This window comes from Pseudofrankia coriaricola (genome assembly GCF_001854805.1).
GTDB lineage: Bacteria > Actinomycetota > Actinomycetes > Frankiales > Frankiaceae > Pseudofrankia.
In genome coordinates this window covers 1-57,246 of the sequence record NZ_MBLO01000225.1, presented here as the reverse complement: position 1 = coordinate 57,246, position 57,246 = coordinate 1, and the positions used below count along the sequence as shown (strand labels likewise).

52 protein-coding genes and 1 pseudogene are annotated in these 57,246 nt (G+C 71.8%); 33 read left to right on the top strand and 20 right to left on the bottom strand.

Annotated features, from left to right (window positions below; translation table 11 throughout):
* The first annotated feature begins 111 nt into the window (after window positions 1–111).
* The 4 genes from BCD48_RS28290 to BCD48_RS28275 all read left to right on the top strand — a co-directional run bounded on the left by BCD48_RS28290 (window position 112) and on the right by BCD48_RS28275 (window position 6,107).
* Complete coding sequence (locus tag BCD48_RS28290) at window positions 112–2,187, top strand: thioredoxin domain-containing protein (protein WP_071051429.1); 2,076 nt, start codon at window positions 112–114, stop codon at window positions 2,185–2,187.
* A gap of 696 nt (window positions 2,188–2,883) precedes the next feature.
* Window positions 2,884–4,176: an RNA 5'-3' helicase PhoH2 gene (gene phoH2 / locus BCD48_RS28285; RefSeq protein WP_071051428.1), complete on the top strand. Its 1,293-nt coding sequence runs from the start codon at window positions 2,884–2,886 to the stop codon at window positions 4,174–4,176.
* A gap of 168 nt (window positions 4,177–4,344) precedes the next feature.
* The gene (gene msrA / locus BCD48_RS28280) at window positions 4,345–5,004 is read left to right on the top strand and encodes a peptide-methionine (S)-S-oxide reductase MsrA (RefSeq protein WP_071051427.1); all 660 of its coding nucleotides are present in this window, start codon (window positions 4,345–4,347) and stop codon (window positions 5,002–5,004) included.
* A 179-nt stretch (window positions 5,005–5,183) separates the two neighbouring features.
* Window positions 5,184–6,107, top strand: a complete 924-nt coding sequence (locus BCD48_RS28275; protein WP_071051426.1) for a hypothetical protein — start codon at window positions 5,184–5,186, stop codon at window positions 6,105–6,107.
* Between the two features lie 324 nt (window positions 6,108–6,431).
* Here BCD48_RS28275 and BCD48_RS28270 read toward each other — a convergent pair whose 3' ends face one another.
* The 6 genes from BCD48_RS28270 to BCD48_RS28245 all read right to left on the bottom strand — a co-directional run bounded on the left by BCD48_RS28270 (window position 6,432) and on the right by BCD48_RS28245 (window position 11,136).
* Window positions 6,432–6,932 (bottom strand): GNAT family N-acetyltransferase, encoded by a 501-nt coding sequence (locus BCD48_RS28270; RefSeq protein WP_071051425.1) that lies wholly within the window; start codon window positions 6,930–6,932, stop codon window positions 6,432–6,434.
* A complete protein-coding gene (locus BCD48_RS28265) occupies window positions 6,929–7,351 on the bottom strand; it encodes a type II toxin-antitoxin system TacA family antitoxin (protein ID WP_198543428.1) in 423 nt (140 codons plus the stop codon). The genes BCD48_RS28270 and BCD48_RS28265 overlap by 4 nt, the downstream gene beginning before the upstream one ends.
* A gap of 135 nt (window positions 7,352–7,486) precedes the next feature.
* On the bottom strand, window positions 7,487–8,092 hold the full coding sequence (locus BCD48_RS28260) for a DUF1990 domain-containing protein (RefSeq protein WP_083419317.1): 606 nt from the start codon (window positions 8,090–8,092) through the stop codon (window positions 7,487–7,489).
* Window positions 8,089–9,081: a YndJ family protein gene (locus tag BCD48_RS28255; protein WP_198543427.1), complete on the bottom strand. Its 993-nt coding sequence runs from the start codon at window positions 9,079–9,081 to the stop codon at window positions 8,089–8,091. Before BCD48_RS28255 ends, BCD48_RS28260 begins: the two co-directional genes overlap by 4 nt.
* Entirely contained in the window at window positions 9,078–9,872 is a 795-nt protein-coding gene (locus BCD48_RS28250; RefSeq protein WP_083419316.1) for a TetR/AcrR family transcriptional regulator, read from the bottom strand. Before BCD48_RS28250 ends, BCD48_RS28255 begins: the two co-directional genes overlap by 4 nt.
* A gap of 451 nt (window positions 9,873–10,323) precedes the next feature.
* Window positions 10,324–11,136, bottom strand: a complete 813-nt coding sequence (locus tag BCD48_RS28245) for an HAD-IIA family hydrolase (protein WP_198543426.1) — start codon at window positions 11,134–11,136, stop codon at window positions 10,324–10,326.
* A gap of 120 nt (window positions 11,137–11,256) precedes the next feature.
* On the opposite strand from BCD48_RS28245, the gene BCD48_RS28240 reads away from it, so the two are divergent.
* Both BCD48_RS28240 and BCD48_RS28235 read left to right on the top strand, forming a co-directional pair.
* The gene (locus BCD48_RS28240; protein ID WP_116271696.1) at window positions 11,257–12,021 is read left to right on the top strand and encodes a class II aldolase/adducin family protein; all 765 of its coding nucleotides are present in this window, start codon (window positions 11,257–11,259) and stop codon (window positions 12,019–12,021) included.
* Window positions 12,022–12,309: 288 nt separating this feature from the next.
* Window positions 12,310–12,939, top strand: a complete 630-nt coding sequence (locus tag BCD48_RS28235) for a hypothetical protein (protein ID WP_071051423.1) — start codon at window positions 12,310–12,312, stop codon at window positions 12,937–12,939.
* Between the two features lie 63 nt (window positions 12,940–13,002).
* Here the strand turns inward: BCD48_RS28235 and BCD48_RS28230 are convergent, their stop codons facing one another.
* The gene (locus tag BCD48_RS28230) at window positions 13,003–14,841 is read right to left on the bottom strand and encodes a hypothetical protein (RefSeq protein WP_241842041.1); all 1,839 of its coding nucleotides are present in this window, start codon (window positions 14,839–14,841) and stop codon (window positions 13,003–13,005) included.
* Between the two features lie 430 nt (window positions 14,842–15,271).
* Between BCD48_RS28230 and ppk2 the strand changes: the two genes are divergently transcribed.
* The 6 genes from ppk2 to BCD48_RS28200 all read left to right on the top strand — a co-directional run bounded on the left by ppk2 (window position 15,272) and on the right by BCD48_RS28200 (window position 20,924).
* Window positions 15,272–16,105, top strand: coding sequence for a polyphosphate kinase 2 (ppk2, locus tag BCD48_RS28225; RefSeq protein ID WP_071051422.1), 834 nt, complete (start codon window positions 15,272–15,274; stop codon window positions 16,103–16,105).
* Window positions 16,106–16,157: 52 nt separating this feature from the next.
* Window positions 16,158–16,838 (top strand): adenylate kinase family protein, encoded by a 681-nt coding sequence (locus BCD48_RS28220; protein ID WP_071051421.1) that lies wholly within the window; start codon window positions 16,158–16,160, stop codon window positions 16,836–16,838.
* 446 nt (window positions 16,839–17,284) lie between these two features.
* On the top strand, window positions 17,285–17,836 hold the full coding sequence (locus BCD48_RS28215) for an NUDIX domain-containing protein (protein ID WP_241842040.1): 552 nt from the start codon (window positions 17,285–17,287) through the stop codon (window positions 17,834–17,836).
* Between the two features lie 60 nt (window positions 17,837–17,896).
* Entirely contained in the window at window positions 17,897–18,472 is a 576-nt protein-coding gene (locus BCD48_RS28210; protein ID WP_083419314.1) for an SRPBCC family protein, read from the top strand.
* Between the two features lie 296 nt (window positions 18,473–18,768).
* Entirely contained in the window at window positions 18,769–19,569 is an 801-nt protein-coding gene (locus tag BCD48_RS28205; RefSeq protein ID WP_241842039.1) for a serine hydrolase, read from the top strand.
* 200 nt (window positions 19,570–19,769) lie between these two features.
* Window positions 19,770–20,924, top strand: a complete 1,155-nt coding sequence (locus tag BCD48_RS28200) for a serine hydrolase (protein ID WP_071051419.1) — start codon at window positions 19,770–19,772, stop codon at window positions 20,922–20,924.
* Window positions 20,925–21,078: 154 nt separating this feature from the next.
* Here BCD48_RS28200 and sthA read toward each other — a convergent pair whose 3' ends face one another.
* From sthA to BCD48_RS28185, 3 genes are all read right to left on the bottom strand, one after another.
* Entirely contained in the window at window positions 21,079–22,488 is a 1,410-nt protein-coding gene (gene sthA, locus BCD48_RS28195; RefSeq protein WP_071051418.1) for a Si-specific NAD(P)(+) transhydrogenase, read from the bottom strand.
* 260 nt (window positions 22,489–22,748) lie between these two features.
* A complete protein-coding gene (locus tag BCD48_RS28190; protein ID WP_071051417.1) occupies window positions 22,749–24,140 on the bottom strand; it encodes a class II fumarate hydratase in 1,392 nt (463 codons plus the stop codon).
* 245 nt (window positions 24,141–24,385) lie between these two features.
* A complete protein-coding gene (locus tag BCD48_RS28185) occupies window positions 24,386–25,345 on the bottom strand; it encodes a 4-hydroxy-3-methylbut-2-enyl diphosphate reductase (protein ID WP_071051442.1) in 960 nt (319 codons plus the stop codon).
* Window positions 25,346–25,647: 302 nt separating this feature from the next.
* Here BCD48_RS28185 and xseA point away from each other — a divergent pair, with 302 nt between their 5' ends.
* Window positions 25,648–26,976, top strand: a complete 1,329-nt coding sequence (gene xseA / locus BCD48_RS28180) for an exodeoxyribonuclease VII large subunit (RefSeq protein WP_241842038.1) — start codon at window positions 25,648–25,650, stop codon at window positions 26,974–26,976.
* A 99-nt stretch (window positions 26,977–27,075) separates the two neighbouring features.
* Window positions 27,076–27,336: an exodeoxyribonuclease VII small subunit gene (locus BCD48_RS28175; protein WP_083419311.1), complete on the top strand. Its 261-nt coding sequence runs from the start codon at window positions 27,076–27,078 to the stop codon at window positions 27,334–27,336.
* A gap of 45 nt (window positions 27,337–27,381) precedes the next feature.
* On the opposite strand, the gene BCD48_RS28170 is transcribed toward BCD48_RS28175, so the two are convergent.
* A complete protein-coding gene (locus BCD48_RS28170) occupies window positions 27,382–27,966 on the bottom strand; it encodes a DUF4245 domain-containing protein (RefSeq protein ID WP_083419322.1) in 585 nt (194 codons plus the stop codon).
* A gap of 293 nt (window positions 27,967–28,259) precedes the next feature.
* Between BCD48_RS28170 and glpX the strand changes: the two genes are divergently transcribed.
* Window positions 28,260–29,246 carry a class II fructose-bisphosphatase gene (glpX, locus tag BCD48_RS28165; protein ID WP_241842037.1) on the top strand — a complete coding sequence of 329 codons (987 nt, stop codon included), beginning with the start codon at window positions 28,260–28,262 and terminating at the stop codon, window positions 29,244–29,246.
* A gap of 49 nt (window positions 29,247–29,295) precedes the next feature.
* On the opposite strand, the gene BCD48_RS28160 is transcribed toward glpX, so the two are convergent.
* Complete coding sequence (locus BCD48_RS28160) at window positions 29,296–29,745, bottom strand: DUF6542 domain-containing protein (protein ID WP_241842036.1); 450 nt, start codon at window positions 29,743–29,745, stop codon at window positions 29,296–29,298.
* 188 nt (window positions 29,746–29,933) lie between these two features.
* The gene (locus BCD48_RS28155; RefSeq protein WP_083419310.1) at window positions 29,934–31,343 is read right to left on the bottom strand and encodes a DNA recombination protein RmuC; all 1,410 of its coding nucleotides are present in this window, start codon (window positions 31,341–31,343) and stop codon (window positions 29,934–29,936) included.
* A 241-nt stretch (window positions 31,344–31,584) separates the two neighbouring features.
* Here BCD48_RS28155 and ychF point away from each other — a divergent pair, with 241 nt between their 5' ends.
* Window positions 31,585–32,661: a redox-regulated ATPase YchF gene (gene ychF, locus BCD48_RS28150; protein WP_071051415.1), complete on the top strand. Its 1,077-nt coding sequence runs from the start codon at window positions 31,585–31,587 to the stop codon at window positions 32,659–32,661.
* A 6-nt stretch (window positions 32,662–32,667) separates the two neighbouring features.
* On the opposite strand, the gene BCD48_RS28145 is transcribed toward ychF, so the two are convergent.
* On the bottom strand, window positions 32,668–33,822 hold the full coding sequence (locus BCD48_RS28145; protein ID WP_241842035.1) for a heparan-alpha-glucosaminide N-acetyltransferase domain-containing protein: 1,155 nt from the start codon (window positions 33,820–33,822) through the stop codon (window positions 32,668–32,670).
* Window positions 33,823–34,136: 314 nt separating this feature from the next.
* On the opposite strand from BCD48_RS28145, the gene BCD48_RS28140 reads away from it, so the two are divergent.
* The 5 genes from BCD48_RS28140 (at window position 34,137) to BCD48_RS28120 (ending at window position 39,948) form a co-directional block, all read left to right on the top strand.
* Window positions 34,137–34,715 (top strand): (deoxy)nucleoside triphosphate pyrophosphohydrolase, encoded by a 579-nt coding sequence (locus tag BCD48_RS28140; protein ID WP_083419309.1) that lies wholly within the window; start codon window positions 34,137–34,139, stop codon window positions 34,713–34,715.
* Window positions 34,716–35,082: 367 nt separating this feature from the next.
* A complete protein-coding gene (typA, locus tag BCD48_RS28135; protein ID WP_274536586.1) occupies window positions 35,083–37,080 on the top strand; it encodes a translational GTPase TypA in 1,998 nt (665 codons plus the stop codon).
* Between the two features lie 248 nt (window positions 37,081–37,328).
* Window positions 37,329–38,411, top strand: coding sequence for a UDP-glucose 4-epimerase GalE (gene galE / locus BCD48_RS28130; protein ID WP_198543424.1), 1,083 nt, complete (start codon window positions 37,329–37,331; stop codon window positions 38,409–38,411).
* Window positions 38,408–39,346, top strand: coding sequence for an N-acetyl-1-D-myo-inositol-2-amino-2-deoxy-alpha-D-glucopyranoside deacetylase (gene mshB, locus BCD48_RS28125; protein WP_071051413.1), 939 nt, complete (start codon window positions 38,408–38,410; stop codon window positions 39,344–39,346). The genes galE and mshB overlap by 4 nt, the downstream gene beginning before the upstream one ends.
* A 170-nt stretch (window positions 39,347–39,516) precedes the next feature.
* On the top strand, window positions 39,517–39,948 hold the full coding sequence (locus BCD48_RS28120) for a DUF6113 family protein (protein ID WP_083419307.1): 432 nt from the start codon (window positions 39,517–39,519) through the stop codon (window positions 39,946–39,948).
* On the opposite strand, the gene BCD48_RS28115 is transcribed toward BCD48_RS28120, so the two are convergent.
* Window positions 39,945–40,823 (bottom strand): transglutaminase family protein, encoded by an 879-nt coding sequence (locus tag BCD48_RS28115; protein ID WP_071051411.1) that lies wholly within the window; start codon window positions 40,821–40,823, stop codon window positions 39,945–39,947. The two genes, BCD48_RS28120 and BCD48_RS28115, sit on opposite strands and share 4 nt — an antisense overlap.
* Complete coding sequence (locus BCD48_RS28110) at window positions 40,820–41,176, bottom strand: putative acetyltransferase (protein WP_131804117.1); 357 nt, start codon at window positions 41,174–41,176, stop codon at window positions 40,820–40,822. The genes BCD48_RS28115 and BCD48_RS28110 overlap by 4 nt, the downstream gene beginning before the upstream one ends.
* Before the next feature lie 3 nt (window positions 41,177–41,179).
* On the opposite strand from BCD48_RS28110, the gene fdxA reads away from it, so the two are divergent.
* The 6 genes from fdxA to BCD48_RS28080 all read left to right on the top strand — a co-directional run bounded on the left by fdxA (window position 41,180) and on the right by BCD48_RS28080 (window position 47,526).
* Entirely contained in the window at window positions 41,180–41,503 is a 324-nt protein-coding gene (gene fdxA / locus BCD48_RS28105) for a ferredoxin (RefSeq protein ID WP_071051409.1), read from the top strand.
* Between the two features lie 210 nt (window positions 41,504–41,713).
* The gene (gene dapC, locus BCD48_RS28100) at window positions 41,714–43,315 is read left to right on the top strand and encodes a succinyldiaminopimelate transaminase (protein ID WP_083419306.1); all 1,602 of its coding nucleotides are present in this window, start codon (window positions 41,714–41,716) and stop codon (window positions 43,313–43,315) included.
* 351 nt (window positions 43,316–43,666) lie between these two features.
* Window positions 43,667–44,506 (top strand): 2,3,4,5-tetrahydropyridine-2,6-dicarboxylate N-succinyltransferase, encoded by an 840-nt coding sequence (locus BCD48_RS28095; RefSeq protein WP_071051408.1) that lies wholly within the window; start codon window positions 43,667–43,669, stop codon window positions 44,504–44,506.
* A gap of 249 nt (window positions 44,507–44,755) precedes the next feature.
* On the top strand, window positions 44,756–45,847 hold the full coding sequence (gene dapE, locus BCD48_RS28090) for a succinyl-diaminopimelate desuccinylase (RefSeq protein ID WP_071051407.1): 1,092 nt from the start codon (window positions 44,756–44,758) through the stop codon (window positions 45,845–45,847).
* 129 nt (window positions 45,848–45,976) lie between these two features.
* Window positions 45,977–46,873, top strand: a complete 897-nt coding sequence (locus BCD48_RS28085) for an LOG family protein (RefSeq protein ID WP_241842034.1) — start codon at window positions 45,977–45,979, stop codon at window positions 46,871–46,873.
* Window positions 46,874–46,920: 47 nt separating this feature from the next.
* Window positions 46,921–47,526: an LOG family protein gene (locus BCD48_RS28080; RefSeq protein ID WP_071051406.1), complete on the top strand. Its 606-nt coding sequence runs from the start codon at window positions 46,921–46,923 to the stop codon at window positions 47,524–47,526.
* Between the two features lie 297 nt (window positions 47,527–47,823).
* Here the strand turns inward: BCD48_RS28080 and folP are convergent, their stop codons facing one another.
* The gene (folP, locus tag BCD48_RS28075) at window positions 47,824–48,765 is read right to left on the bottom strand and encodes a dihydropteroate synthase (RefSeq protein ID WP_491677179.1); all 942 of its coding nucleotides are present in this window, start codon (window positions 48,763–48,765) and stop codon (window positions 47,824–47,826) included.
* Window positions 48,766–49,281: 516 nt separating this feature from the next.
* Between folP and BCD48_RS28070 the strand changes: the two genes are divergently transcribed.
* The 3 genes from BCD48_RS28070 to BCD48_RS28060 all read left to right on the top strand — a co-directional run bounded on the left by BCD48_RS28070 (window position 49,282) and on the right by BCD48_RS28060 (window position 52,168).
* On the top strand, window positions 49,282–49,671 hold the full coding sequence (locus BCD48_RS28070; protein ID WP_116271694.1) for a DivIVA domain-containing protein: 390 nt from the start codon (window positions 49,282–49,284) through the stop codon (window positions 49,669–49,671).
* A gap of 306 nt (window positions 49,672–49,977) precedes the next feature.
* The gene (locus tag BCD48_RS28065; protein ID WP_007511639.1) at window positions 49,978–50,145 is read left to right on the top strand and encodes a DUF3117 domain-containing protein; all 168 of its coding nucleotides are present in this window, start codon (window positions 49,978–49,980) and stop codon (window positions 50,143–50,145) included.
* A gap of 238 nt (window positions 50,146–50,383) precedes the next feature.
* Window positions 50,384–52,168: a leucyl aminopeptidase family protein gene (locus BCD48_RS28060; protein ID WP_071051405.1), complete on the top strand. Its 1,785-nt coding sequence runs from the start codon at window positions 50,384–50,386 to the stop codon at window positions 52,166–52,168.
* 83 nt (window positions 52,169–52,251) lie between these two features.
* On the opposite strand, the gene BCD48_RS28055 is transcribed toward BCD48_RS28060, so the two are convergent.
* The 3 genes from BCD48_RS28055 to BCD48_RS28045 all read right to left on the bottom strand — a co-directional run bounded on the left by BCD48_RS28055 (window position 52,252) and on the right by BCD48_RS28045 (window position 54,426).
* Window positions 52,252–52,647, bottom strand: coding sequence for a hypothetical protein (locus tag BCD48_RS28055; protein WP_071051404.1), 396 nt, complete (start codon window positions 52,645–52,647; stop codon window positions 52,252–52,254).
* A 94-nt stretch (window positions 52,648–52,741) separates the two neighbouring features.
* Complete coding sequence (locus BCD48_RS28050; protein ID WP_083419305.1) at window positions 52,742–53,443, bottom strand: PGRS family protein; 702 nt, start codon at window positions 53,441–53,443, stop codon at window positions 52,742–52,744.
* A gap of 320 nt (window positions 53,444–53,763) precedes the next feature.
* On the bottom strand, window positions 53,764–54,426 hold the full coding sequence (locus BCD48_RS28045; RefSeq protein ID WP_071051403.1) for an O-methyltransferase: 663 nt from the start codon (window positions 54,424–54,426) through the stop codon (window positions 53,764–53,766).
* Window positions 54,427–54,658: 232 nt separating this feature from the next.
* Between BCD48_RS28045 and sigE the strand changes: the two genes are divergently transcribed.
* From sigE to BCD48_RS52970, 3 genes and pseudogenes are all read left to right on the top strand, one after another.
* Entirely contained in the window at window positions 54,659–55,447 is a 789-nt protein-coding gene (gene sigE / locus BCD48_RS28040; protein WP_071051430.1) for an RNA polymerase sigma factor SigE, read from the top strand.
* A complete protein-coding gene (locus BCD48_RS49760; protein WP_071051402.1) occupies window positions 55,444–56,160 on the top strand; it encodes a hypothetical protein in 717 nt (238 codons plus the stop codon). The genes sigE and BCD48_RS49760 overlap by 4 nt, the downstream gene beginning before the upstream one ends.
* Before the next feature lie 220 nt (window positions 56,161–56,380).
* Window positions 56,381–57,246 (top strand): annotated as a pseudogene (locus BCD48_RS52970) (hypothetical protein); the annotation flags it as partial.

The window sequence follows — 57,246 nt, the reverse complement described above, 5'->3', positions numbered from 1 at the left end:
GCAGGGAGGGGCGCGCGGGCCGCTGCGGAGCGCGGCGCCGTGTCATGAGCGGGAAGACCCCGTGGAGCAATAGCGTCACGGAGTGCGTCGTGACCCCGTGAAGGAGCTTCTGTGGCGAACAGGCTGGCTGACCAGACGTCCCCCTATCTGCTGCAGCACGCCGACAACCCGGTCGACTGGTGGCCGTGGGAGCCGGCGGCGTTCGCCGAGGCGGCCGGCCGCCAGGTCCCGGTGCTGCTGTCGGTCGGATATGCGTCCTGCCACTGGTGCCACGTCATGGCGCACGAGTCGTTCGAGGACGAGACCACCGCGGCCTACATGAACGACCATTTCGTCAGTATCAAGGTCGACCGGGAGGAGCGCCCGGACGTCGACTCGGTGTACATGGACGTCACGGTGGCGCTGACCGGGCATGGCGGCTGGCCGATGACGGTGTTCCTGACCCCGACGGGTGAGCCGTTCTTCGCCGGCACCTATTTTCCGCCGACGGCCCGGCCAGGGATGGGCTCGTTCCGCCAGGTCCTCTCGGCGGTGTCGTCCGCCTGGGACACCCGCCGCGAGGAGATCGAGTCCTCCGGAGCGGACATCGCCCGCAAGCTCGCCGAGGCCGCCGAGGCGCCCATCGCCAGCGGCCGCGGCCCGGCCGTCCGGCTGGACGGCGAGCTGCTCGACACGGCGGTCGACCAGCTCGCCGCCCGGTTCGACCCACGCCACGGCGGCTTCGGCGGCGCGCCGAAGTTCCCACCGTCGATGGTCGCCGAGCTCCTCCTGCGCCACCACGCCCGCACCGGCAACGAGCGCTCGCTCGACATGGTCGCCCTCACCTGCGAACGGATGGCCCGCGGCGGGATCTACGACCAGCTCACCGGCGGATTCGCCCGCTACAGCGTCGACGCGACGTGGACCGTCCCGCACTTCGAGAAAATGCTCTACGACAACGCCCAGCTGCTGAGGATCTACCTGCATCTGTGGCGGGCGACCGGCGACCCGCTCGCCGCGCGGGTGGTCCGCGAGACGGCCGCCTTCCTGCTCGCCGATCTGCGGACCCCGCAGGGCGGCTTCTCCTCCGCGCTGGACGCCGACGCGGTACCGCCCACGGACGCGCACGGCGACGACGGCGCGGTGTCCTCGCCGGGCGGATCGGCCGACGCGGCCACGCCGGCGCACGGCCACGCCCATCAGCCGGTCGAGGGGGCGAGCTACGTGTGGACGCCCGCGCAGTTGGCCGCCGCGCTCGACCCGGACGACGCCGCCTGGGCGGCCAGGCTGTTCGAGGTCACCGATATGGGCACCTTCGAGCACGGGTCGTCCGTGCTCGCCCTGCCGGCGGACCCCGACGACGCCGACCGGTTCGCCCGGGTGCGGGCCGCGCTCGCGGCCACGAGAGCCGCCCGCCCGCAGCCCGCGCGCGACGACAAGGTGGTGGCCAGCTGGAACGGCCTGGCGATCGCCGCGCTCGCCGAGGCGGGCGCGCTGTTCGAGGAGCCGGAGTGGGTCGCGGCCGCGGAGCGCGCGGCGGTGCTGCTGCGCGACGTGCACGTCGTCGACGGCCGGCTGCGCCGCACCAGCAGGGAGGGCCGCGTGGGCCCGAACGTGGGTGTGCTCGAGGACTACGGCAACGTCGCCGACGGCTTTCTCGCGCTGCACCAGGTGACCGGCGCGCTCGAGTGGCTGGAGCTGGCCGGCCAGCTGCTCGACGTCGCCCGAGCCCGCTTCCGCGCCGCGGACGGCGGCTTCTACGACACCGCCGACGACGCGCCGACGCTGCTGCGCCGGCCCCGCGAGATCTCCGACTCGGCGACGCCGTCGGGCCAGTCGGCGTTCGCCGGCGCGCTGCTCACGTACGCCGCGCTCACCGGTTCGGCCGGGCACCGTGAGGACGCCGAGGCCACGATCGGCCTGCTCGCACCGTTGCTCGGCCGGGACGCCCGGTTCGCCGGACATGCGGGCGCGGTCGCGGAGGCGCTGCTCGCCGGCCCGCCCGAGGTCGCCGTCGTCGGCCGGCCCGACCTGGAACGGCTCGCGCGGCTCGGCACCACTCCCGGCACGGTCGTGGTGACGGCCGGCCCCCTCACCGCCGACCGGCCCGAGCCCGGCGTGTACGTCTGTCGGCACTTCGTCTGCGAGCGACCCGCGCGGACGGCCGACGAGGTCCGCCGGCTGCTGGGGGCGCGCCTGCCGGCCTGAGGCGTGCCTTGTGGCCGAGGCAGCTGGGGCGTGCCAGTACTGATACGCCGCCGCGGTCAGGGGCTGGGGCGCGTGGATGGCTGACCGGAATGGGGTCACCTTCCGGCTCGTCGCCTGAAGTCCGAGCGCATGAAACGCCGGGGTTCGGCCCGCTCAGGTGGTCCCTACGTCGCCGGGGTGGCCCGATACCGGTAACTGATACCGATAACTGCCTGTGATCGATCGAGGCGTGGGGGCCGAGTGGGTGATGATCGTCTTCTGCTGGGTATGAGCGGAGGGTGATAACGCGTCTTGCGAGTTCGTGCTGGACAGCGATCGCAGCGTGGTCGTGGAGTGACGGGACTCACGTCGCGGCAGCGCTTTCAACTGCATCGCGTGGGCGTCGAGGCGGCGACGTCGCGGCTTATGTTGGATGCGCAGGGTAGTGGTTTGCGTCCAATGTGGGCCGTCGCGGTGATGCTGTGCCATCTGCGTTACGGAAGGCGTCGGTGTACTTTCGCGACGTGTTCGGCAAAGTTGGTCGCCAACGCTCCTACCTGCGGCTACCGTGATGCCCTGACGTCTCAAGTCGTGGTCTGGCATTGGGCTGGACCGCTGGGAGGCCCCTACGTGCCGCAGTCGCGACAACGCCAGGAGGCCGGGACCCGGCCCCCTGTGGGGTCTATCCCGGACAACTCCGAGTAAGCGGGTGGGCGTGTGCCACGAACGCATGTCGTCGACACAAGCGTGCTGCTGTCTGACCCTCGCGCGCTGCTGCGATTCGCGGAGCACAACGTCGTGCTCCCCCTCGTTGTGATTGGGGAGCTGGAGGCCAAGCGAAACCACCCCGAACTGGGCTGGTTCGCCCGGGAGGCGCTGCGCATCCTGGACGACCTACGCATCAAGCATGGGCGGCTCGACCACCCGCTACCGCTGGAGACCGGCGGAACGCTGCGAGTAGAACTCAACCACACCGACCCGACGGTGCTGCCACCGGGGTTCCGAGTCGGCGACAACGACTCGCGCATCCTCTCCGTCGCGCTCAACCTGGCCGCGGACGGCGACGACGTGGTCCTCGTCACCAAGGACATGCCGCTGCGGGTCAAGGCCTCCGTGGTCGGCCTCGACGCCGAGGAGTACCGGGCGCTGCAGCCCGTCGACACCGGCTGGGGCGGAACGGCGGAGCTCGGGGTGAGCCAGGAGGACCTCGACCGGCTGTATGCGGGCGAGCACCTCACCCTCCCGGCCGCGGCCGAGCTGCCCTGCCACACGGGTCTGGTGCTGACCGCCGCCGGCGGCAGCGCCTCCGCGCTCGGCCGGGTCTGCTCGGACAAGTCGGTGAAGCTGGTGCGCGGCGACCGGGAGGCGTTCGGGCTGCACGGCCGCAGCGCCGAGCAGCGCGTCGCTCTCGACCTGCTGCTCGACCCGGAGATCGGGATCGTCTCCCTGGGAGGCCGGGCCGGCACCGGGAAGTCGGCGCTGGCATTGTGCGCCGGCCTTGAGGCGGTGATGGAGCGCCGGGCGCACCGCAAGGTCGTCGTCTTCCGCCCGCTCTACGCCGTCGGTGGTCAGGACCTCGGCTATCTGCCCGGCAGCGAGAACGAGAAGATGGCCCCCTGGGCGCAGGCTGTCTACGACACCCTCGGTGCGTTGGTGTCCGAGGACGTCATCGACCACGTCGTCGAACGCGGAATGCTCGAGGTGCTGCCGCTGACGCACATCCGCGGCCGCTCGCTGCACGACTCCTTCGTGATCGTCGACGAGGCGCAGTCGCTGGAGCGCGGCGTGCTGCTCACTGTGCTCTCCCGGCTGGGCGCGGGCTCCCGGGTGGTGCTCACGCACGACGTGGCGCAGCGTGACAACCTGCGAGTCGGCCGGCACGACGGCGTCGCGTCGGTGATCGAAACGCTGAAGGGCCACCCGCTGTTCGCGCACGTCACGCTCACCCGCTCCGAGCGCTCGCCCATCGCTGCCCTGGTCACGACGATGTTGGAGGACCTGGTCCTATAGGAAGACGCTTCGCCTGACGGCCCGATTCGGGCCCGCGGTGCATGACGGGGTGGCGGATCACGGGGACAGCCCTGATCCGCCACCCACTTCCGTTGTGCCGAGGGAACGACGCACCCTTTCACGCTGTTGTGCGGGGTGGAATCTCCAAGCCACCGGAGGTGGTGCGACATGTTGTTCGGACGGCGCGTGGCGACGATTGTCTCGCCGGAGAAGGCGCTGCCCGGGCACGAGCGGCGGCTGTTCGGGGTACCGGAGCTGCACGCGGTGCTGGGTACTCCACTCGAGGGCCCGTTCCCCGAGGGGCTCGAGGTCGCCGTGTTCGGCCTCGGCTGTTTCTGGGGCGCCGAGCGGAAGTTCTGGCAGACCCCGGGCGTCTACTCGACCGCGGTCGGCTACGCCGGCGGGTACTCGCCGAACCCGACCTATGAGGAGACCTGCTCCGGCCTGACCGGGCACACCGAGGTCGTACAGGTCGTCTTCGACCCGAGCGAGGTCAGCTACGAGAAGCTGCTGTCGGTCTTCTGGGAGGCGCACGACCCGACACAGGGACTGCGGCAGGGCAACGACGTCGGTAGTCAGTACCGCTCGGCGATCTACACGTACTCCGACGAGCAGGCCGCCGCGGCCGCGCGCGGCCGCGACGCCTACCAGCAGCGGCTGACGGCCGCCCGCCACGACCGGATCACCACCGAGATCGCTCCGGCCGGCCCGTTCTACTACGCCGAGGACTACCACCAGCAGTACCTGCACAAGGTCCCGAACGGCTACTGCGGCCTCGGCGGCACCGGCGTCTCCTGCCCGGTCGGCCTCGCGGCCTCGGAGGCCTGAGGGGGGTGGTGGTCAGACCGGGCGGTCTGACCACCACCGAGCGGCGTGGGACCGACGCCCTCTCAGCTGAGGCCGGTCGTGGTTCCGTTGCACATGTCGAGATAATTGTCAAATCAGTCTGGACGTGGGCTTTGCGTGCCCTGGTTTGGACTGTCTGACCCATCAGTAATGATCCAGTCATGCCGTCCAACGCTCACGAGGCGCTCCTCGTGATGATCCGAGCGGACCCGACGCTGCCCGACTGGATCCAAGCCCAGCTCGGCGACCGGGTCGCGCCCTACCGTCGCGCACGCCTGTCGGATCCCACGGTCCGTCCACGCATGTTCCAGGCGGACACCTTGATCGTGCTCTCCGATGAGGACGACGACCCGGCGCGGGCGACGGTCGTGGAGGTCCAAAGCGCCGCGGAACCTGGCAAGCTGGCGACCTGGAAGCTCTACTGTGCGCAGACGGAGGCAGAACTCACCAAGTCCATCAAGAAGAAGAAACCGGTCATGGTTCCCAGCACGCTGGTCGTCTTCTTCCCTCACCCGGCTGTCGCCGCCTGGTACCACGACGAGATCGCCCGGGATACCTCGGCGGTGCGGCTATACCCGCGGTTCGTCACCCCAGCTGACATCGACCTGATCGTCGACAGGACGGTGTCCACGACCCACCCCATGCGAGTGCTGTTCTCGGCCTTCTGTCATCGAGGCGAGGACGCCGTCGCCACGATGTTCGAAGCGCTGCTCGCCGTCCTCGACGGGTTGGAACGTGACCAGAAGCGCTTCTACGATGACGTGATAACTGGCGGGTTCTCTCCGGTGACCCACACACGATGGGAGCAGTACCTGATGACCACCGCCACTGGCCAGCGGTACCACAACGAGGTCTACAACAGGATCGACCGAGAGGCCGAGGCGCGGGGCGAGGCACGGGGCGAGGCGCGCGGCGAGGCACGCGGCGAGGCACGAGCGGTGCTGGCTGTACTTGAGGACCGCGGCCTAAAGGTGCCTGAGAGGCTCCGCGAGCAGGTGCTGGCCTGTAGCGACGCCGGCCAGCTCCGCCTGTGGCTGCGCCGCGCAATCACCGTGACCACCGCCGAGGACCTCACCCGCAGCTAGAACTCGCTACTGCCATTCGCGCTGAGGTCTCAGCGGGTTGGCCAGCGCTCTGACCGGCTGACGGCCAGGTCGTCGTGACCCGCTGCCGATGTCGGAAGGGTCAGGGCGGGCGGCGCAGGTCGAGAGTCCCGAGACCCATGATCAGGTTGCAGTACGCGGCCCGAGTGACCTGCCAGCCCGCCGGGGTGAGTACGGCCTCGCCGAAGGTGTCAGTGAACGGCTACTGCGGCCTCGGCGGCACCGGCGTCAGCTGCCGGTGGGCATGGTCTCTGCAGAGTCCTGACTCCCGCCAACAGGCATCGAGCAGTGTCACGTGGCGCATCGTCAGCGGCTGACCTGCGCCGCGGCGGCGCTCATCCTCTTCACCAGGCGGTTGGTGGACGGCACCGAGACGAACCCGTACTTGACGTAGAAGGAGATCGCCTGCTCGTCGATCGCGTCGACCACGATGAACCGCGCGGCGACGGTCCGAGCTGCCTCGACGATGCGGTCGACGGCGTCGGCGAGCAGTAGTCCACCGAACCCCTGGCCCTGGAGCGTCTTGTCCAGCGCCAGCTTCGCCAGCAGCACGGCGGGGATCTGCACGGGGTTCCCACGGCCCAACGCCCTCGGTAGATCGTCACGCATCAGGAGATGGGCCGCGATCGTGTAGTAGGCGACCACTCGTCCGTCGGCGGACCAGACAAAGGTTCGACCGGTTCGACGTGACTCCGTGGCAGGAGCATGGCGACGCAGCCAGTCGTCGAGCTCAGGCTGGCCGCTCTCGAAGTGGTCCGCGATGTGGCTGGCGCCCAGGGCCTCGCTGACGAATCGGCCCGCGGTCACCGTCGTTCGATGACGGAATCCAGCCGCGCGGCGGCGCGCGTCAACGCGTCGTTGGGCTCGGGCGGAGCGTCCAGAGAAGCCAGCAGCGCGTCGAAGAAGTCCACCGGTACTCGCGTGATGAGCTCGTGCTCCCGCAGCACCTCCACGGCGCGTTCCTCCGCGGCGGTCCGGGCGAAGTCCGACGCGGTCTGGTTCATGAGCGAGGCCGCGCGTTCTATCAGCTGCTTGAGCTCGGGCCGGACGCGGAACTCGAAGCGTCCGGAGGCCGCCGAGGCAACCATGGCTCCTCCGATCCTGGCGTCCGTACAAGTGTACGGACGTCCGTGCCGTCCGTCGATGCGGCCGCGCTCCCGAGTCACCCTCACGCCGTAGTCAGCCTCGGCGGCGGTGACCATCTGGTCGATCAGCTCGTCGGCCACGGTGCTTCTCCTGGGGTACAGATTGCCTGGTAGATCCTCTTGGGGGAGTATAAGTCATCACTGTCTTACCCATCACCATAGATCCGGGCCGTGTGGCACGGTTGGGCCGTAGCGGACTCGCCTCGCGGTGACCTGTCAGCCCGCGGCGTCGGCCAGGCGGCGTAGGACGTTCGCGAATCGGGTGGCGAGGTGGCGTTGGAGCATGGGGCCGACCGGGCCTGCCAGGCGTGGGAGGAGCGTCGCCGGGCGGCTGAATGCCCGGATGGTCAGCCACACGACGTCATCACTGTCCCGGGTGAGCACGAAGGATTCCTCGCCTGACTCGGGATGGCCCGGGAGCGTCCCGTAGGCGAAGCCAGCGCTGTCCGTGCCCGGGTCGTCGTCGACCCAGACGACCTGGCAAGGTGCGCTGATCCGCAGCGGTCCGAGCCCCAGCCGCGAGGTGACCGTCACGCTTGGCTCGGCTCTCGGCGCGGAGGCGAGTACCCGTAGCCCCGCTGCCTGATGCATCTGCCAGGTGAGCAGTGCGTCGGCCGCCGCGCGGAGACCGGCGGTGCCGGTGGCGACGGGCACGTGGTGAAGCAGGTGATGGTAGGTGGCGGGAAGGGACGCGTTCCTGGTCGCGCCGACCTCGTTATAGGTGAAGGCGCCGGAGCCGCTGGCCGCTGGCTCGGGGGTCTGGGTCGGCCGGCCGCGGTCGCGCCGGGCCGGATCGGCGTCATGCGGGTCGTCGGTTGTCATGGTGATGCCTTCGTGGGGGTCGCCGGTGTGGGGCGGTCGAGCGTGCGCCAGGCAAGCAGGGCGCAGACGGCGAAGCCGAGTGCGTTGGCGACGCCGTGCGTGGCGATCATCCAGGTGACCGAGAGGTGGGGAAGGCCCGCCGCTCGTCCCACCGCCCAGCTGAGCGCGAGCGCCATGCTGACGGGAAGCACCGCGCAGGAGATGACCATCAGCCAGCGCGTCAGACGGTCGCCGCGCGGCCGGATCCGACTCCAGGTGAGCCAGGCGGCCAGCCACAGGCCGGCCGTCAGGACCACGGCGCCGGCGAGTTCGACCCAGTCGGAGAGGAAGAAACCGGCGAGGACCACCAGGGTTCCGGCGGGAACCGACCAGGCGGCGGCCCCCGCTCGTGGATCGCCGGGCAGGGCTCGGCAGACGAGGGCGGCGATCAGCGCGGCGACGAAGCCGGCGTAGTGAAAGTGCGCGACCGTGAGCGTGAGAACGGTCGGCGAGAACCCGAAGAGCGGATAGCCCGCACGCGCGGCCACCAGCGCGCTGGACGCGATCATCGGTGCGACCAGCGCGCTCGCCATGGCCGCCCGGACCGGGACCGCCCACGCCGCCTGCCTCGCCGCCGTCGCTGGCCACGTTGTCGGAGCCGCTGGCCGCCGGACCGTCGTGCGTCGCGTGACCTCGGGCAGTGCCGCGAGCAGGGCAAGGGTTCCGGCGGCGTAGACGCCGGCGAGGGCGGCGGCCGCCGGGCCACGGGGGACGAGGAACGACGCCACGCCGGGGAAGGCGGTCAGCAGCCACCAGCGGCGGAGCGGGTCAAGGATGTCCAGGTCGAGCAGCCCGAGTCCCCACGGGACGACGACGAGCATGCCGATCAGGATCAGCAGGGCGAGCAGCCCGGCGCCGTACGGGCTCAGCCCCGTCGCCGCGGCGGCCGACGCGACCGGCGGGACGGGCGACGCGGGCACACGCGGCGTCGCGACGACAGACGTCATCATCGGCGCGAGCCCTTCAGACGCAGCTCGGACACCAGGGTGTGGAGGTCGTCCGCGACGGAGCGCAGCAGGGGGATTCGGGTCAGCGCGATCGACCGGGCGGTCAGTGGCGCGGCGGAGTCCACCAGCTGGCGGGTACGTGCCTGGCCGGGCGACGGGTCGTAGACCCAGAACAGGGTGATGCCGAGGTAGGCGAGCCAGAGCAGCTCCGGGAGATCCGGCGCCAGCGGGCCGCCCGGCGCCGTGGGCCGCGCGGTCCCGGAGGGACCGGCGGGGCCTTCGAGCGCGTCCCGGAACAGCCCTACCGCGGTGTCCCTGGCCGCGGCCGACTCCCGGCTGAACGGGCTGGCCGCCGCGGTCGGCGGGATGGCTACCTTGATGAACGAGCCGGCGAAGGAGTGGTACGGCGTCATCTCGTCGATTCCCGCGTGGATCACGCGGCGCAGCCGGTCCGCGAGGTCCGGTGACCGCAGCGCCTCGGCGGCTCGCTGGCGGTGTCCCGCCTGGATCGCGGCGTAGAACTCCTGGACCAGGTGCTCCTTCGAGTCGAAGTAGTAGTACGCGTTGCCCAGCGAGACACCGGCCGCCTTGGCGATGCCGCGCATCGTGGTCCGCTCGTAGCCCTGGTCTCGGAAGGAGGCCAGGGCCGTCTCGAGCACCAGCGCCCGGGTCGCGGCACCCCTGCCGGGGGGCAGCGCCCGGCCCGCGTCCCCGGTGTGCTTGCCGTTGCCGTTGCCGTCGTTGTGGGTGCCGTCGCTGTGATCGTGGGGCTTCCCGCTGTCGTGGCTGGCCACCGGACACCTTCCATGGGGCCGACAGAACCCGTCGACACCAACGCTAGCCCCGAAGTTGAACGTGTTCAACTCTCCTGGCGGATATGTGCAGGCCGGCAATCCGGGCGCCGTCGGCGGGGGCGCGCTGCTCCCGAACCGCGGACGGGGCTTCCCAGCGGCCTGCCGACCGACATCCCGTGGCTCGGATGTCCAGCCGCGCGGCGGCTCGCGACACCGTTCCAGCGACCAGTAAGCGCACCTCAGCCACACCTGGTGACAGCGCATCGGCGCAATGCCAACCCGACCACGTCGTCAGCCCGGCCCAAGCCCTACCACCGCCATATGCCAGGGCCCAACACCACGCGAGGAGGGCGCTCAGCGCCCGACACGGGGAGAGCGCGTCCAGCGCCTCGCCCCGACTGATCCTGATTTCGCTGGTTTCAGCGTCGGGTGAACGCTCGCTGGAGTGGCATTAGGCCGTCTCGCCGGTTGTCGTCAGGGTGTGGACGTCCTGGCCGACCTGGATGTCGGCGACGCTGCCCACGATGGCGGTCGGGCGGAAGGGGTAGCGCTCGATGTCGGCGCGGGCGGTGATGCCGGACAGGACGAGCACGGTGTCCATCCCGGCCTCGAGACCGGCGATCACGTCGGTGTCCATCCGGTCACCGATCATGACGGTGGTCTCGCTGTGCGCGGAGAGGCGGTTGAGGCCGGTGCGCATCATGAGCGGGTTGGGCTTGCCTACGTAGTAGGGATCGATTCCGGTGGCCTTGGTGATCATGGCGGCGACCGAGCCGGTCGCCGGCAACAGGCCCTCGGCGGAGGGGCCCGTCGGGTCAGGGTTCGTCGCGATGAACCGGGCGCCGTCGCGCACCAGCCGGATCGCCTTGGTGATCGTCTCGAAGCTGTACGTTCTGGTCTCGCCGAGCACGAAGTAGTCGGGCGAGCGGTCGGTGAGGACGTACCCGATCTCGTGCAGCGCCGTCGTCAGACCCGCCTCGCCGGCGACGTAGGCGGTCCCGCCGGGGCGCTGGGTGTCGAGGAACTTGGCGGTGGCCAGCGCCGACGTCCAGATCCGCTCGGCCGGGATGTCGAGGCCCGAGCCACGCAGCCGGGCCTGCAGGTCCCGGGCGGTGAACATCGAGTTGTTGGTCAGGACCAGGTAGCCAAGGCCGGCGGACGTGATCGAGGCGAGGAACCGGTCCGCGCCCGGGATGGGTTGCGCCTCGTGCACGAGGACGCCGTCCATGTCGATGAGGTAGTTCTCAATCACCCGAGTGCCCACGACTCCGGGATTCTGCCTTCAACGGCCAGGGGCCGCCGGCACCGGGTCGGCAGGCACGTCACCAGTCCCTTTGGCCGATCCGGTGTCCGACTCGTGGGGGCCATGTGGTGCGCTAGTGGCATGGCTGACAACCTGATCTTCCGGCTGCCGCCCACGTTCGAGACCGTCGAGCAGGAGCGCCAGCACCGCAAGGAGCGGCTCGCCGCCGCCCTGCGGATATTCGGCTGGTTCGGTTTCGAGGAGGGCGTCGCGGGCCACATCAGCGCGCGTGATCCGGAGCTCACCGATCACTTCTGGGTCAACCCGTTTGGCGTCTCGTTCTCCCACATCCGGGTGAGCGACCTGATCCTGGTCAACCAGGCCGGTGAGACGGTCGAGGGCCGCTACCCGGTGAACCCGGCCGCGTTCGCGATCCACTCCCAGATTCACCAGGCCCGGCCGGACGTCGTCGCCGCCGCGCACAGCCACTCGACCTACGGCCGGGCGCTGTCCACCCTCGGCCAGCTGCTCGAGCCCATCACGCAGGACGCGTGCGCCTTCTACGAGGACCATGGCCTGTTCGAGGAGTTCGGCGGCGTCGTGCTCGATCTTGACGAGGGCAAGCGGATCGCCGCGGCGCTCGGCGGCCACAAGGCCGTCATCCTCGCCAACCACGGCCTGCTGACCGTGGGCGACACGGTCGACACGGCCGCGTGGTGGTTCATCACGATGGAGCGTTCGGCGCAGGTGCAGCTGCTGGCGAAGGCCGCGGGCACGGTGACGCACATCGCCCACGAGAACGCCCGGCTCACTCACGATCTCAACGGGAACCCTCTCACCGGCTGGCTGAACTTCCAGCCCCTGTGGGACCAGATCACCCGGCGCGAGCCCGACCTGCTCGAGTAGCCGCGCCGCTCACCGCCCACATCAGCCCGGACTGCGCCAACGCCCCTGCCACGGGCGCGCGGCTCCGTCCCACCGGAGCATCACCGAACCCATGAATCCTGGAACGGTGGCAAAACGCCCGGCGTGGGACGGGACGGCGCTGGGCTCGGCGGGACAACGTGGTCCCCGAGCTGTGCGTCTGTCCTAAGGGTGGCCGACTCCCGGGCCGGCGCTGGCGCGGTCGGGGCATGGTCGCGACCTTCGGCGAGGCCGAGGGGCATGCGGTGGGTCTGATAGCAAGGAGCCGGGGTGGCGGGGCGGCGCAAGGAGTATCGGACCTGGGACGAGTTCAGCGCCTCCGAACGGCGCCGAGGGCTGACGATCCTGGGCGGGGCTGGGCTCGTCGCCGTGGTCGCCGTGGTCGGCGTCTACGGCGGTACGGGCGGCGGTGGCACGCCGGTCGGTGCCCCGCCCCCGGCGATGAGCGCCGCCGCGGTTGTCGAGTCACCGGCCGGCACCGATCCCGACCTCGACGAGTGGTACGCCGCGATTGACGGCTATCGAAAGGACATCGGCCTGGCGGAGGCAGACGTTCGCAAGGCGATCGCCGAGGCCAACGGGATGGCGCTCCAACCGGCGTGCGCCCTGCTGGAGACGCACGCGGCCGCGGCCGGCAGCGCGGGCGTCGCGACGCCGGCCGGCGACGCGGGCCAGGCGTGGACGGATGGCCTGAGCGCGTTCAAGCAGGCCACGCGGTCGTGCGCGCAGCTCTTCGACGGCACCCAGGTCCCCCCGACCACGCTGCTGAACGACACCAGCACCTCGCTGGACGCCGCCGACTCGGCCTGGACGGGGCTGGCGTCGCCCAGCACCCAGGTCGCGGTCGCCGCGGGGTCGGAAGACCCATCGGCACCGACCGCGTCCGCGGCCGCGGGCTAGCCCCAGGCTGAGGCCGACCCCAGCCTGGGCCGGCCCCTCGGGCACGAGAACGGCACGAGAACGTCAGGGCGTGGCTGTCGGCGTAGCTCTGGACGACGCATCGGTGGTCCTGGGCGCGGACGGCTGCGTGGCCGTCGCCGACGGCGACTTCCCCCCGGGCAGGTTCACCGACATGCTCGGGCTGATCGTGATCCCAGGCAGCAGCGGGGTGTCGGTCGAGGAAGGCGTCGCGTTCGGGTCGGCGGACCCGGTCGGGGACGCACTGGTCCGGATGATCGGTCCGTTCGCGCGGTCGAGCAGGGTCACGGCCGGGCTCGCCGAGGTCAGCGTGGCCTTCACCGGAGCAAACAGGAATGACTCCTGCGGCTTGTAGTCGGCGTCCAGGAAGAAGGCCCGCTCGATCGACTCGACCTGGACCGTCGCCTTGGTGTCCCGGCCCAAACCGACCACCCGGAGCGCACGAATCTGCTCGATGTCCTCGGCCACGGTTCCCGGCGGCAGCTCGATCGCGGTCGCGGCCGGCTCGTCCCGCCTGAGCGACCACTTGGCCACTCCGAGGTCCGACCGGTAGATCGTCGGGTTGCCGGCCAGCTTGACGCCGACCGACACCCCGACCCAGGCCGCGTCGGTGTTGGGCGTGCCCTGAGTGGACTTGCGCAGCACCAGGTAGAGGTAGGACCGCGGGTCACCGGCCAGCTGGGTCGGGCTCCCCGTCGGGTCGTCGATCGGATCCTCGGCGGTCTTGCCTTCGCGGACGAGCTCCTGCGACATCATCCAGTACGTCCACGGATTGCGGTCCATGATCCCCTCGGGCGCCTCGCTCCGCGGGTCGAGGCTGTCGAGCGCGGACAGCGAGAAACGCATCTGCCCGTCCGTCTTCCCGCACACGCTGTTGGCGAGCCCGCAGGTCTGGACGACGGCGTGCGTACCCTCGTAACCGCCGGTGAAGGGGACGGTGGAGCCGTCCTGGCCCTGGACGGCGGCGCTCCCGGGGACGACCTGACCGGCGGCGTTGACCTCCACCTGGTAGACCCAGGCGATGTCGGTGCTACGCCCCCACTGGGCGAGCGTCTCCGGGACAGAGGCGGCGCCGTCCTCGTTCGAGTAGATGACCGAGTAGCGGTAGATCTTGTTGCCGGTGGTCGGCGAGGCGGCCTCGGTGTGGAACTCGACCATCGGGGTGTCGGTCACCGCGCTCTGGAACGGCCCGCTGACGTCCGGCGTCGCCCCCTGGCCGGTGCGCCCGTAGATGACCGGGGCGTACTGGGTGGCGGCGAAACCGGCGTCGGCGGCGGTGACGGTGCGGAACTTCAGGTTCGTGAGGTTGGCCGTGTGGGCGGCGGCGGGGGAGCGGTCATCGGCGAACTTCACCTTCAGGGTGTGGTCGCCGGCCGGCACGTTGCCCAGGTCGAGGCTGCGCGGGATCGAGAACGACGCCGGGATGACGAGGTCCGTCGTGTAGGTGTCGTCGACGTAGAGCGAGACGACCGCGGACTCGCCGCCGTTCGTCCCCCAGGACGCTTCCGGCGACGCCGTGCCCAGGTCGAGGATGACCTCGCCACCTGTCGAGGCGAACGGCGCCGACGCTTCCTGGCCGCGGGTGACGGTGACGTTGAGTGGCCCCGTCGGCTTGTCCTTGCCTCCACCGCAGGCCGCCACCGTCGTGGCCAGCGCCGTGGCCGCGAGGCCGGCACCCAGCAGCCGCAGCGTGGTCCGGCCGCGGGCCGTGGGCCGTCCGGGCGCCGTCCCGCCGGGCGCTGTCGTTCCCGGGGTCCCGGCCCGATCGGCGACGGGATTCCCGCCGGATCGGCTCCGCCCGGGGTCCCTGCCCGATCGGCAAAGCCGATCAGGCAGATCTGCCGGGAGGTCTGCGATCAGGAAGGTCCGCGCTGTCCTGGTCACTAGCCTCGCCTCCGCCTTGTGCCATTACCGCTCTTCATCCTGGACTGTCCTGGTCTGGCGTGTTCAGGCGGCTCCTACGGTTCTGACCGATCGGTCGCGAACGTCGCAGGGAGCTCACGCGGGGCTGTCGCGACAGGGCAGGCCATCGTCCAGGTGACGATGCGTGTTCTACCGGGTACTTGAGGTTCGTTCCGCGACGTTGTCGGATCGCCGATCAGTCCTGGCGTCGCGCGATGGTGACCGTCCGTGGGTGGACCGTGGATTTCCGCTTTCCGCCCACCGTCCTAGGCGATGGCGCGGAACGATGGGACAGCACCGATAAGCCCCCGCCTGGGACGGGCTGAGGGGTCCTGGAGGCCGGAGTGTCATCGAGGCCGGGCCGCTGGAGTGCCGGCGTTCCGGGGAGACGGGGCGCCGGGGAAACGGAGGGATGAGCTTGCGTGAGGCGCGTGGTGAGGACAAGGCCGTGGTGGAACGGCCGGCGCGGCTGTCGAAGGCGGACGCCGATTCCGAGTTGGCTCGGCTACAGGTCGAACTGGTTCGGATGCAGGAGTGGATCGTTCATTCCGGCCTGCGGGTCGTTGTGGTCATGGAAGGCCGCGACACGGCAGGCAAGGGCGGCACGATCAAGCGGATCATCGAGCGGCTCAACGCACGGCACTACCGGGTCGTCGCCCTGACGACGCCGTCCGAGCGCGAACGCACACAGTGGTATTTCCAGCGGTATATCGCTCATCTCCCGGCGGCCGGCGAGGTCGTGTTCTTCGACCGGAGCTGGTACAACCGTGCCGGGGTCGAGCGCGTGATGGGCTTCTGTACCGACGCCGAGTACGACGAGTTCATGCGCACCTGCCCGCAGCTCGAACGGGCACTGGTCCGTTCGGGGATCATCCTGCTGAAGTACTGGCTCTCGGTCAGCGACGAGGAGCAGGAACGCCGCTTCCACGCCCGGATGAAGGACCCGGGCAAACGCTGGAAGCTGTCGGAGATGGACCTGCAGGCCCGCGCGCACTGGGTGGACTACGCCGAGGCGAAGGACGAGATGTTCGCCTATACCGACATCCGCGAGGCACCCTGGTTCGTCGTCGACGCGGACGACAAGCGCTCGGCCCGGCTGAACCTCATCTCGCACCTGCTTTCCCAGGTTCCCTACCAGGAGGTCCCGCGCCCACAGGTGACCCTGCCGCCTCGCCAGCAGCGCGCCTACAAACGCCCGCCGATCGACAGCCAGACCTGGGTCCCGCGCCGGTACGCGGTGGACTGATTGGGCACCACGTCCGCCGGCTGGCCGGCACCACGTCAGGGAGGGGGTCCGCGTGCGCAAGTACGTCATCATGGGCGTTCAGGGCAGCGGCAAGGGAACTCAGGCGCGGCTGCTCTCCGCCGACCTGGGCCTTGTCCACATCAACGTCGGCGACATCTTTCGCTGGAACGTGCAGAACCACACCAAGATCGGCGCCCAGGTGCGCCGGGCGGTCGACAGCGGGCACCTGGTCGAGGACGACCTGGTCGAGCGGGTCGTGCGGGAGCGGCTGGCCAACCATGACTGGAACTACGGCTTCGTCATCGACGGCTTCCCCCGCAATGCCCGGCAGGCCGAGTTCTTCCTGGAGAGCTACGACATCGACGGGGTGATCTACCTCGACCTCCCGGACGAGGAGGTCGTGCGCCGGGTGCTCGCCCGCCGGCTGTGCTCCCGATGCGGCCTGGACTACAACCTGATCGCCAGCCGGCCGAGGCAGGCGGGTGTGTGTGACGTGTGCGGCGGCGCGCTGGTCGGGCGGGCCGACGACAACCCTGAGGCGCTCGCCGTCCGGCTGCGCGAGTACCAGAGCAAGACCCGGCCGGTGCTGGAGATCTTCCAGCGCAAGGAATACGTGGCGGTGGTCGACGCCCGCCAGCCGGTGCCCGCGGTCCAGGCCGACATCCGCGCGCGGCTGCGCCTGCCGCCCGCCGGCGGCGGCTCGTCCGTCACCGCGGTAAAGCGCGCCGGCTGACGGCGCCGCGGGGGAGGCCGGCGCCGCCCCGCGATGCCAGGCGTGTGTGACGGGGCGCGCGTGGCCGGCGTGGGCTCCGCGACTGGTCGGCGGCAACGGGTTGGTGCGGGCGACGGCCCGCCCGCATCGAGGCGCCGCCGCCGGGCGTGACGCCGGGCGGCGCCGGTTACGCACTGTGGCGCGCGCTGTCGTCGGTGGGCGGTGAGACGGTGGGCGTGACGACCGGCTGCTCGCGGCCGGCCCCAACGCCACGCTGCCTCCATAGCGGCGTATGTGTAAACCTGAGCAGCTATTTCCTATCGAGGATGCCCAGGCGTTTCCAGGGATATTTATCCCTTAGTGGCGCGATTGAGGGCACGTAGGGTTATCGGACCTATACCTTAAAGTTTGCCCAGGGTGCCCGACCGTGTGCATGGATGGGGCAATGCGGGGGTACGTTGCCTGGCGTGACCGTGTCGAACAACGCTGTGGTCAGCACCGCGCTCGGCTACGTGGAGGCGAACCCCTCGGAGCTGGACACGGTCCGTGACCTCGTCATCCTGTCCCTGCTCGGCCCGCCGATCACCTTGCGTAGCACTCTCCCGGCGCACCTCGCGTGTCGGGCGGTCGTGATGACGTCCGACCAGCACGTTCTGACAGTCCGCGGCGCGAGTCGGCCGGGATGGCAGCTCCCGGGCGGGCACGTCGCCGAAGAGGACTGTTCGCTCCTCGGCTCGGTGCTGCGCCAACTGCGTGAGCTCACCGGCATCGACCCGAACGTGCTGCGCCCGGAGTCGGCGCTGCCCTGCGACCTCGACGCGGTACCCGTCGATCCGGTGCTCGAGCTCGACGAGCTCGAGCACGTCCACTATGACTTCCGCTACCTGCTTCACCTGCCCTCTCGGGATCTCGGGGCCGACGTGGCGGCGGATGTCCGGTGGGTTCCCGTGGACGAGGTTCCTGGAAGACTGGGGACGAAGCTCCGGCGCAGCTCCCGGACACCGGCCGCTCTGCGGTAGTCGCGCAGCTCCTGGCCGGAGCCGCTGGCGCTCGCCCGGCCGAGGCGGGAGGTTCAACGCATGGCGCAGGATGACGGCGGCGCCGTCGTCGGGGCCGTGGCCGCGAGCGGCGGCGAGGGCGGCGGTGGCCGCACCGCGAACGGGTCGCAGTCCTTCGAGCTGGTCGTCGAGTCCTCGGCGCAGACGGGCGCCGTCTTCGCGCTGCTCGCCGACGGCGCGAGCTGGTCGTCCTGGGCCGGTCCGCTCGTCCCGCGCTCCCGCTGGTACCGGACGGGCACGCCCGCGCCGGGTGGCGTCGGAGCGGTCCGGGAGCTGGGCATGCGGCCGGTCCTGTCGCGCGAGGAGATCGTCGAGTACGTGCCGCCCCGCCGCCTCGTCTACACGATCGTGTCCGGCATTCCGGTCCACGGCTACAAGGGGATCGTGGAGCTCGACCCGCTGCCCGGCGGCGGCACCCGCATCAGCTGGCGGGCGACCTTCGTGCCGGCCTGCCGCGGCACGGGTCCCCTGCTGAGGCTCTTTGCCCTCACCGCGGTCGGCTCGTTGGCGCGCCACCTCGCCAAGGCTGCGGCCGCCGGCCGCACCCCCGACGTGTCGGCGGCCACGCCCGCCCCGGGGACGACCCAGAACCGCTGACCGCCGTCAACCGTCCGGCGCCGGAGCATCGGGTGGCAACAGATCGGCCGGAATCTGCTTTCGCCGCGCCAGGCGTGACGGAAATGAGCCGGTCCAGCGCTTCCCGCCGTAATTTCCGCATATTGACAAAATATCGCCACGGAGCGTGAGTAATAGTTTCGAGAACTTTTACGGCGAGCAAATATCATTAGTAGGGCGCCGTACGTAGACATGCGGTCATGGCGCTTTTTCATGGTCGTTCCGTTCTTTCGTGCCGCCCGGGTGGCGCAGCGCGGCTCCAGGTGCGTCTAGCTGGTTTGATCAGTGCTGGGATCATCGCCATCGCGCTGGTCGCGGCCGGTCCGGTGGCCAACGCGGCCTCGGCGGCGACGACGTCGTCGTTCACCTCCGCGCTGGCCGCGAAGTGGCGTTCCTACCTCGCGACCAGGCCGGGTTCCGTCAGCGTCGCCCTCTTTGACCGGCGCAGCGGCCGGACCGTCTACGTCACCAAATCACCCCGTACTGGCTGGGAGACGGCGAGCACGGTAAAGCTGGACATTCTGACCGACCTGCTCTCGAAAACTGGGCAGAACGGAAAACTCACGGCCGCGCAGCTGAAGCTGGCGAAGCCGATGATCTCGGTCAGCGACAACGTGGCGGCCAGCTCCCTGTGGAACCAGGCCGGCGGGCGGAGCGGGATGAACGCGTTCTTCCGCAGGCTCGGGATGACCTCGACGGCGGCCGGGGCCGGCGGCAAGTGGGGCCTGACGAAAACCACCGCCCTGGACCAGCTCAAGGTCCTGCGCGCGGTCTCCTACCCGGGCGCGGTCCTGTCCTCGAACGCGCGGGCCACGGCCACCGGCCTGCTGGACACGGTCATCCCGGCGCAGCGCTGGGGCCTGACCGCGGGCGTGCCGACAGGTGTCCGGCTCCAGCTCAAGAACGGCTGGCTGCCCTATGACGGCGGCTGGGTGGTCAACAGCCTTGCCCACGTGCACGGGGCCGGCAAGGACTATGTCATGGCCGTCTACACGCGCAACAGTGCGACCGAGCAGACGGGCATCAACACCATCTCTGGCCTGTCTCGCCTCGCCTGGTCGACAGTGCCGGCGGCCTGACGCGATCTCGGCGGTGCCTCCGCGCGCGGAGGCACCGCCGACCGTCGGAGGCCGCGAAGAGTTGAGGCATTTGTAACTATTCGAAACATCGCGCGTAGCCGGAGATGCATACAAATTCGGTCATGGTTTCCGGCCGGTCGGCTCGCCGTCGCCGCGCGCGGGCGCGTTCTCGCTCGCGGCTGGCTGGCCTGACGGCCGCCGTGGGGGTCGCCGCGCTCGCGGCCGTCGGCGTCCCGCCCTTCACCACGGCCGCGACCGCGGCGGCGCTCGACGACGCCGCGCCGCCCACCGCCGCCGTCGTCGAGCGGGCCGCGCCGACGAGGTCGACGGACGCCCCCGACGACTCGGTGCTCGCGGGGATTTTCGGCATCGACTTCGCGGTCGCGACACCGGGCGGCGCCACATCGGGCAGTGCGACATCGGCCGGCGCGACGCCCCCGGCTCCGACCGCCGTGCCGGCCGTACTGACCGCGCCGACGGGGCCGACCGGGCCGACCGGGCCGACATCCGCGTCAGCATCCCCGGCGGCGACCTGGGAGCTGGCGCCGGCCGGGTCGGCGCCGCCGACGACCGCGAGCGGCCCGCCGGCCGCGGCTGAACCGGACCCGTCGTTCGCGCCTGTCCTCGCGGCGGAGTTCCGCTCCTACCTGGCCACGCGCCCCGGGGCCGTCAGCGTCGCCCTGTACGACCGGGCCACCGGACTGACCGTGGACGTCACGAACTCCGCCCGGAACGGCTGGGAGACCGCCAGCACGGTCAAGCTCGACATCCTGACGGCGCTACTCACGAAGACCGGCGAGAGCGGCCAGCTCACGGCCGGGCAGCTGCGGCTAGCCAGGCCGATGATCTCCATCAGCGACAACGGGTCGGCGAGCGCGCTATGGCGTGCGGCCGGCGCGCAGAGTGGGATGAACGCGTTCTTCCGCGGGCTAGGAATGACCGCGACCACGGCCGGCCGGAGCGGGGCCTGGGGGCTGACCAAGACGACCGCCTACGACCAGCTTCGCGTGCTGCGGGCCGTCTCCTATCCGGATTCGGGCTTGTCCCCGAACGCCATGGCGACCGCCACCGGCCTGCTGGACACGGTCATCCCGTCGCAGCGCTGGGGCCTGACCGCCGGCGTGCCGGCCGGCGTGTCGGTAGAGATCAAGAATGGCTGGCTGCCCTACGGCGGCGGCTGGGTGATCAACAGCCTCGCCCACGTGCACGGCGCCGGCAAGGACTACATCATGGCCGCCTACACCCGCGACAGCCGAACCATGGCCATCGGCGTCGAGACCATCTCGGGCCTGTCCCGCCTGGCCTGGCAGTACGTTCCCGTCGCCCCGGACCCGAACGCGCCGCCGGCATCCTGACCGCGCCACGCGTCGGGACAAAGGGAGGGACCGGCCGCTCGCGCCTCCGCCCGACAGCGACAACGGCCGCGATGGCGGCCGCGACAACGGCCGCGATGGCGGCCGCGATGGCGGCCGCGAGCGGCGCGCCGGCTCGGTTTCCGGCGATCGGGCCTCAGCCGCTGAAGCGGGCGACGGCGCGCATCTTGTTCATGGCGTCCAGCGCGGCGACCTTGTAGGACTCGGACAGCGTCGGGTAGTTGAAGACGCTGTCGACGAGATAGTCGATGGTGCCGCCGCAGCCCATCAGAGTCTGGCCGATGTGCACGATCTCGGTGGCACCGGTGCCGAAGACGTGGACGCCGAGCAGCTTGTGGTCGTCCGGGCTGACCAGCAGTTTGAGCATGCCGTAGGAGTCGCCGACGATCTGGCCGCGGGCGAGCTCGCGGTAGCGGGCGATGCCGACCTCGAACGGGATCGAGCTTTCCGTCAGCTCGTCCTCGGTCTTCCCCACGTAGGAGATCTCCGGGATCGTGTAGATACCGATTGGCATCAGGTCGGCACGTAGCGTGTGCACCTCCTCGCCGCAGGCCGAGTAGGCGGCGAGCCTGCCCTGCTCCATCGACGTCGCCGCGAGCGCGGGGAAACCGATGACGTCACCGACGGCGTAGATGTGATCGGCCTCGGTGCGGAAGTCGCTGCCGACCTTGATGCGGCCGCGGCCGTCGGCGGCGAGCCCCGCCGCTTCGAGCCCGAGCGCGTCGGTAAGGCCCTGCCTGCCGGCGGAGTACATCACCGTGTCGGCCGGGATCTTCTTGCCGCTTTCCAGCAGGGTGAGCGTGCCGCCGTTGTGCCGCTCGACGGAGACCACGGCCTCGCGGAACCGGAACGTCACAGCCAGGTCACGCAGGTGGTATTTCAGGGCCTCGACGATCTCAAGGTCGCAGAAGTCGAGCATCCGCTCGCGGCGCTCGACGACGGTGACCTTCGTCCCGAGCGCGGCGAACATCGAGGCGTACTCGATACCGATGACGCCCGCGCCGACGACGACCATCGAGCCGGGAATGCGGTCAAGGTTGAGGATCTGGTCGCTGTCGACGACGGTGCGGCCGTCGAAGGCCACCGAGTCCGGCCGCGCCGGCCGAGTGCCGGTGGCGATGATGATCTTCTCTGCCGAGACCCGGCGCACCTCGAGACCGTCCGGCCCGGTCACGGAAAGCGTGTGCGGGTCGAGGAACTTCGCCATCCCGGTCACGACCGTCACGTGGTTGCGGGAGAGCTGGCTGCGGATGACGTCGATCTCGCGGCTGATCACATGCTGCGTGCGGGCCGACAGGTCGCCGACGGTGATGTCGTCCTTGACCCGGTAACTCTGGCCGTACATCTCGCGCTGCGAAAGGCCGGTGAGGTAGAGGACCGCCTCGCGCAGTGTCTTCGAGGGGATCGTGCCCGTGTTGATGCAGACGCCGCCGATCATGTCGCGCTTGTCGACGATCGCCACGCGCCGGCCGAGCTTCGCGGCGGCGATCGCCGCCTTCTGGCCGCCCGGCCCCGACCCGATGACCAGGACGTCATAGTCGAACATTCGGGCTCCCCCTCAGCGACCCCGCCCCGGGCCCGTGTCAGCCGGCCCCGTGTGCGCGCGTGCCGAGAGTATCCAGACTGAACGGGAAAAACGGCCACACTGCCGGGGTTGTTACCCGCATTTTTCCGCCGCGGTTCCATCGGCGACACCAACGGCGGGCAGCGGCCAAGCCGCGGCGGGCGGGGAACGGCTAAGGCCGTTCCCCGCCCGGCGGACAAGTCCCTCCACCGGTCCTTGAAAGCCAGGACCGGTCGGGAGGGCTACGGGTGGGTCATGGAGAGGACGTCGAGGGCGGCGTCGAGCTGTTCCAGAGTGAGCTTGCCGGCGTCGACGTAGCCGCGCTCCAGCACGACCTCGCGGATCGTCTTCTCCTCGGCGAGCGACAGCTTGGCGACCTTCGCCGCCTCCTCGTAGCCGATGTACTTGTTCAACGGCGTGACGATCGACGGCGACGACTCGGCATACCGGCGGCAACGCTCGACGTTCGCCTCGACGCCGTCGATGCAGCGGTCGGCGAACAGCTGGCTGATCGTCGACAGGATGTGAATTGACTCCAGCAGATTGCGGGCGATCACCGGCAGCATCACGTTCAGCTCGAAGTTGCCGGCCGAGCCGCCGAACGCCACAGCCGCGTCGTTGCCGACGACCTGGGCGACCACCTGGCAGACCGCCTCGGGAATGACCGGGTTGACCTTGCCGGGCATGATCGACGAGCCGGGCTGCAGGTCGGGCAGGTGGATCTCGCCGAGGCCCGCGCGCGGGCCGGAGGACGCCCAGCGCAGGTCGTTGGAGATCTTGTAGAGCGACAACGCGATGACCCGCAGCACACCGGACGCCTCGACCAGGCCGTCCCGGGAGGCCTGCGCCTCGAAGTGGTTGCGCGCCTCGGTCAGCGGCAGTCCGGTGCTCGCCGCGAGCTCGGAGATGACGGTCGCGGAGAAACCGGGCGGGGTGTTGATCCCGGTGCCCACGGCGGTGCCGCCCAGCGGCAGCTCGCCAATCCTCGGCAGCGCCGCGTTCAGCCGCTCGATGCCGAGGCGCACCGCCGCGGCGTAGCCGCCGAACTCCTGGCCCAGGGTGACCGGGGTCGCGTCCATCAGATGCGTACGCCCGGACTTGACCACATCGGCGAACTGCTCGCTCTTACGCGACAGCGACGCCGCCAGGTGCTCCAGTGCCGGGATCAGCTCGGCGACGATTCCCTGGGTCGCGGCGACGTGGATCGACGACGGGAACACGTCGTTCGACGACTGCGAGCAGTTCACATGGTCGTTCGGGTGCACCGGCCGACCGAGCCGCTCGGTGGCGAGCGTCGCGATGACCTCGTTGGTGTTCATGTTCGACGAGGTGCCGCTACCGGTCTGGAACACGTCCAGGGGGAAGTGGTCGTCCCAGTCGCCACGGGCGACCTCGGTGGCCGCCGAGACGATCGCCTCGGCGATCTCGCCGTCCAGCACTCCGAGCTTGGCGTTGACCGTCGCGGCCGCCGCCTTGATCCGAGCGAGGGCCGCGATGTGCGCCCGCGAGATGCGCTGCCCGGACACTGGGAAGTTCTCGACCGCGCGCTGGGTCTGTGCGCGCCATTTCGCGTCGGCCGGGACCCGAACGTCCCCCATGCTGTCGTGCTCGATCCGGTACTCCTGCTCGGTCATGCCGCTCGGTGCTCCTCGTCCTCAGCCGGTCGCCGCCGTTCGACCGCCACGATGCGCGGGTAGGCGACGCGGGTACTTCCCGCAGGCTAACGAGTCTGGCCCGGGCAGGGTCAGGAGATGTGGCCGCGATCGTCGCCAGCGCCAGACACCCGGCACCAAAAACACACAGGGCCGCCAGGCCATCGCGCGGCGGCGACAGACCAGCGGCCCTGTGTACGAGTCGTTGCGGGCGGACGTCGCGCTGCTCAGCCGGCGGCGCGCTCCTTGGAGCGGATGTCGCGGCGCAGCTCCGGCGGCAGGGCGAACAGGAGGTGCTCCTCCATCGCGGTGACCTCGTCCACGTCGTTGAAGCCCCGCTCGGCGAGCCAGGTCATCAGCTCGGTGACGAGCTCCTCCGGCACTGAGGCGCCGCTGGTGACGCCGACGGTCTCCACACCGTCGAGCCACTGCTCCTGTACCTGCTCGCTGTTGTCGACGAGGTACGCGGCCGGCGCGCCGGCGTCGAGCGCGACCTCGACCAGGCGGACCGAGTTCGACGAGTTCGGCGAGCCGACGACCAGGATCAGGTCGACCGCCTGAGAGATCTCCTTGACCGCCACCTGGCGGTTCTGGGTCGCGTAGCAGATGTCCGAGTTCGGTGGCCCCGTCAGGTGCGGGAACCGCTCGCGCAGCGCCTCCACCGTCTCCATGGTCTCGTCGACCGAGAGCGTCGTCTGGGAGAGGTAGGCGACCCGCTTGGGGTCACGCACCGCCACCCCAGCGGCGTCCTCCGGGCCGTCGACCAGGTGGATCCGGTCCGGCGCCTGCCCTGTGGTGCCGACGACCTCCTCGTGGCCCTCGTGGCCGATGAGCAGGATGTCGTAGTCCTCACGGGCAAACCGGCGCGCCTCGTGATGCACCTTGGTCACCAGCGGACATGTGGCGTCGATGGTGCGCAGCTTCCGCTCCGTCGCCTCCTCGTGCACGGTGGGTGCTACCCCGTGCGCGGAGAACACGACGGTAGCGCCGTGCGGCACCTCTTCCGTCTCCTCAACGAAGATCGCACCCTTCGCCTCCAACGTCTTGACAACGTGAGCGTTGTGCACGATCTGCTTACGCACGTATACCGGAACGCCGTACAGCTCCAGTGCCTTCTCCACGGTCTGAACCGCTCGATCGACACCGGCGCAGTAGCCGCGCGGCTTGGCCAGCAGGACCCGCCCCATGTCCCGGCAGTCTACGCGGCGCGGGCCCGGCGGGAAGACCGGCCGTAGGTGCGTCACGCGTTGCCGGCATCCGTCCTACTCAGTGCTTCCGCCTGTCGTGCCTGGTCAGCGGCCTGGGCGGACAAGAGTTCCGGACGGGGGTGTCGGCCGGTCGACGGCGCGTCGTGCCACGGCGGGCCGGCAGTGTGATGAGCAAGGCATACCTGGGAACATGCCGTCACCAGGTCGAAAACCGTGCCGAGGCCACGCGCCCGGGGGCCCAGGGCCGGGACCTGCCCGTCGGTATGTCCTACCGTGCGGGCGTGGCGTTGACATCGAGTCCCGAACAGCCGCTGCCGGTGCGGACGGTGTCCCGCGCGCTCGGCGACTGGATCAGCCGGCTCGGGCGCGTCTGGGTCGAGGGGCAGGTGACCCAGATCTCCCGCCGGCCCGGGATGAACACGGTGTTCCTGACCCTGCGCGACCCGGTCGCGGACGTCTCGCTGCAGGTCACCTGCGCGCGAGCGGTGTGCGACGCCGTGGGGCCGGCGCTGGTCGACGGCGCGCGGGTGGTGGTGTGGGGCAGGCCGTCGTTCTACGCCGGGCGGGGCACCCTGTCGCTGGACGTCTTCGAGATCAGGCCGGTCGGCGTGGGCGCGCTGCTCGCCCGGCTGGAGGCGCTGCGCCAGCTGCTCGCCTCCGAGGGGCTGTTCGCCGCGTCCCGCAAGCGCCGGCTCCCGTTCCTGCCGACGGCGGTCGGGCTGATCACCGGCCGGGCGAGCGCCGCCGAGCGCGACGTCGTGGAGAACGCCCGGCGCCGCTGGCCCGCGGTGCGGATCGTCACCCGCGAGGTCGCCGTGCAGGGGGCGCTCGCCGCCGGTCAGGTCATCGACGCCCTGCGCGAGCTCGACGCCGACCGGGAGGTGGAGGTCATCGTGATCGCCCGGGGCGGTGGCTCGCTGGAGGACCTGCTGCCGTTCTCCGACGAGGCGCTGCTGCGCGCGGTCGCCGCGGCGCGCACTCCCGTGGTGTCCGCGATCGGGCACGAGCAGGACAGCCCGCTGCTCGACTACGTCGCCGACGTGCGCGCCTCCACCCCGACGGATGCCGCCAAGCGGGTGGTGCCCGACGTCGCGGAGCAGGCGGCGATCGTCGCGCAGCTGCGCGCCCGCGCCCGCAGGGTGGTCGACCAGCGAGTCGAGCGGGAACGCCGCGCGCTCGCCGACCTGCGCGGCCGGCCGGTGCTCGCCGCGCCGCACCGGGAGCTGGACCGGCGGGCGGAGGCCGTGGACGCGCTCGCCCGGCGGGCGCGCCGCTGCGTGACGCACGCCGTCGACGTCGCGGGCCGCGATCTCACCCACGCCACCGCCCGCCTGCGTGCCCTCTCCCCGGCGGCGACCCTCGATCGCGGCTACGCGCTCGTGCAGGACGCGGCGGGCGGCGCCATCGTCCGGGACCCGGCGGCGCTCACCGCGGACCAGGCACTGCGGATCCGGGTCGCGGGGGGCTCGTTCGGAGCGGTCGTCACCGGCCTCGCCGCCGGCGGCGAGGCGGCCCCGGCCTCCTCGGCGCGGGGGGCGGCGGTGCCAGGCCCCGCGCCGACGCCGCCCCCTCCACGAGGCCTGGACCCGGCGCCGGACCCCGTTCCCTGACCCGGCCAGCCAGCCGGGTCAGCCGGCAGCCGACCACCCGGCGCGTGGCGGCCGGCACCCGCCGATTCACATCCAGGAACGCAGACTGAGGAGCCCCGCTTGACCGAGCCGAACACAGAGCAGGCCGCCGTGCGGCCTGGCGGGCCCGCCGGCGGCGGGCCCACGTTCGAGGACTCCCGCGCGGAGCTGGAGGACGTCGTACGCAGGCTGGAGGCGGGCGGGGTCACCCTCGAGGAGTCGCTGGCCCTCTGGGAACGTGGCGAGGAACTGGCCAGAACCTGCCAGGCCCTCCTCGAGGGCGCCCGGGCCCGCATCGCCGCCGCCGAGCCCGCGCCCGGCCCGGGCCGCTCGCCACTCTGACGGCGGGTGGCCTTCCGCGGGCCGGCGGGCGCGGTCCCGGGGCGGTCAGGAGGAGGCCGTCGAGACCAGGCGCACCGAGGCGGCGAGCGCATCGAGGTCCGCGGGGCTCGCGCCGCCGGAGCCGTCACCGTCGTCGACGATCACGATGGAGCCGCCGGCCGTGCGCGTGAGTGCCAGATGGCCGTCGTCGTCGCGGCGTTCGTCCCAGGTCTCGCCCGCGATCGCGCGATGCCCGGTTACCGGGCGGTTGCCGAGCAGGCGCTGCACGGCGTCCGGCGCGTTGCTCACCTCGTAACGAGCGAACGTCCGGTGGCCCTTGCGGTCGACCACGTAGCCGATGGTCAGCACCGCGAGGTCGGTGTCGGCGCCCTGAACCGCGCCGGGGGCCTGGACCCGCAGGGACGTGGGCTTCCACAGGTCCTGGGCCAGGCCGGACGGCGCGAGCACCTGGTAAGGGGCCTGCCGGGCGAACGAGGTGACCGACACGGCGGCGTTGTCGACGACCTTGACCGCCTGCTCGTCGTCGCCGCGTGGGAGAACGAAGAAGACGAAGGCGAAGACGCCCGCCATGACGACGGCGAGCGAGAGCGTCATGTCCCGAATGGTCTCCTGACCACGCTTACGTGCCACGCCCCCATGATGCTGGTCGGCCTGGCGGTCAACGACCGGGGGAGCGTGGCGCCCGACACTCACCGGCCGGCGCAACCTTCCGGGCAAGCAAGGCGTCGGACGTGACGCGTGGGCGGCCGCCGTGCGGAGGGGGCATGACGGCCGCCCGCGCCCGTTTTCGCGCGCCGCGCCCGCCCGCCGCCGCGCCTCGTGGCGGGACCGGACGGCGGTCACAACCGCGGGCGGCGACGGAGCCCGCGAACTAGTCTTCTGCTGTGGCACATGACAGCAGCGCAGTCCCCGAACCGCTTGCCGTGCAAGGCCAGGCACCCGACCGCAACCTGGCGCTAGAACTGGTCCGGGTGACCGAGGCCGCCGCGCTCGCCGCCGCCCGCTGGGTGGGCCGCGGCGACAAGAACGGGGCCGACGGCGCCGCCGTCGACGCGATGCGCCGGCTGGTCGGCACCGTCTCCATGCGTGGCGTGGTCGTCATCGGGGAGGGCGAGAAGGACGAGGCCCCGATGCTGTTCAACGGCGAGGAGGTCGGCTCGGGCGAGGGCCCCGAGTGCGACGTCGCCGTCGACCCGGTGGACGGCACGACGCTGACGGCCAAGGGCATGAACAACGCCGTCTCGGTGATGGCCGTCAGCGAGCGCGGCACGATGTACGACGCGAGCGTCTGCTTCTACATGGACAAGCTCGTGACAGGCCCGGAGGCCGCCGCGGTCGTCGACATCGACGCCTCCGTGGAGGACAACGTCCGTGCGGTGGCAAAGGCCAAGGGCATCCTCCCGCGCGACGTCACCGTCGTCGTGCTCGACCGGCCGCGGCACGCCACGCTGGTGGACGAGATCCGGGCGACGGGCGCGCGCGTCAAGCTGATCTCGGACGGCGACGTCGCCGGCGCCGTGATGGCCGCCTCCGCGGACACCGGTGTCGATCTGTTGCTCGGGGTCGGGGGCACCCCGGAGGGGATCATCACTGCCTGCGCGGTGACCTGCCTCGGCGGCGTGATCCAGGGCCGTCTCTGGCCTCGCGACGACGACGAGCGACGCAAGGTCGAGGACGCGGGCCACGACACCACCCGGGTGCTGACCACGGGCGACCTGGTGAACAGCGACAACGTCTTCTTCGTCGCCACCGGCATCACCGACGGCGAGCTGCTCGCCGGGGTGCGCTACCGGCCGGGCGGCGCGAGCACGTCGTCGCTGGTCATGCGTTCGCGCAGCGGCACCATCCGCCGCGTGGACAGCCAGCACCAGCTCACCAAGCTTCAGGCCTATTCAACGGTCCCGTTCTAACCCGCGCGGATCGCTCGCGGGTCGGCCACCTGGCTGGCTCAGATCTGCGCTACGGCCGGCCGTCGCGGCGGGTTCGGCTGGCCGCCATCGCGCGGGCGCGCTCGCGGCGTGCCACCGCCGCCCGGCGGGCGCGGACCAGCGCGATGATGATCACCAACAGCTCGGCGGTCAGGAGGCTCGGCGCTCGCAGGATCAGTTCGGAACCGATGTCGATGGCCTTCGTCTTGAGCCCGCCGTCGCTGCCGGTCGCCGGATGCAGGAAACCGACCCCGGCGGTGATCGCCGCATAGACCAGCGGCGGCATGATGGCGACTCCCACCAGGTCGTCCACATGCGTGCGCAACGTGCTCGCGGCGCAGGCCGAGACGAACAGCACGCCGAAGATCCAGCCGAGATGCCCGAAGACGGCCACGTCGGCGGCCGCGCCGACCGCGCCGATGATCAGTACGACCAGTGACGCGCCGAAGGCGGTGAGCCCCCGACGGTTGTCGCTGATCACCGTCGTCGGCTGCAGGGTCGGGCGACGCCGTCCGATGGGGGGACGGTCGGCCGGTCCGCGTGGCCGGTCGGGGCGACCGCGGGGGCCGGCGGGTTGCCGGTCGGGCAGACTCACGTGGGCAAGGTACCGCCCCAGGTTTAAGAATGCGTCAGCACGATAGTTCGCGGCTGTACCAGCCACCGGCCTTTTCAACTCTCCGTGGGGGCTCCGGTACTCGGCGAAGCCGCCTGGGCGGCTGCCGCGCCGGCGGTGTCCGCCGGCGTCGCGAAGGGCGCCGACGACACCAGCTCCAGCCCCTCGAGGTCCAGCTCTTCTAGCGGTTCTGGCCCACCGGGCTCGGCCACGAGCTCGGCGGCCGTCAGCGGGCGGACGCCCACCTCCACGGGCTTGGGGCTGGCCAGCTCCTCCTCGACGACCTCCAGCCCGGCCAGTCGGCGAGCCGACACCAGCACCCGGCCCTCCAGCGACCCGACGGCCGCGTTGTAGTCCTTCACTGCCCGCCCCAGCGACGCGCCGAGCCTGTCGACGTGCTCACCCAGAGTGCCGAGCCGGGCGTACAGCTCGCGGCCGAGTTCGTAGACCTCCTTGGCCCGCGTGGTCAGCGCGTCCTGCGTCCAGGCGTAGGCGACGGTGCGCAGCAGCGCGATGAGCGTCGTCGGCGTGGCGAGCACCACGCCCTTGCCGGCGGCGTACTCCAGCAGGCCAGGGTCGTGGTCGAGCGCGGGTGCCAGGAAGGCCTCGGCCGGGACGAACAGCACGACGAACTCCGGCGAGTCCATCCGGCGCCAGTAGGCCTTTGACGCCAGTTGGTCCACGTGCGTGCGCAGGTGCCTGGCGTGCGCGGCCAGCCGCTCGGCCCGCACCGCGTCCTCGGCCGCCTCGGCCGCCTCGAGGAACGCGGCCATGGGGACCTTGGAGTCGACCACGATGCTGCGCCCGCCGACCAGGTGAACGACCATGTCCGGCCGCTGGGTCGTCTCTCCCTCGTCACCGGTGACGGTGTGCTGCTCCGTGAAGTCGCAGCGGGCCAGCATGCCGGCGACCTCGGCGACGCGGCGCAGCTGCAGCTCACCCCAGGCGCCGCGTGCCTGCGGCTTGCGCAGCGCGGTCACCAGCTGCGCGGTCTGGGTGCGCAGCGCGTCGGAGGCCTCGCGGGTGGCCCGCACCTGCTCGACGAGCGTGGCGTAGGCGTCGGTGCGGGCGGTCTCCAGCTCGCGCAGCCGTTCCTCCATCCGCGCGAGCGTCTCGCGCAGCGGCGTCACCAGGTTCTCGACGGCGACGTGCCGCATGTCGAGGTCGCCACGTGCGCGGGTGCCGGCCTCGTCGAAGCGGGCGGCGGCCAGGTCCAGGAACTGTCGGCTGGCTCCCTCCAGCGCCCGCGAGGACAGCGCTTGGAACGTCTCGGCCAGGCGCCGCTGGCTCTGCTCGACGAGCGCGACCCGCTCGCCGGCCGACTTGCGCTCGTACTCCAGCGCGGTCCGCAGACCGGCGACGTCGGCGTTCGCTCGCTGCGCCCCGGCCTGCCTGCCCACGAGGTAGCCGCCCCCCGCGCCGAACACCAGGCAGACGAGCGCGAACAGCACCCCCGACGCGTCCATGCGCACAGCCAACCATCCAGGTCCGACAACCCCCAGGCAGGGCGTGACGTTGTTCTGGCGAGCCAGTCGTGCAGCCCGGCCACCGACAGTGACCGTGCATTGGCGCTGTGCCAACGCGACCACCTCGCCGACCTGGGCCCAGCCCGACCATCGCCATGGGCCTGTGCTCAGGACCACGTGAAGAGGGCGCGCAGCGCCCGACAGGATCGGGCGCGGAGCGTCCGATCCGTAAACTCAAGGCATGGGTCTGTCGATCGGCATCGTCGGGCTGCCCAACGTCGGGAAGTCGACGCTGTTCAACGCGTTGACCCGCAACGACGTGCTGGCCGCCAACTACCCCTTCGCGACGATCGAGCCGAACGTCGGGGTCGTCGGGGTGCCCGACCCCCGGCTCGCGCAGCTCGCCAAGCTGTACAGCAGCCAGCGGATCGTGCCGGCCACCGTCAGCTTTGTCGACATCGCCGGCCTGGTGCGCGGTGCCTCCGAAGGACAGGGCCTCGGCAACAAGTTCCTCGCCAACATCCGTGAGTCGGACGCCGTCTGCCAGGTGGTGCGGGTGTTCTCCGATCCGGACGTGGTGCACGTCGAAGGCCGGGTCGACCCGGCGGACGACATCGCCACCGTCAATACCGAGCTGATCCTCGCCGACCTGCAGACCATCGACAACCGGCTGCCCCGGCTCGCGAAGGAAGCCAAGCTCGACAAGACCAAGCAGGCGATGCTGGCCGCCGTGGAGGCGGCGAGGGCGGTCCTCGACGAGGGACGGCCCCTGTCGGCCGCGCCGTCGATCGACCTTGCCCTGCTGCGCGAGCTTTTCCTCCTCACCGCGAAGCCGTTCCTCTACGTCTTCAACGTCGACGAGGACGCCCTCGCTGACGAAGCCAGGCACAAGGAGCTCGCGAGCCTCGTCGCGCCCGCCGATGCCGTCGTGTTGTGCGCCAAGGTCGAGGCGGAGCTGCTGGAGCTGCCCGAGGACGACGCCGCCGAGCTGTTGGCATCGCTGGGGCAGAGCGAGAGCGGCCTGACGGCGCTGGCCAGGATCGGCTTCCACACCCTCGGCCTGCAGACCTACCTGACCGCCGGCCCCAAGGAGGCCCGCGCCTGGACGATCAGGAAGGGCGACACGGCTCCCGAGGCCGCGGGTGTCATCCACAGCGACTTCCAACGTGGCTTCATCAAGGCCGAGATCGTCTCCTTCGGCGACCTGATGGCCAGGGGCTCGATGGCCGCGGCCCGAGCGGCCGGCAAGGTCCGCATGGAGGGCAAGGACTACGTCATGGCCGATGGTGACGTCGTCGACTTCCGTTTCAACGTTTAGGGCGGCTCAGGCGGACGACGCGCGCGGTGGGGCCGGCGAGCCGGGTGAGTGCTGCGCGGACGCCCGGCGGGCTAGTGCCGAGATGACCGCCTCCAGCGGGCCCCGGCGGCCGGTCAGGCGCCAGAGCGACGCGAGGACCAGCATGGGGATCACCTGCTGGAGGTAGAGCCAGGCATAGCTGTCACCCCGCGGCAGCTCGGTGGAGAGCACCCACGCGTGCAGGGTGTACCAGGTCAGCGTCATCGAGCCCACCGCGGCCAGCGGCCAGATCACGACCGCCGCGGCGGCACCGAGCCGAGCGACGAGCAGGGCGGCGCCGAGCAGCGCCACGGCCGTGCCGGTGGTGTGCAGCAGATCGAGCGGCGCGGATGTGTGCGGGGTGTCGACGGCGAGCCACCACCAGGACTGCGTGGGCGTGCTGCCATACAGCCCGCCCTCGAGCAGGGACGGGACCTCGCTGGGCGCGATCGGGCCGACGCCCGGAAGCACCGAGCTCGTGGCCAGCAGTGCGTCGCGCCCGCCGAGCGGGCCGAGCAGCAGCCACGACAGCGCCGAGGCCGCCACCGCCACCGCCGCGCCCGTGCCGAGCAGCAGGCCGGCGACCCGCGTCCGGCGCAGGTCGAGCCGGCCGACGAACATGCCGGCGCAGAGGTATCCGATCCAGGCCAGCGCGGGGTAGTAGCCGCTCAGCAGGATCGTCAGAGCGAGCCGCCACGGCGAGACGACCAGATCGTCGAAGGACGGGTTGCTCATCAGCGGCTCGGGCAGATGCGGGCGGACCAGCTGGCTCAGTACCGGCTCGACGAGGAGCGCGCTCGCCGCGACCACGGCGAGCACCCATCGGGGAGCCCGCAGCAGTGGCAGCGCCAGCACGAAGAACACCGCGTAGTACGGCAGGATCACGGCGACCGGCGTGCTCGTCAGGCCGAGCGCCAGGCCGATGGCGCCGATGCACACCGCTCGGGCGAAGGTCGAGGTACGCGGGTGGGCGGCCCGGGCGGTCACCAGCGTGAGCGCCACGCCGGCGAGCACGGCGAACGCCGCGGCCGCCCTCCCGGCCGCGACCAGGTGCGCCGTGGTAAGCCGGCCCTGCGCGTCGAGCGGCGGTATGACGTGCGTCGCGACCATTCCCAGCAGCGCCGCGCCGCGGGCCGCGTCCACCCCGACGATCCGTCCTCGCGTCGGGCCCGGGGCCCCGTTCCCGGGCGCGTCTGGCGCCGGCCGTTCCACCACGGCACGACCTGGCCGTCGCGACAAGTCCGACATGCGAACACCTTCTCAGCCTGCCGTCCGCGATGACCACCGGACCGCTCCGATGAGATCGCGCGCGTGCCGACATCGGGGCCGCTGCCCCTGAACGACCGAGAACCGTCCGGTGCTGCCTGACCGCGACCGTCGCCGTGGTTGGGCCATTGGTCCGGTTGGGCGAGGGTCGCTACCCGTGGTGCCCCGGCGATCTGGGAAAGTCACCAGGTATGGAACCCGAGCTGGATGCCGGCTCCGCGCCGGGCACCGCGCCGAGTGGTGGGCTCCAGACGCGCCACGCCGGGGTCGGGCGGCCGCCGCGAGCCGACGCGCCGGTTCCGACAGCCCCAGTGACCAGCGCGGCCGCTGGTCCCGGGGACGTCCGTGCGGGCCGCGGGCGACTGGTGGTGGCGGTCGCGCTGCTGGACGGCCAGCGCCGGGTGCTGGCCGCGCGGCGGACGTCGCCGCCGGCCTACGCCGGGATGTGGGAGTTCCCCGGCGGCAAGGTCGAGCCGGGTGAGGACGAGCTGGAGGCGTTGGAACGCGAGTGCCGCGAGGAGCTCGACGTCCAGATCGAGGCTGGCCCGGTGCTCGGCCAGGTCGAGCTCGCGAGCCCCGGCTGGCGGCTGCGCGTGTGGTTCGGCCGGATCTGTTCCGGTACGCCGCGCGCGGTCGAGGGCGGCGAACTGCGCTGGCTGTCCGTCGCGGAGCTGGGGGACGTCAGCTGGCTGCCCGCCGATCTGCCGCTCGTCGATGCCCTGCGTCGGCGCCTTCTCGAACCGGAGCCGTTGGTCTTCCCCGCGGTCTGACCCGCTGTCCGACCTGCTGGGTGACCGGTCCGCGGGCACTAGCGGGTTCGCGCGGCGTCGCCATCGTCGCGCGCTCTGGCCCGCGCCGACCGGCCAGTCAGGCCGCGGTGACCGGCGTCGGCCGACCCGGCACGGTTCCTCTGTCCGCCTGTCGTCCCGCGCGCTCGTCCCCTTTCGGTTCCTCTCCGCGCGGGGCCGTGCGTCGTACTGTTGTTGAAATCTCGTCGGCGGGTGGGTGTCCAGGCTCTCGCGCGGCGTAATGCCCCCGCGCGAGTCCGTACGATGGAACGGACGCCCGCGGCCGGACTAGTTGGATCCGCCCGGGCTGTCGGCACGCCTGGCGGGCGCCGGACCGACGGACCATGACATGAGGGACCGTGGTTGCGCGCCACCGTCATCGGATCCGGGCGTTCCTCGTAACGATCATCTCGGGGTCGAGCACCCCCTGTCCGCCCCGGAGCCCACCACCGTGCTGACCAGCACCGAGCCCACCAGCGCCGAGTCCACCGGCGTCGTCCGCGGCCGCGCCGACCTTCGCAACATCGCGATCATCGCCCACGTCGACCATGGCAAGACCACCCTGGTCGACGCGATGCTGCGCCAGTCCGGCGCCTTCAGCGCGCATGCGAGCGAGGACCTCACCGACCGGGTCATGGACTCGATGGACCTGGAGCGCGAGAAGGGCATCACGATCCTCGCGAAGAACACCGCGGTCCGTTACGGCGACACCACGATCAACATCATCGACACCCCTGGCCACGCCGACTTCGGGGGCGAGGTCGAGCGGGGCCTGGCGATGGTGGACGGCGTGCTGCTGCTCGTGGACGCGAGCGAGGGCCCGCTGCCGCAGACCCGGTTCGTGCTGCGCAAGGCGCTCGCCGCCCGGCTGCCTGTGATCCTCGTCATCAACAAGGTCGACCGTTCCGACGCCCGGATCGCCGAGGTAGTCGACGAGACCTACGAACTGTTCCTCGACCTCGACGCCGACGAGGAGCAGATCGAGTTCCCGATCATCTACTGCAACGCCAAGGCCGGCCGGGCATCGACCACCCGTCCCGCCGACGGTGACAGCCCGGACTCCCCGGACCTCAAGCCGCTGTTCGACCTGCTACTGGAGACCATCCCGACGCCCACCTACATCGAGGGCGCGCCGTTGCAGGCGCTGGTCACGAACCTGGACGCCTCGCCCTACCTGGGCCGGCTCGCGCTGTGCCGGGTGCACAACGGGACGATCCACCGCGGCCAGCAGGTGATGCTCTGCCGCGCCGATGGGACCCAGGAGCGGGTCAAGGTCAGCGAGATGCTGATGACCCAGGCCCTTGAGCGCTCCCCGGCCGAGAAGGCGGGCCCGGGCGACATCATCGCCATCGCCGGCATCCCGGACATCACCATCGGTGAGACGCTGGCCGACCCCGAGGACCCGCGCCCGCTGCCGGTGATCACCGTCGACGAGCCGTCGATCAGCATGACCGTCGGCGTGAACACCTCGCCGCTTGCGGGCAAGTCCGGCAAGAAGCTCACCGCCCGCCTGGTCAAGGCGCGCCTCGACGCGGAGCTCGTGGGCAACGTGTCGATCAGGGTGCTGACGACGGAGCGCCCGGACACCTGGGAGGTGCAGGGCCGTGGCGAGCTGCAGCTCGCCGTCCTGGTCGAGCTGATGCGCCGGGAGGACTTCGAGCTCACCGTCGGCAAGCCGCAGGTCGTCATCCGGGAGGTCGACGGCAAGGTGCACGAGCCGGTCGAGCGGCTCACGATCGACGCGCCCGAGGAGTTCCTCGGCACCCTCACCCAGCTGCTCGCCGTGCGCAAGGGCCGCCTCGAGCAGATGATCAATCACGGCACCGGCTGGATCCGGTTGGAGTACCTGGTGCCCGCCCGGGGCCTGATCGGCTTCCGCACCGAGTTCCTCACCGAGACCCGGGGTACCGGCCTGCTGCACCACGTCTTCGAGGGCTACGAGCCCTGGTTCGGCGAGCTGCGCACCCGGGCGACCGGCTCGATGGTCGCCGACCGCTCCGGCCCGACGACCGCCTACGCCCTGTTCAACCTGCAGGAGCGCGGCACGATGTTCGTTCCCCCGATGACCGACGTCTACGAGGGCATGATCGTCGGTGAGAACTCCCGGGCGGACGACATGGACGTCAACCCGACCAAGGAGAAGAAGCTCACCAACATGCGCTCGTCGACCGGCGACGAGCTGGTCCGGCTGACCCCGAACCGACAGCTCACCCTGGAGCAGGCGCTGGAGTTCTGCCGCGAGGACGAGTGCGTCGAGGTCACCCCGGCGACTGTCAGGATCCGCAAGGTCGCCCTCGCAGCCGCCGACCGCGAGAAGCTCCGCTCCCGCCGCCGGGCGGCCGTCTAAGGCGCCGCTGGCGGGAAGGTCGCGAAGCGACCTTCCCGCGTGGGATGTCCCTAGGGCGTAGCGTCCGGCCGGTACGGTCGGGGTCGGACATCGACGCCGTCCGGCGCGCGAGGACGCCGCCGGACTCCATACCAAGGAGACGGGTGGTCCGTGAGCGCAGGAGCAAGCGAGCGGAGGTCTCGTCCGAGGAACGAGGACGAGGCCGAGCAGGGGCCCCGTTCGGCGCGAATGCGACGGATGGGGGGGCGATGAGTGCGGCGACGGAGCGAACCCGAAACACAGTGAGCGCGACGCCAGGTGAGACGGTGCTGGTGACGGGGGCGGCTGGGTTCATCGGGTCGCACACGTGCGTGGACCTGCTGACGGCCGGCTACCGGGTGATCGGGGTCGACAGCTTCGTCAACAGCTCGCCGCGGGCCCTGGACCGGATCCGAGAGGTAGCGGGCAGCGCGGCCGACAGGCTGGAGTTCGTCGAAGGGGATGTCCGCGACGTCGCCGCGCTCGGCAAGCTGTTCGCCACGACACCCGTCGCGGCGGTCGTCCACTTCGCCGCGCGCAAGGCGGTCGGCGAGTCGGTGACGATGCCGGTCGAGTACTACGACACGAACATCAACGCGACGCTGCGCCTCGTCGAGGTGATGCGCGAGCATGGCACTCGTCGGCTGGTCTTCTCCTCGTCCTGCTCGATCCACGGCGATGTCGACGTCCTCCCGATCCGGGAGGACGCTCCTGTCAGCCCCACGAACCCCTACTCGCGTACCAAGTGGATGTGCGAGCAGATCCTGGCCGATCTGTGCGCCGCCGAGCCGGACTGGCAGGTCATGGCGCTGCGCTACTTCAACCCGGTCGGTGCCCACCCGTCCGGGCTGCTCGGCGAGGACCCGCGCGGGATCCCGAACAACCTGATGCCCTACCTGCAGCAGGTCGCCGTCGGTCGGCGGGAGTACCTGTCGGTGTTCGGCGACGACTACCCGACCCCGGACGGCACCGGCGTGCGCGACTACATCCATGTCATGGACCTCGCCGAAGGCCACCGCGCGGCGCTTGAGCACATCGGCGACGCCGCGGGCTTCCGGGCCGTCAATCTCGGTACCGGCACCGGGACGTCGGTGCGGCAGCTGCTGGACGCGTTCAGCGTCGCCTGCGGACGGCCGCTGCCGTACCAGGTGGTCGCTCGACGCGCCGGCGACGTCGCCGAACTGGTCGCCGACCCGACGCACGCCATCGGCGTGCTCGGCTGGCGCGCCCGCCGCGGCCTCGACGAGATGTGCCGGGACGCCTGGGAGTTCCAGCGGCGCAACCCCGGCGGCTACGACGGGCCCGGCGCATGAGCGAGACGCCAGCGACCGGGCTGGCGGGAACGCCGCCGCGCCGGGTGCTGTTCGTCCACGCCCACCCGGACGACGAGGTGATCGGTACCGGGATCACGATCGCCGCGTACGCCGCGCGTCCCGACACCCATGTGACGTTGGTCACCTGCACCCTCGGTGAGCTCGGCGAGGTGCTCGCCCCCGAGCTGGTGAACCTGCGCAGCGACCTGGGCGACCAGCTGGGCGGCTACCGGATCGGCGAACTGGAGCGGGCCTGCGCCGCCCTGGGCCTGGCGGACCACCGGTTTCTCGGCGGCGCCGGCCGGTTCCGGGACAGCGGGATGATGGGCACCCCCGGCAACGACGACCCGCGCTGCCTCTGGCAGGCGGACCTCACCGAGGCGACGGTCGAGCTGGTAAGGGTCGTGCGGGAGGTGCGCCCGCAGGTGCTGGTCAGCTACGACGCCAACGGCGCCTATGGCCACCCCGACCACATCCGGGCGCATCAGATCACGGTCGCCGCGTTCACCGCCGCGGCCGACCCGGCCTTCGCCCCGGAGGCGGGGGCGCCGTGGGCGCCGTCGAAGCTGTACGAGACGGCGGTGCCGAAGTCGTTCGTGCAACGCGGCGTCGAGTACTTCGCCGAGGACGAGAACAGCCCGTTCCACGGGGCGACGAGCGCCGACGACATCCCGATGGGCGTGCCGGACGAGCAGATCACGACCCAGGTCGAGGCGCCGGAGTTCCTCTCGGCGAAGATCGCGGCGATGCGGGCGCATCGGACCCAGATCGCCGTCGACGGCTTCTTCTTCGCGCTGGCCGACGGCGTCGGCCGGGAGGCCTTCGGGATCGACCACTACGTCCTCACCCGGGGCACTCCGGGGCCTGCCAGCGGTGCCGCGGCCGCTGGCGACGTCGGCCACGAGGCCGATCTGTTCGCGGGCCTCGAGCCTTAGCCGCACCGTCGCCGCCGCCTCGCGCCCTGTCGCGCCCGGCGGCGGGACGACGCGCGCCCCGGCGCTACTGTCGACGTATGCCTCGTCCCAGCCCAGGTCCGCGCCAACCGACGCCTGGTGGGCCCGGCGCGGGCGGCGCGGGCGGTCTGGCCGACTCGGTGGCGGCGAGGGTGACGGGGCTCGGCAGCCTGTCGGTCGTCGAGCCGGCGGAGCCATCCCGGCTCTTCCTCGGCGGCGCCTACGCGTTCGGCCTGCTCGCGGGCGTCGTCCTGGGTGTCTACGGGGTGGCCGCCGTGCCGGCCGGCCCGCGGCTGGGTGACACGCTGCTCTCCCTCGGCCTGCTGCTCGTCGTCGTCGGCAACGTCGGCGTCCCGATGCTGGTGCGCTGGCTGACGGGGACCCGGCTCGGCGCGTGCATCATGCTGGTCGGCTGGGCGCCGGTCGTGCTCGCGCTCGGCTCGTCCCGCGCCGAGGGTGACCTGATGCTGCGCTCCTCGTCCACCGCCTACCTTTTTCTGGCCATCGGTGTGCTGGCACCCATCCTGGTGGCCGTCGTGCGCCCCAGCCGCCGCGGCCTGACCGCCTTCCCCCTCCCGCGCTAGTTGAGGCGGGCGCGGGCGGAGATGGCCGCGGAGCGGGCCGCCGCGGCGGCGGTGGGTTCGGCGACCTCGACCGCGTCGGCGAAGGTGACCAGGTCGGTCGCGCCGTTGAGGAAGTCACCGCGACGGATCAGCAGCTCGCCGCGTTCACGGCGCAGGCTCGCCGGGTGGTGGGGGAGCAGCAGGGACAGCTCGACCGCCCACAGCCGGGTCGCGGTGGCGTCGGAGCGGGCGGCCAGCACCCGGATGTTGCCGAGCACCCGGGCGAGCAGGTCCTCGAAGCTCATCGGCGCGAGCTGAGCGCGGCTGAACGGCACCCCGGCGGCCCGGACACGGGCCGCCGCGTCGTGGACGGTGATCCGCCGGCCGCCGGTGAACGGGTCGACGAGGACGTACTCCCGCGGGGTGCCGAGCGCGACCACCATGTGACCGGGCAGCCCGACCGGGTAGGCCGGCACGCCGAGCCGTGAGGCGACCTCCAGCCAGATGACCGAGAGCATGATCGGCAGGCCGTGCCGGCGGCGCAGCACCGCCGGCAGCAGAGAGGCCCGCAGGTCGTCGTAGTCGCTCTCGCGGCCGGCGAACCCGGCGCGCAGGCCGAGTGACTCGTGCAGCGCCTCGGCGGCGTCGATCGGGTCCTGCCCGGCCGGTAGCTCCTCGGCGGAGCCGCCGGGGGTGGCGCCGGCGGCCGTGGCGCGTGTGGTCTTGGCCACGAGCACCGGGCGCGCCTCGTCCGCGAGCCGGTCCAGTGCGCCGGGCACGTCGGCGGCCTCCGCGTCCGGCTCGGCCTCGGACGCGATCAGTTGACAGGCGAGCGCGAGATCGATCGGTGTCTGGCGCACGACATCGGCGAACTGGGCTCGGCTGCGGGCGCTCATGGGCGGGCCTCCACATCCTGGGCGTCCGGATCCTGTCGCCGACCCCGCTGTGCTCCCCTTATGGGGGGCGGGGGAATGACCTTGGCCGCGATGAGATCGTCCTCCGGAATGCTGATGATCTCGCCGTTTGCGTGCGCGATGGTCAAGACCCCGGCTGTCCATGCCTGGAGGGTTCCGATAACGTCCGTCAGCGGCACCGGCCCCGCGATGCGGCGCCGGATCACGACCCGCGCGCCGATGTCGGCCCGAGTGATGCGGACGACATACACGACCAGCGAACGCCCTTGCTGTCGACACGGAACGGTCGAGGTCGATACTAAGGAATCAGTCGCCCGTGAGCCGAGGAGGAACATCCGGTGACCTACGTCATCGCCGAGCCCTGTGTCGATGTCAAGGACAGGGCTTGCATCGAGGAGTGCCCGGTCGACTGCATCTACGAAGGCGGTCGGATGCTCTACATCCAGCCTGACGAGTGCGTCGACTGTGGTGCATGCGAGCCAGTCTGCCCGGTTGAGGCCATCTACTACGAAGACGATGTGCCCGAGCAGTGGAAGCCGTACACCGACATCAACGCGAACTTCTTCGAGGAACTGGGCTCGCCTGGCGGCGCGTCCAAGGTCGGAGCTCTGGACTACGACCCGCCTGTGGTGGCCGCGTTGGCGCCGCAGGGCGAGCACTGAGCGCAGGAGGCAACGAGCGGAGGTCACGTCTGAGCGAAGCGAGGACGGGGCCGGAGCTCGTTGCGGACGGAGCTCAGCCGTGGCATTGAGCGCAGGAGGCAACGAGCGGAGGTCACGTCTGAGCGAAGCGAGGACGGGGCCGGAGTTCGTTGCGGACGGAGCGAAGCAGTGGCACTGAGCGGCCCAGCGGGGACGCCGGGATCCTCCCGAATGCCACACCCCGCCGCGGTCTCCGGCCGGCGTGCCCGGTCGAAGGTGCGGCTGCCCGACTTCCCGTGGGATCTCCTTGCCCAGTACAAGGAGAAGGCCAGCCAGCACCCGTACGGGCTGGTTGACCTGTCCGTCGGGACGCCGGTCGACCCAGTGCCGGCGGTGGTCCAGCAGGCGCTGGCCGCGGCGGCGAACTCCCCGGGGTACCCACTGACGTGGGGCACCCCGGGGCTGCGCGACGCGGCGGCGGGCTGGCTGGCCCGGCGGCTCGGGGTGCTCGTCGACCCGTCGGCGGTGCTGCCGGTGATCGGGACCAAGGAGCTGGTCGCCCAGCTCCCAGGCCAGCTCGGCCTGGGGCCTGGGGACCGGGTCTGGGTGCCGACGCCGGCCTACCCGACGTACGAGGTCGGGGCGCTGCTCGCCCGCTGCGAGCCCGTATACGGGCCAGCGGACGGAGTGGCGCTGGTCTGGCTCAACTCCCCGTCCAACCCGACCGGCCGCTGCCTGGGCATCGACGAGATGCGTGCGGTCGTCGCCTGGGCGCGGGAGCGCGGCGCGATCGTCGCGAGCGACGAGTGCTACATCGAGCTGGGCTGGGAGTCCCGCGCTGTCTCGGTGCTGCACCCGGACGTCTGCGGCGGCTCGCACGAGGGCCTGCTGGCCGTGCACTCGTTGTCGAAGCGGTCGAACCTGGCCGGCTATCGCGCCGGGTTCGTCACCGGTGACCCGGTGCTGGTCCGCGAGCTGCTCGAGCTCCGCAAGCACGCGGGTCTCATGCTGCCGGACCCGGTCCAGGCGGCGATGACGGCGGCGCTCGCGGACGACATGCACGTGGCCGACCAGCGGGCCCGGTACGTCAACCGGCGTACCGTCCTCGGCGCGGCCCTGGCGGTCGCCGGGTTCACGATCGAGCACAGCGAGGCCGGGCTGTACCTGTGGGCGACCCGCGGGGAGGACGCCTGGGCTACGGTGGACGCCCTCGCCAGCGTCGGCGTGCTCGTCGCGCCCGGCACGTTCTACGGCGAGGCCGGCCGCCGGCATGTCCGGGTCGCGCTGACCGCGCCGGACGCCCAGGTCGCGACGGTGCCCGAGCGGATGGCCATGCTGCCGCCGCCACGGCCGTCCGGCCCGCCCACGGGGGGCCTGCGCACCGGCCCGCCGACGGGGGGCCTGCGTACTGGTGGGTACGCGTACCCGTCCGCCGGACACGCACCGCAGGCCGGCCAGCAGCAGCCGGGTCAGGCCAGGCCGGTGCCCGGTTACGGACAGGGCGCTCCCGCGCCCGGCCCGGCCCGGCCCGGATATGGCCAGCCTGGCCAGCAGCCGGGGTATGGCCAGCAGCCGGGACCGGTGCAGCCGGGACCGGGGGCGATGCCGACGATGCCGGGCTACACCCAGCGAGGGCACTCCGACCTGGGGCATTCCGACCTGGGGCGCCCCGACACGGGGCACTCGGCCGCCGGCCAGCGGGCCGACGGTCGTCAGGCGGGGAACCGGCAGGGCCCACCGGTGTTCGACAACATCGCCGGCCTCGCCGACACCTACGGGAACCCTCCGGCTCCCGACCCCGCCTGGCCGGCGGAGCCGCCCGACATCCGCTGAGGCCAGACGGTTCTCGGCCAGCAGCCGCGTGATCACCAGGTGATCGCGCGGCTGCTGGCTTTTCGGGTGGGTCCGAGTGGGCGTGGAGATCTGCCCGTCAGTGCTTCTGGGACGGGGGCCTCCGGAGGTGCGAAGGAGGAGCATTTTCGCACCTCCTTTGGCCCGTTAGTGCTTCTGGGACGGGGGCCTCCGGAGGTGCGAAGGAGGAGCATTTTCGCACCTCCTTTGGCCCTCTAGCCGTCCGGTCCCGTGGGGCTGGCGCCAGGACCGGCCAGCCGAGGTCCGTGGGCAGCTGCGCCCCTCGCACCTCCTCGGCCTGTTCCTCCGTCCAGGGCGGTTAGGGTCGGGCGGGTGAGCACCTCTGAATCCTTCGCCTCTCCGCTTGACCCCGTCGTCGACGAGCTCTGGGAGCGCCGGGCCGAGCTGAGCCCGGACGACTCCGACGCCCGCAAGGCCGTGGTCGCGGCCGTCGACGCCATCGACGCGGGCGAGGCCCGGGTCGCACAGGTCGCGGCGAGCGGCGCGGTCGTCGTCGACGAGCGGGCCAAGCGGGCCATCCTGCTGTCCTTCAAGGTCCTGCCGATGGTCGAGTCGGCGGCCGGTGCCTTCCAATACCACGACCGGGTGCCGCTCAAGACCCGGTTCGACGGTGTCCGCGTCGTCCCGGGCGCGATCGTCCGCTGGGGCGCTCACATCGCGCCCGGCGCCGTGCTCATGCCGAGCTACACCAACATTGGCGGCTACGTCGACTCCGGCACCCTCGTGGACACCTGGGCGACCGTCGGCTCGTGCGCGCAGGTCGGCCGCAACGTGCACCTCTCCGGTGGTGTCGGCCTCGGCGGCGTGCTCGAGCCGCCGAACGCCGTGCCGGTCGTCATCGAGGACGATGCCTTCGTCGGCAGCCGGTGCATGGTGGTCGACGGCGCCCGGGTCCGCCGTGGCGCGAAGCTCGGGGCCGGTTCGATCCTCACCGCGTCCACCCACGTGTTCGACGCCACGACCGGCGAGGAGTACCCGCGCGGCGAGATCCCGGAGCGGGCCGTCGCGGTCGGCGCCAGCCGGGTCAAGAACTTCCCGGGCGGGGACTTCGCGATGCCCTGCATCGTGGTGCTGCGCACCCTCGCCGAGGGCCAGATCCACGACAAGCTGGCCCTCAATGACATCCTGCGTGAGCACGGCGTCAGCGCCTGAGGCGCTCCCGTTGCTGGACGCTCCGCGCCCACAACCGGGCAGCGCCTGTCGGGCGCTGAGCCTGACCTCCCAGATCGGCTTCGCCGATCCGGCAGGGACCCTGCTCCCCGCGTGGTGCCGGGTACAGGCGTATGACGGTGGCTGGAGTGGTGCCGGGCTGACGACGTGGTTGCGTTGACGCTGCGCTAGAGGCGCTGTCACCGGCGGTGGCTGGCTTGGCATCGGGACGCTCGGCAATAGGGTGCGGGCATGGAGCTGGACATCGCGGCGCCGCCGGGGGAGCTGACCAGGGCGCTGGTGGACGTCGAGTCGGTGAGCGGTGGTGAAGGGCCGCTCGCGGACGCGGTCGAGAAGGCCCTGGCCGGCCTGCCCGGCCTGACCGTCGACCGCGATGGCGACGCGGTCGTGGCGCGCACCCATCTCGGCCTGCCCAGCAGGGTGGTCCTCGCCGGCCATCTGGACACCGTCCCGGTCGCCGAGAACCTGCCGGCCCGCCGCGACGGCGACCGGCTCTACGGCTGCGGGACGTCCGACATGAAGGCGGGCGTCGCCGTGATGCTGCACCTCGCCGCCACCGTGCCACTGGCGAGCCTGACGCACGACCTGACCTGGGTGTTCTACGACAACGAGGAGGTCGCCGCCGCCCGAAACGGGCTGCGCCGGCTCGTCGCGGCGCACCGCGACTGGCTGGACGGCGACCTCGCGGTCCTCATGGAGCCGACCGCCGGCGAGATCGAGGCGGGCTGCCAGGGCACGCTGCGGGTGGTGGCGACGCTGCCGGGCCGGCGGGCCCACTCGGCCCGCTCGTGGCTCGGCGACAACGCCATCCACCGAGCGGGTGACCTGCTCTCGCGGCTCGCCGCCTACCAGCCGCGCGCGGTGGTCCTGGACGGTTGTGAGTATCGGGAGGGCCTGTCCGCCGTGCGCATCTCGGGCGGGGTGGCCGGCAACGTCATCCCGGACCGCTGCGACGTGATGATCAATTTCCGGTTCGCCCCGGACCGGGACGAGGCGGGCGCCCTCGCGCACGTCCGCGAGGTGCTCGCCGGGTATGAGCTGGAACTGACCGACAGCGCGGCCGGCGCGCCGCCCGGCCTGGCGGCGCCGGCGGCGGGTGCCTTCCTGGCCGCCACCGGCCGTACCCCGCGGGCGAAGTACGGCTGGACGGACGTCGCCCGCTTCGCCGCGCTCGGTATCCCGGCCCTGAACTACGGCCCCGGAGACCCCAACCTCGCCCACACCCGCGACGAGTACGTCGAACTGGCCCTGGTCGACGAAGCCGAGCGCGTCCTGCGGGCCTACCTCACCGCGCGGGTGAAACCAGCGAGATCCACGGCATGACGGCGATGGCTGGACTCGGCGCCCGTCGCGCGCGCTCGCGCAGATTTATATGATCTATCTCATATGTCAAACCTGCGCCGTACTGACCGGCCCCGTGGGTCCGGTCCGCGGTTGGCCTATGGTGCCGTGGTGACACGCTTCCAGTCTGGTGAGCCGGCCGCCCTGCCTGACGCGGCGGACGTGCTCGGCACGCCCGTGCCCGCGGGGCAGAGCCAGGGCGAGCCCGACACCGACCACCTGTCGCCACCGCCGCCGGAACAACGCCGGGGCGCGCAGGTCGCCCGGCGCGGGCAGGTCCGCCACTCCACAGCCGACCAGCGGCTGCTGGCCAACCAGGATTCCGCGGACTTCGTCCATTCCGACCCGTGGCGGGTGCTGCGTATCCAGAGCGAGTTCGTCGAGGGCTTCGGCCTGCTCGCCGACCTCCCGCGCGCGGTGACCGTGTTCGGGTCGGCCCGGGTACCGCGCGACCATCAGGACTACGCCGTGGGCCGCCGGCTGGGTGGCGCCCTGGCCGACGCCGGCTTCGCCGTGATCACCGGCGGCGGCCCGGGCGCGATGGAGGCCGTCAACCGGGGCGCGCAGGAGGCCGGCGGCCTGTCCGTCGGGCTCGGCATCGAGCTGCCGTTCGAGCAGCGGCTCAACGACTGGGTCGACCTCGGGGTCAGCTTCCGGTACTTCTTCGTCCGCAAGACGATGTTCGTGAAGTACGCCGAGGCGTTCGTGTGCCTGCCGGGTGGCTTTGGCACGCTCGACGAGCTGTTCGAGGCGCTCACCCTGGTACAGACCGGCAAGGTGACCCGGTTCCCGGTGGTGCTGATGGGCACCGACTACTGGCGTGGTCTCCTGGACTGGCTGCGTTCGACGGTCGCCGCGACCGGCCGGATCAAGGAGACCGACCTGGACCTGGTCTCGATCACCGACGACGTCGATGAGGCGGTCCGGCTGGTCGTCGAGGGCACGGCGGGCCCGGGCGGCGTGCGGCCCTCGCTCCCGCCGAGCGAGCCAGGCCGGGTGGCCTCGTGAGGCTGTGCCCCCGGTGAGGCCGTGCCCCCGGTGAGGCCGTGTGCCCTATGAGGATATGCGTCTACTGCTCGTCGTCCGAGCGCATCGACCCTGGCTACGTGCTGCTGGCCGCCCAGGTCGGGTCGGAGCTGGCCGCCCGCGGCCACGACCTGGTCTCCGGCGGAGGCTCGATCTCCTGCATGGGCGGGGTCGCCCGCGCCGCCCGCGCCGGCGGTGCGCACACCCTCGGGGTGATCCCGCGCAAGCTGCTGGAGCTGGAGGTCTCGGATACCGACGCCGACGAGCTGATCATCACCGAGACCATGCGGGAGCGTAAGGCGATCATGGACGGTCGGGCGGATGCCTTCCTCGCGCTGCCCGGCGGTCTCGGCACGCTTGAAGAACTGTTCGAGGTGTGGGTCGCGGCGATGCTCGGCATGCACACCAAGCCGATCGTCGTGTGCGATCCCGACGGGGTCTTCGCCCACCTGCACACGCTCGTCGACGGCCTCGTCGACCGTGGCTTCGTCCGCCCCAACGCACGCGACCTGCTGCGCTGGGCCACAACCGCGACCGAGGCCCTCGACTTTCTGGAGGCCGCCGTCGCGGCCCTCCCCACGGTCGTGCCCAGCCCCGACGAGGCCATCGAAGCTTCCGCCCCTCCGATCGACTAGGGAGCCGGTTCTGGACGTCCCAAGGGTCTCGGCATCAAGCCGCGCGGCGGATGTGACGTCGTTCTAGCGAGCAATATGCGCAACTCGGCCACAGAAGGTGACGGCGCATCAGCGCAGCGCCAACCCAGCCACGTCGTCAGCCCGGAATCAGGCCCACCACCGTCATACGCCTCAGCCTCGGTACCACGTGGGGAGCAGGGTCCCTGCCGGATCGGCGAAGCCGATCTGGGAGGTCAGGCTCAGCGCCCGACAGGCGGCGCCCGGCGGCGGGCGCGAAGCGTCCGCCGCGGGACCGCCTCAGACGACGCCGCGGCGGGCCACGGCTAGGTCGGCGTCGCCGCGGATGGCCGCCACCATGCGCAGGATGCGACGGGTCGCTCCCACCTGGTGGGCGCGGAAGACGCGGGCGCCCAGCCAGGCGCTGACGGCGGTCGCCGCGAGGGTGCCCTCCAGCCGCTCCTCGACGGCCGCGTCGAGCGCCTCGCCGATGAAGTCCTTGTTCGACATCGCCATCAGCACCGGCCACCCGGTGGCGACCAGCTCATCGGTCCGCCTGGTCGCCTCGAGCGAATGCCGGCTGTTCTTGCCGAAGTCGTGCCCCGGGTCGATGATCACCGCATCAGGGCGCACCCCGGCCGCGACGGCGCGCTCGGCGAGTGCGCTGGTGGTGGCCACGATGTCGGCCACGACATCCGGATAGCTCATCCGGTGCGGGCGGGTCCGCGGCGGCAGGTGGCCGGCGTGCGTGCAGACCAGGCCCACTCCGCCCTCGGCCGCGACCTCGGCGAGTTCCGGTTCCACGCCACCCCAGGCGTCGTTGAGCAGGTCGGCTCCCTCGCCGACCACCACCCGGCCGACCTCGGCCCGCCAGGTGTCCACGCTGATCACCGCGTCCGGGTGGGCGGCGCGCACCCGGGCGACGAACCCGCCGATGCGGCGCAGCTCCTCGACCGGGCTCACCTCGCCGCCGGGGGCGGCCTTGACCGCGCCGATGTCGATGATCCCCGCGCCCTCGGCGATCGCCCGGTCGACGGCGGCCAGAGCCTCGGCCTCGCCGTAGGTGGAGCCGCGGTCGAAGAACGAGTCCGGTGTCCGGTTCACGATTGCCATGACGACCGTCTCGGTCGGCCCGAACACCCGCGTCCCGAGCCGCAGCGGCCCCGGCCGCCGCTCGGGACCCGGTGCCGCCCGCGCGGCTGCCTGGGGCGGACCTGTGGGCACGGCGACGTCACGAGACACACCCCGAGCCTGCCAGACCCCCCGACGCGCGTGCCGACCTCAGCCGCCCCGCTACTTGACGTCTACCCACGCGAGGGGTCCCCCGGGGTTCCTGCCGGATCGGCGGAGCTTGCGGACGGGGTCCCTGCCGGATCGGCGACAGGGTCCCTGCCGGATCGGCGGACGGGGTCCCTGCCAGATCGGCGAAGCCGATCTGGGAGGTCGTGATCTGGGAGGTCAGCGATCTGGGAGGTCGTGATCTGGGAGGTCCGGATCTGACGACCGGCCCGGATGGAGCAGGGCGTTCGGACAAGGGTCTAGCCGGGTCTGTCAGATCGGTGGGGAAGCAGGAGGGGTCCCCGCCGATCTGACTGCCGACCCCGAACCAGCGCCGAGCGTCCGGGACACGGTCTGGTTTGGCGTCTACCCAGGCGAGGGGTCCCCGCCGATCTGACTGCGGGCCCCGAACCAGCGCCGAGCATCCGGGCCGAGGACTGGTCGGGTCTGTCAGATCGGTGGGGGAGCTACCATCGGGGCGTGGTGCTCGTCATCGAGGTCCTCGTGATCGCCGCAGTGGTGTTCGTGGTCGCGGCACTTGCCGTCGGCTGGTTCGACCGGATGGCGCCGGCCCCACCGGACGCCGTGCCGACCGGCCTGCCGGCGACCGGTCCGGTCAGCGCGCGTGAGGTCGCCGCGGCCCGGCTCAACCTTGCCTTCCGCGGCTACCGGATGGCCGAGGTGGACGCACTGCTCGCCAGGCTCGCCAGCGAGCTGGCCTGGCGGGATGACGAGCTGGCCCGTCGCGACGAAGAACTGGTCCGGCTGGCCACATTTGCCCACGCGGATCTGCCGGCGTCTCCGCCGGCGTCGGGTACCGCCCCCACGGACGCGTTCTCGCCCACCAGTTCCCAGCCTCCGCTGGCCTAGACGATCGTTCTCCCGCTCGACCCGCCCGGGCTGCCCGCCGAACCTCGCACCGGCTCGCGGACCCGTCATAAACCGGGGCATCCGTGACATACCTTCTGTCCGGGTCCGCCTTCGAGTCTCCGTGGATCTACCGTTGGTCCGCCGCGCCGCCGGACCTATCAGCCGGCGTCGGGTCTGACCTGGCAGATCGGTGGGGCGGCTGCGTCGACCGTTGTGGCTCTGCGGAGGGCCGTGTTTCGGTTTGCTGCCCCGGCTACGGGATAATCGTCGGCAGACGTAGGTCCGACGGCAGGAAGAGGTGCACCGATGGCGGCCATGAAGCCGCGGACGGGTGACGGTCCGCTCGAGGTCACCAAGGAAGGGCGGGGGATCGTGATGCGTGTCCCGCTCGAGGGTGGGGGCCGGCTCGTCGTTGAGCTCACCGCTGACGAGGCGAGCGCGCTCGGCGACGCCCTCAAGACCGCGGTCGGGTAAGCCGGACGGCCCGCCCTGCTCGTCGCCCTCACAGCGCGGGGGTAGCTTCCGCGGGCTCGTGTCGGATGTCCGTCGGGAGAGCTTCCTCTGGACTGCCTGGAGGTCGAGCCTCGCTCTGCCTCGGCGCTCGACGCCGATGGGCAGGGAAGAACCGTCTCGGTCCGTGGTAGCTGATCGCGATCAGGGAAGTGTGACTATCTCCATCCGTGATGGTGACCTGGGGCGCTGGAGCGTCCCGGTGGTCACCCTACGACCCGGCGGTCCGGCCGCGCCGGATTCGTCCGCGCTCGCAGTGGTCGTGCTGTCGTCCGAGGAGACGGCTTCCGACGGCCAGGGCGGCTCGGGCGAAGCCGGCACGGCTGGCTCAGCCACGGTCAGGGATGGCTACCAGGTCAGCCCGATAGCGGGCGCCGCCTGCGCCGAACTTGGTATCAATCTTGACGCGCTGCTGACCACTCACACCTTCGGCGGCGACGCTGGCTCGGTTCTGTTGGTTCCGCTGGCCCGCGCCGAGCCCCCGGCCCGGCTTCTCCTGGTGGGCGCCGGCACCGGGAGCGGCGCCGACTGGCGCTCGGCCGGCGCGGCGCTTGCCCGCCGGGCCGGCGCCGGCGACCGGGTGGCGCTGGTCGCGGACCCGGACTCGGCGGCGCTGGCCGCGTTCACCGAGGGCCTCGCGCTCGCCTCCTACCGGCAGCCCCGCGGCGCCGGGAAGGCCGCGTCCGATGTCACCGCCGCCTCAGCGGATGCCGAGGTTGGCGATCTCTCCGCCGGACAGACCGACCTGCAGGGCGACGAGCGCGTCACCGACGCCGTGGACGCCGCGGATGCCTCCAGGGAGACGGATGAGGTCTCGCCGGCGGAGGAGCCCGCCGTGCCGGTGACGGGGCCGGAGCGCGGGCATGGCGTCGACGAGGTCATCGTCTGGACGTCGCGCGCGCTGACGCCGACGGAGCTGGCGGAGGCCGCGGAGGCGGTTCGACGGGCCGGCGTCCTCGCCAGGGCCGTGCTGACCGCCCGTGATCTCGTCAACATGCCAAGCCTGGTGAAATCACCGGAATGGCTCGCCGCGCGGGCGGTCGCGGCGGCGCGGGCGGCTGGGCTGGACGCGTCGTTGATGGACGTCCGGGAACTCGAGGCCCGCGGCTTCGGCGGCCTGGTCGCGGTCGGCGCGGCGTCGGTACGCCCGCCCTACCTGGTCGAGCTGCGCTACGACGGGCCGCCGACCGCTGACGGCGCCGAGCTGGGGCACCGCGTCCTGGTCGGCAAGGGGATCACCTTCGATTCCGGCGGGCTCTCGCTCAAGCCGGCGGGGTCGATGGCCGGGATGAAGACGGACATGTCGGGCGCGGCGGCCGTGCTCGCGACCATGGTCGCGCTGCCGGAGCTCGGCGCGCCCGGCCGGGTCACCGGGCTGCTCTGCATCGCGGAGAACATGATCGGAGCCGCGGCGATGCGCCCCGGCGACGTCATCACCTGCTGGGGCGGGCGGACGGTGGAGGTGCTCAACACCGACGCCGAGGGCAGGCTGGTGCTCGCCGACGGGCTGGCGTACGCGGCGGGCGCGCTCGGCGCGGACCTGCTGGTGGATCTCGCCACCCTGACCGGGGCGATCTCGGTCGCGCTCGGCCGGCGCACCGCCGGCCTGTTCGCGTCCGACGACGCGCTCGCTGACGGGCTCACCGCGGCCGCCGCGGAGGCTGGCGAGCGGGTCTGGCGGCTTCCGCTCGTCGAGGAGTACCGCCCGGCGCTGGAGTCGCCGGTCGCCGATCTCGCGAACATCGGCCGGGCGCTGGACGTGGGTGGCGGGTCGATCACGGCGGCGCTGTTCCTGCGCGAGTTCACCGACGGGCTGCCCTGGGCGCACCTGGACATCGCCGGTACGGCCCGCGCGGACTCCGACGACGCCGAGATCACCCGGGGCGGCACCGGCTGGGGCGTGCGCACCCTGTTGCGCTGGCTCACCACGGCGGCGGCGCCGACGGCCGTCGACTCCTCGGTCCCGGCCGCCGTCCCGGCTTCCTGACGCCGGGCCGGCGGCGCCGTTCCTGGGCCGGCGGCATCGCCGCTGGCCGGTGGTGCCGCTCGCGCCCGGCTTCTGGCCCGAGTTCAGACGTTCGGCGCGTCGAGTCCCCGTTCGGCCTCAGCCGCCTGATGGATCGGGCTCAGCCGCTCGCGGGCCCAGCGCAGGCTGTCATGCTCGCCGAGCCGCTCGCGCCAGCCGGCCAGTGCCTTCTCGATACTCGCCAGGTCGGCGACGGCGAGGATTTCCACCTTCATCTCGTCGACGTCGGCCTGGTGGACGTTGTAGTGGTCGAAGACCGCCGCCAGCAGGCCACCGCCCGGGTGGGGCTCGCGCACGGCGTAGATCTCACCCGTCACCTCGACCCAGCTCAGCCGGTAGGTCGACGACGGGTCCGTGTGATCGGTCCACCCTTCGCCGAAGGAGATCTCCTCGGACTCCTGCCGCCGCGGGTCGGCCGTGTAGAACTCGTGGACGTTCACAGAGGTGCGGTTCCCGTTGGGAGCCGGCGTCAATCTGCCCCGTTGGTCCCGAATCGCCAGGCCGGGTGGCACCACGGACGGCGGCCCCGGATGCTCAGCCGGCCGTGGCCGTGGCGTCCGGCGCCACGGCGGCTGACGTCGCGAGCGCGGCGAGCGCGTCCCCATAGCCGTCCGCGTCCGCCTTTTTGAGGTAGCGCGACACCCGCAGCACTACTCCGCCGTGCTGGTAGTCGGCCTCTTGAACCAGCTGGCTCGAGGAACTGATCGTCCGCAGCTGCTGAACCCGGGAGCTCGCGGCGGCCGGATCGGCGAAGACCTCGATGCTGCCACCCTGCTCGACCGGGTCCTTGCTGGTGACACCCGCCGGGCTGATGCCGGTCCTGGCGTCCAGGAAGGCGATCTTGCTGGTGTAGCCGCCCGGCTTGCCGAGCAGCTGGTTCGGGTCGCTCGACGCGTCATAGACGATCGAGGTGCGCAGTGGCACGCCGGCGCCGAGCAGCCGGATCGCCACCTGTTCGGCGGTCAGGCCGGCCAGCGGGTCGGCCGCGGTGGCGGCGTCGGCGGTCGGCGTGACCGCCGGCGTGGGGGTGCCGTCGCTCCCGGTGGTCATCCGGTTGAGGGTGAAACCGATCAGGCCGGCGACGACGGCGACGCCGACCAGGAACGCGGCGAGCGAGCCGTTGCTGCCCTGGTCGCCGCGACCGCCGACGGAGAGCGGATGACGCCGACGTGACGGGTGGCGGCGCTCCCTGGGATCCCCACCGGAAGTGCCACCACCGAACCGCTTGCCCGACATGATCCTTCCCCCAGGTGCCGCTTCGTTCCACGGTGCGCGGACACCGCCACTCGACATTAGTTCGCCGTCGCGTGCGCCTGAGCAGGGCCCCACCGCCGCCGCCTCGACCGCCCGCGTGCCTGTCGGAATGCCGACATGCTTACCGCGCCTTCAGGCGGCCCTAAGCCAATGGGAGTGAGCTGGAAAACGTGACAGCACCACCACCGGCTCGTGGGCCCGGACCCGCCGGCCGACCTCCCAGACCGCCAGCCGCCCGGACCGACGAGGCCGGCTCGCCGGGAACCCTGTCGCCGATCCGGCGGGAACCCCGGAGATCCCGGCTACCCGACGGGCGAGGACTTCGCGACGGCGGCCACCAGCAGGCCGTCGCCGGCGTTCAGCAACATCGGGGTGAGCCGGGCATCGTCGCGGACCGCCGTCGCAAGCTCCCGGATGGCCATGACCTCCGGGTTGCGAACCGCTGGGTCGGCGGCGAGGCCGTCGATAAGGATGCCCGCGAACACAACCACACCGCCCGGACGCAGCAGCCGCAGCGCCTGGGTGAGGTACTCGGTGCCCTCCCGGCGGTCCGCGTCGCAGAACACCAGGTCGTAGGCCCCGTCGGTGAGCCGAGGCAGGACGTCCAGGGCGCGGCCGGTGATCAGGCGGCTGCGGTTGGACGCCATCCCGGCGTCCGCGTAGGTGCGCCTGGCCAGCCGGAGGTGTTCGGCCTCCACGTCGATGGTGGTCAGCGTGCCGTCCGGCCGCATCCCGCGCAGCAGCCAGGTACCCGAGACACCGGTCCCGGTACCGATCTCGACGACGGCACGCGCGCCCACGGACGCGGCCAGGAAACGCAACACCGCGCCGGCACCGGGGCTGACCGGGAGAATCCCGACCTCCTCGGCACGTGCGCGGGCAGCACGAAGGATGGGGTCTTCCAGCAGGAAGCCCTCGGCGAAGGCGGCGGCTCGATCGTGTGCGCCGATGTCGGTGTCCGGCATGACAAACGCAGCCTACGGGAACGGCGTGCAAGAGCGGCGCGTTGCATCGTTCATCAAAGTTCGTGTCGAGCCATGTCGCACACTGCTACCGCGTCGTCCTAGCAGACCGAGAGGAGAAGGGCTCGTGTCCGCAGCGGGAATTGCCGCGCCATGGCCTGCCCGTCGAGTACGGTCGTCGTTCAAAGTCGACCGAGAGGCAGCCGTGAACGGACCGGACGCCAAGCCGTCCGTCCTGGCGGCCCAGCAGGCCTCGGCGGTCGTGCCCAGCCCAACGGCCGATGCGGCCTGGGTGCCACCGTCCTGGGAGGACGTGGTCAAGGAGCACGGCAACCGGGTGTACAGGCTTGCCTACCGGCTCACTGGCAACGCGCACGACGCGGAGGACCTCACCCAGGACGTCTTCGTCCGGGTCTTCCGGTCGCTCGCCGACTACACCCCCGGCACGTTCGAGGGCTGGCTGCACCGGATCACCACCAACCTGTTCCTCGACCGGATGCGCCGCCAGCAGAAGATCCGCTTCGACGCGCTCCCGGAGGACACGGAACGGCTCGCGGGTCGTGAGGCGAGCCCGGAGGCCGTGTACGCCGAGGCGCACCTGGACGCGGACATCGAGGCCGCGCTCGCGGCGCTGCCACCGGACTTCCGTGCGGCCGTGGTCCTCTGCGACATCGAACAACTGTCCTACGAGGAGATCGCGCAGACGCTGGGCGTCAAGCTCGGCACCGTGCGCAGCCGGATCTCGCGGGGCAGGGCGATGCTGCGCGCCGCGCTGGCGGATCGCGCCCCGCGCGAGTCACGCCTGGGCGTGGCGCTGCCGACCCAGGCCCTGACCGCCGAGATCGGCGCGGTACCGCCCGCGTCGGCGGCCCCGGCCGACGTCGTCCCGCCGGCCTCGTCGCTGCCTCCGGCGGAGGCGGCTCTCTCTCGGGAGGGGGGAACGCGGCCGCGTGGCCGCCGACGTCGCGCGACCGCGGGCGTGGTCGGCGTCGAGATCGGCGCGGCGCGGGAAGGCCGCGCGTGACGCCGCACCTCGGCGAGCGGCTCTGCCCGCTCGTGGACGGCCAGCTTTGCCACGATGAGCGAGACCGGGCGTTGGCCCATCTGGCGCACTGCGCCGCCTGCCGCGAGGAGGTCGCGGAACACCGGCGGATGAAGCAGCGGCTGTCTGGCCTGTGGGCCCCGTCACTGCCGGAGGGCCTGGCCGACCGGCTTGTCGGTCTCGGCGGGACGCGGCAGCAGCCGCTGGCACCGACCGGCGCCGCGGGTGGCCGCGGTGCGGCGGTCCATCGTCCCGGGCCGGTGCGGCCGGGCGGCGCGAGCCGGCGGCGCGCGGCGCACCCGCGCCTGCCGCTGGCGGTGCCGACGAGCCTGGCCGCGTTAGGACCGTCGCCGTGGGGGCGGCTGGCGGCACCACCCGGCCGGGTCGACCTGGCGGGGGCCGCGGTCGATCTGTCGCGCCCGCGCCCGCGGTCTCCCCGGGCCGGGGGCATCCGGCGGATCCGCCGCCTGGAGGAGGGCCGGGCCGGTCGTGGCCAGGCGAGAGTGCGCAGGACCCTGGTCGGGTCCGCCGCGCTCATGCTGCTGACGGTGACCGGCGCCGCCGTGGGGGACCAGCCGACCGTCGCGCGCGGAACAACCATCCGCCCGCCCGCTCCCGCCACCCAACTACCTGTGGTCAACAGGGGCGGGACGACGCCATTGGTCTCGTCGGTTTCGTTCGCCGCCCGAGGCTGAGCCGCCGCGGAATTCGGCTACCAGGGCCACCGCATGGCGTATCTAGGTCACGTTGCGCCCTCCAGGCCGTGAATCGGCTACCTGATGTGGGTTGTCTGTCCAACCGCTGTGGGTAGGTTCACCAACAGGCTTTACCGTGTATTCCGCGCACGCCGCCCTGGGCAGGCGGGCCCAGGGGCCCGGGTTCCTTCCGAGTGGTGTGGGCGTGATCGGAGGGCCCGTGGGCGTGACCGACGACGGTGAGTCTCTGCGTCGCGACACCGCGCAGGCGGGCGCCCTGGGACGGGTCGCGCTGGAACGGGCGCAGGCTCTCGCGGACGCCGTCCTACCCGCCGACCTGGCCGGAGGCCGGGACGCGGGCACCGATCGGTCCTCCGACGCGCGAGCGTTGTCAGTCGCCTCCGCCGCCGCCCCGCCGGCGGTCGAGAAGACCCCGGCAGAGCGCGGGTCCCCGTCGGAACCGGCGGATCCGGCCGGCCCGGCTGGTGGGAAGACCGACGCACCACAGACCGCTCGGCCCGAGCGGAGCTCGCCATCGGCGGGCTCGGCGCGAGAGCGAAGCCCCGGGTCGGCCAAGGCGGCCGAGAGCCCGGCCAAGGCGGCCGAGAGCCCGGCCAAGGCCGCCTCGGCGAGCCCTGCGCCCGCGAGCGCGGCGCCGACTGGCGTCGCGTCGGCGGCGCGAACCACCACGGTCCGCGGGCCTGAACGCCCCGCCTGGTGGCGCACCCGGGCCGACGAGCCCGGGACGGACGCACGGGACGACTCCGACGAGACGCCGTCCGGGGCCGAGCAGGCGAAGCCCGCCGCCGCCTCTCCGGCTGCTCCGGCTCCCGCCTCGGCGCCGCGTCCACCCGCGTCGCCCCCGCCTGGTGACGCCCGGCGCTCCTCCTCGTCCTCGGCGCCGCCGGCGGACGCCGTTGACCTGGACCGCGCCGGCGAGGATCGTCGCGAGTCGACGACCCGTGCCGACGGCGCGCCGTCGGCACGGGCCTCGGCTCCACGGCCGCCGGTGGCGCCGCCGTCCGAGCGGCGGTCACCACCCCAGAGGCCATCGCCTCAGAGATCAACGCCCCAGCGGCCATCGAC

Coding starts and splice junctions, on each gene's coding strand:
- BCD48_RS28260 (WP_083419317.1), bottom strand. CDS start 8,092: ATGACAACCGACGACCCGCATGACGCCGATCCGGCCCGGCGCGACCGC.
- dapE (WP_071051407.1), top strand. CDS start 44,756: ATGGAGCTGGACATCGCGGCGCCGCCGGGGGAGCTGACCAGGGCGCTG.
- BCD48_RS28050 (WP_083419305.1), bottom strand. CDS start 53,443: ATGTCGGGCAAGCGGTTCGGTGGTGGCACTTCCGGTGGGGATCCCAGG.
- dapC (WP_083419306.1), top strand. CDS start 41,714: ATGCCACACCCCGCCGCGGTCTCCGGCCGGCGTGCCCGGTCGAAGGTG.
- BCD48_RS28065 (WP_007511639.1), top strand. CDS start 49,978: ATGGCGGCCATGAAGCCGCGGACGGGTGACGGTCCGCTCGAGGTCACC.
- BCD48_RS28110 (WP_131804117.1), bottom strand. CDS start 41,176: ATGTTCCTCCTCGGCTCACGGGCGACTGATTCCTTAGTATCGACCTCG.
- BCD48_RS28240 (WP_116271696.1), top strand. CDS start 11,257: ATGGCTGACAACCTGATCTTCCGGCTGCCGCCCACGTTCGAGACCGTC.
- mshB (WP_071051413.1), top strand. CDS start 38,408: ATGAGCGAGACGCCAGCGACCGGGCTGGCGGGAACGCCGCCGCGCCGG.
- BCD48_RS28185 (WP_071051442.1), bottom strand. CDS start 25,345: ATGGGGCGGGTCCTGCTGGCCAAGCCGCGCGGCTACTGCGCCGGTGTC.
- ppk2 (WP_071051422.1), top strand. CDS start 15,272: ATGAGCTTGCGTGAGGCGCGTGGTGAGGACAAGGCCGTGGTGGAACGG.
- typA (WP_274536586.1), top strand. CDS start 35,083: ATGAGGGACCGTGGTTGCGCGCCACCGTCATCGGATCCGGGCGTTCCT.
- BCD48_RS28115 (WP_071051411.1), bottom strand. CDS start 40,823: ATGAGCGCCCGCAGCCGAGCCCAGTTCGCCGATGTCGTGCGCCAGACA.
- msrA (WP_071051427.1), top strand. CDS start 4,345: ATGTTGTTCGGACGGCGCGTGGCGACGATTGTCTCGCCGGAGAAGGCG.
- BCD48_RS28210 (WP_083419314.1), top strand. CDS start 17,897: ATGGCGCAGGATGACGGCGGCGCCGTCGTCGGGGCCGTGGCCGCGAGC.
- BCD48_RS28140 (WP_083419309.1), top strand. CDS start 34,137: ATGGAACCCGAGCTGGATGCCGGCTCCGCGCCGGGCACCGCGCCGAGT.
- BCD48_RS28190 (WP_071051417.1), bottom strand. CDS start 24,140: ATGACCGAGCAGGAGTACCGGATCGAGCACGACAGCATGGGGGACGTT.
- BCD48_RS28080 (WP_071051406.1), top strand. CDS start 46,921: ATGAGGATATGCGTCTACTGCTCGTCGTCCGAGCGCATCGACCCTGGC.
- ychF (WP_071051415.1), top strand. CDS start 31,585: ATGGGTCTGTCGATCGGCATCGTCGGGCTGCCCAACGTCGGGAAGTCG.
- sthA (WP_071051418.1), bottom strand. CDS start 22,488: ATGTTCGACTATGACGTCCTGGTCATCGGGTCGGGGCCGGGCGGCCAG.
- BCD48_RS28275 (WP_071051426.1), top strand. CDS start 5,184: ATGCCGTCCAACGCTCACGAGGCGCTCCTCGTGATGATCCGAGCGGAC.
- BCD48_RS28255 (WP_198543427.1), bottom strand. CDS start 9,081: ATGATGACGTCTGTCGTCGCGACGCCGCGTGTGCCCGCGTCGCCCGTC.
- BCD48_RS28155 (WP_083419310.1), bottom strand. CDS start 31,343: ATGGACGCGTCGGGGGTGCTGTTCGCGCTCGTCTGCCTGGTGTTCGGC.
- galE (WP_198543424.1), top strand. CDS start 37,329: ATGAGTGCGGCGACGGAGCGAACCCGAAACACAGTGAGCGCGACGCCA.
- BCD48_RS28045 (WP_071051403.1), bottom strand. CDS start 54,426: ATGCCGGACACCGACATCGGCGCACACGATCGAGCCGCCGCCTTCGCC.